Raw genomic sequence first — 51,757 nt, 5'->3', positions numbered from 1 at the left:
AACTCTTCCGGATAGGGCTTGGGCACAGCGACATCCTTCCCACCCGCCCCTCAGGGCAAGCCAGTTCAGATGTCACCCGATCGTGCAGCAGACCCCTCATCCGTGATGCCGACGAGTACCGACTCGCCCAACAAGTCAGGAGAGCGAAGTCGGCTCCCCCAGCCACGACAGCCAGCACGTCGCGACCGACTACACGGCGCCTACTGGCCTGGCTCCGCCGGTGAACATCACGCTGCCTACGGTTGAGCGGGACACCGACCGCCAACCTGTCCCACTCAACCGTAGGCACCGCAGATCAGAGCCCCGCCCTGCCCACAGATATCTGGGACAGGACACCTGGTGTTCGACACCTACACCAAGCTCGGCTTCGACCTCCCGGCGCTCATCCCTCAGGTCTACCTCAACTACGACCCCGTACAGTGTGAGCGAGTTGGACGGTGTCAGCCGCCTTACCCGCCAGCGGATGGATTTCCTGCTGCTGATGAATCAGCGCGCCCGGGCTGTCATCGAGGTCGAGGCATCCAGCACTACGCTCGTCAGGTCGACGCCCTGACGATGCAGCGGCCTGGCACCGTCTGGCTGGCCGATCCTGGCCGCTACGCCTCGATGGTGGCTGAGGACCGCCAGCTCACGCTGCAGGCTTACGACGTCTACCGCATCGGCGGTCACGAGCTACGCAACCACGCGGCCGGGGAGCCATGCTCACCGACTTCTTCACACGCCTGCTGAGCCGCCACGGTCACCTCCAGCCACGATAGAGAAGGAGGCCACCCGTCATATGCGTCGACCGCGTCCCCTGCGCTCGCAAAGGGGCGGTGGCCCCGGGGACGTCATGGCTGATCGCCCGGGGTCCGTGGCGTGTGCGGACGGTCAGATCTCCCCGGCCGCCGTGGCGGTGAGCCAGTCGGCGGCTTCCGCTCGGTCATCAGCAGCACCTGCCTGTTTTCCTTCCATATGAGCTCGTAACACGATCTTGTTGAGGTGCGCCGGTCAGGCGTGACCAGTCTGGATTCAGCCGTTTGGAAGGATGCGAGGACTCGGCCGTGGATCGTGGACGATGAGTTGTGGGCGCTGATCGAGCCGCTGTTGCCGCCCTGGTCAGAGAAGGGACTCGGACCGAAGCCGGTGGATGACCGGCTGTGCCTGCACTGCATCCTGCGTAGCCGTCACACTGGGGCAATGGATCAAGTGAAGGTCGCCAGGGAACTGGTGCGGAACCGATTCCCTGAAGCCCGGGCTGCCTTCCTGGCTGGCAGCGTCCTGACAGACCGCCGCACCCACACCTCCGATCTGGACATCGTGATGCTGTTGGCTGGCCCGCCTGCTCCCTTCCGAGAGAGCCTGATGCATGAAGGTTGGCCGGTGGAGCTGTTCGTCCAGACTGAGGCCGACTGGCGTCTCTTCGCCGAGCGGGAGACGGCGGCCCGTAAATCTCCGTTGCTGGCCATGTGTGCGGAAGGAATGTTGCTGGGCGATGTGGACGGGCTCGGAGCTGCGCTGCAGGCAGAATCCCGGGAACGGTTGGCAGCGGGGCCTCCTCCCGCATCAGCGACAGAACTGGAAGACCGGCGGTACGTGCTCACCGACACCTTGGACGATCTTCGCGGCTGCACCGACCCGCTGGAGCGTACTTACCTCGTGGCCGACCTGCTGCAGCGCGCATCAGAACTGGCCCTCCTGATGGGTGGGCACTGGCTCGGCGGCGGCAAGTGGCTCTCACGACGATTGGCCACAGCCGAACCCGGATTGCACAGGCGCCTGACAGCAGGTGCGGCTGCAGCGATGTCCAATACGGCTGACGCAACAGACTCCTTCACCGAAGCAGTGGAAGAAGTGCTGAAGTTGGCTGGCGGACCCCGGTGGGCCGGATACAGCCGCAGATGACGATGCCGCGCGGTTCAGGCCGAGGGATCCGGCTTCTTTGACCAGCCAGCGGTGGGCTTCTTCCGGGTCATGCGCCTGGTCATCAGGGTGCTGAGTGCCCAGTTCAGGTGAGCTTCGGCGTGCTGCGGAAGGCGTTCGTAGTCGCGTGCGGAGCAGTGGACTTGGAGGCAGTGGCCTCCTTCGTGGCCTGCTGCGGTTGCCGCCGCCGGCCCCGGAACGGGACGGTGGCGGTGCTGCCGACGGTCGAGCACCACGGCCTCCAGCGTGAACCGCAAGCTCGCCGCGGTCAGCACGTTCTACGAGTTCCACGCCCGCAGCGGCGTCGCGGTCGCCGACCTGCTGGTGACGATGCGCCCGGCCGGACCGCATCGATCGGCGGCCACCTCCTACAAGCCGTTCTTGCAGCACATCGCCTCCGGCATGCCCGGGCGGACGAGGACGATCAAACGCTCGAAGGGATGGTGTCGGAGCCGGATGGGCCAGCCTCCGGCCGCCGGTAGGCACCACCCGGTGGAGTGCATGCCGGGCATCGTCGGTGTGTACCGCGGCATCGGTGCGCGGCATCGGTGCACTCAGTGGCTGGCCTCCCGGTGACGGTGCGGTCCGGGCTGCTGGGGGCGTCCGCTGTGGGGTGTTTTTGCAGCGGTTGCGGTCGGAGCCGGGCTGGTGGCTGCTCACCGAACCCCGACGAAGCCAGTGCCGGCCTAAGGGCTGTCCCGTAAATGATCTATGGCATGCCGGTTGACCAGCGTCATGTCTTGGTCATCCGGTCACGGTGAGGTTGTGCAGGCGAGCTATGCCGAGCATCGCGTGATGGACGCCGTCGCCTTTGAGGTGGCAGTCACGAGGGATCTTCCAGGTCTTCATGCGGGCGAAGGTGTGCTCGACACGGGCGCGGACCTTGCGGTGGGAAGCGTTGTGCTCCTCCTTCCAGGCCGGGAGTTCGGCCTGGCCGGGCTCGCGGCGGTGCGGGATGACCAGGCCGGTGCCCCGGTAGCCGCCGTCCGCGATCACTGTCGTCCTGCCGATGGCGTCTTTCGCACCGGACAGTTCCCATGCCTTGCAGTCGTTGCGGTTGCCGGGCACGGGCCGGCCGACAGCGACGACGAGCCGGGTGTCGGCGTCGATGACGACTTGGTGATTGGTCGAATACCGGTAGTACTTCGACTGCTCGGCGACGGTGTGGTCACGCGTAGGCACGAGGGTGCCGTCCACGATCAGCACGGTGTCCTTGCGGAACCGTTTGCGGGGCTGTAGCGCCAGCAACGGTCCAAGATGGTCGACGACGCCGTCGGCGGCCGACTTCGAGATGCCGAACAGCGGGGCGAGCTGCCGCAGGGTCAGGTTCGTGCGCCAGTACGCGGCGACCAGTAGAACCCTGTCCTCCAGCGGCAGGCTCCATGGTCGGCCCTTGCGGACCGGGTCCGCGCCCTCACGCCGCAGCGCGGTGATCAGCATGCCGAACTGACGCGGACTCAGCCCGGTGAACGGGGTTATCCAGGAGGGCTCCGACGCCGTGATCACACCAGCCACGGCAAGATCATCCCACTCGGGGCCTTCCTGAGATCGAATCTTGAGCGCATGCTACGGAACCATGAGCAGCTAAAGTGCAGCTGCGACGCGATGGGGGGCACGGTGGCCAAGGTCAATATCAGTCTCGACGCCGAACTCGTAGTGGAAGTGATGGTCCTGGCGGGGATCGGCTCGCCCCAGGACGCGATCGAGGCGATCGTGCGGGACTACATCGCCCGTGGCCACCGCACGGAGGCCCGCACCGAGCTCAAGGACCAAAGTCTGCGTGAGCTCGACGTCAAGCCGCAGGAGCCGCAAGGCTGAGCAGCCTGCTGCGTGCCGCCCCTCAAACCGCCAGGCGACGCATCCAAGAGTCTGCTGGCACAGACGACGAACGGTAGTTACGGGACAGCCCCTAGGAAGCACGCAAGACCATTCGGGTGTGAGCCTACGATCGCAGGTGATGACCAGTCGTCTGCGCCCTCTGGGGGAATCTCGTGGCACAGCTTGTCCGTGAGCAGCACGTTGACGTGTTCGTGAGTGACTATGCGTTCGGGCTGCAGGAATCCGACGACGCTTTCCTTGATCTGCTGTTCCCTGACGACTTCGACTTCGGCTCGTTCCTGAGCACGCACCCGGGGCGCCTGGACATCACCAGCGCTGGGCACACCCACACCGCTTCCGTCACGGTCGAAGTCTGGGACGGGCCTGCGCCGGCGCAGGATCCGGCCGGCTGGGAGCAGCAGGCGGAGGCGGACTTCGAGTCGGTCAGCGGCCAGGTCGCGATCTGGTCGATGAGTGTGGGCCGGCTCGATGAGCTGATCACGCTCGCGGACCAGGGCGGGTCGTGGCGCGTTCGTATCAGTTCCTCGGGGCGGGCTGCGGTCAGGGCTTTGGCCGAGAGCGAGGAGAGCATCGAGGGAGTGGAGCGCTATCTCGTGCAGTTCTGGCCGGCAGCTTCGTAGTCCAGCGTCGCGGCGGGAGAGGCGGGCCGCTCCAGCCGCGACGAAGGTCAGCCGATGATCTCGAGGGTGAAGCCGTCGTCCAGGCCGTCGAGGATGCGGTTCTTGTTGTAGAAGCTCTTCAGGATCAGGCCACCGGCCTGGTTGTCCTCTTTGGCGATGGGCTTCACGGAAAAGTTGAACTTCCGTACCTCGGGGTCGTAGTCGTGTTCCGCAGCGCCTTCATAGGTACCGGCGAACGGGTATTCGTCGCAGTCCCGCGTCCCGCCGTGGGTGTAACCGTCGCCCCAGTAGCGCCTGCACTGCTTCTTCGCCGCTTTGCGGTTGTCCTCGTTCCGTTTCGCGCTCACGGTCCGGTGCAGGGGGGCTTTAACGGTCTGACCGGGCACCTTCTTGGCCGACATGTACGGTCTCGTGTCCGCCGGGTGCTTGAAGGCCGTCTTGATGTGCTGAGCTTCGGCGCGTTCTTCCGCTCCCGGCTTCGCACTGAGGGTCAGCGACGCGTAGTAGGCGAAGGATGCCGCGCCCCTCTTCCTCGGGTTACCACCGCCGGTGGAGTCGGGCAGGTAGGACGCCGCGTCCCACACTGGTGCGAGCATGAACAGCTTGCCGCCTGTGCTCCCGCTCAGCTGCCAGGGAGCCGGCGGTTTGAAACTGACCGTCGGCTCGTAGACCGCGGCCAACACATCCGAGCGACCTTTGCCCTGACCGGGCTTGGCGTTCATCGTGTGGTGGAAGGTGCGCAGTGCTTTCAGCTGCGTCCACGTCTTGGTGCCGGGCATGTTGCCACCGTGGGTGAAGTGCGCGCCGGATGGCCAGGTCTTCGGGGTTGTGCCCTTGGTGGTGATGGGCATGGCCAGTGCCCCTGTCCTACCGGTTGCTTCGAAATCCGTGTAGTAGTACTGGTAGTCGATGGTGCGGCTGTTCTTGGCGATTGTTCCGACCACGCGCAGGTCGAACATGCTGGCGCCGACAGGCCGGCCGTTGAGCACCCACTCCTGCACGAACGAGGCGCCGTCGCACACCTTTCGCGCCGGTTCCGGTGCCGTCGCTCCCTGTCCGGCCGCCGACATCCTGTCTGGCCTTGCGTTCGAAAGCGCATAGCCGGACGCCCGGTGCGACAAAGGCGCGTAGGCGGCCGCCGGTCCCCTGGTTTCCTGCGCCAGCCGCGGAGCACGCTCAGCCTGTTGCGCCAGCTGCCGCTTCCAAGCGTGGGTCTGAGACAGTCATTCCTAAGATCGTCGGACCCGGGGGTTCTGGGTATGGCTGTGAGCATGTCGCCGTCGCCGTCGCCGTCAGCTGATGACGGTCCGGAGGTGGTGCTTCAGTTCCTCGGCGATGTCTGCCGTGTCTCCGACCGCCGGCATGCGCCAGTCCGTCTCGATTCCGCGTTCCACGGCGATCTCGGAGCTGAAGCGGGTCAGATCCGGTGCGGGGCACAGTGAGTCACGGAGCCAGGTGATGAAGAGGGCCGCTTCGTCAGCGGTGTTGTCCGTGAGGACGACCGTGTCCCTGCCTTCGTTGCTGGCGAAGCCGGTGAACTCGATCCCGTCCTCCGTCACGGCCCAGAAGGACAAGCGCAACTGCCTGCCCTGTCGTGTTTCGTAGCGGACGTCGGCGAAAGCGGCGTTGAGTGCGGTGCCGAACGCGGGCAGGTCGAGGTTCCAGCCGGCGGGCTTCTTGGCGGGTGCGTAGAGCAGGTAGGTCGTTCGGTATTCGTCGATGTCCACAGCGCGAGGCGTCCTCGGTTGTCGGGCCTAGGGCACGTAGCGGGCGGTGCCCTTGACGTTCTGGGCCGCCATGAGTGTCTGCCAGTAGGCGGCGTCGTTGTCGTTGGTGATGATCTCCAGGCCACGGATCTGCTCGTGCTGCGTCATCGCCTGCCGGTAGTCGTCGAGCCCGTCCTCGTCCTTGCCGATGAGGATGTCTTTCTTACTCCACTTCTTTTTGCCGTTTTTGTCGTACTTGTCTTCGAGTAGGAACGTATCTGGAGTACGCCACGAGTTCTTCTTGCACTCGTCGTCGGTGTCCTTCACGTACTTGGCGTCGATCATGTATCCGTCGGCCGGCCGCATCCCGTCGGCCGCGATGGCGCCCTTACGGGCATCGGCGGGCAGCGGTATGAGCCGCTCGGGGTAGCCCGCGGTCCGCAGCTGATAGGCGTTGGCGGGATCGGCCGGGTTGGTGCCCTGCCCACCGAAGCCCATGGGGCGCAACGTGTTCACCCACGTCTCGAACTCCTGCCGCTCGCCGACGCCGAGCAACCGGGTGGTTCCCGGCTCCGGAGGAAGGGGAGCACTGAAGGCGAGATTGGGGTCAGGGTCGCGGTAGACAGCCGGTATGACGCCCGGTAGAGCGCCCCTGTACGACGCGAGCATCAGCGGGACCGGGACGGGCACGGGTTCGGGGAGCGGGAGCAGCGGCAGGCCAGGAAGGCCGGGGCGATCGCTGGAGCCGCCCGGGAGCTTGACGCCCTTCTGCGATGCGTCGAGGGAGTGAGCCACGTCGCCGAGGCGGTGGATGTACGGATCGTCGAGGACGGCGTCGAGGAGGCCGCCGTCGTTACCGTTGCCGCCGAACATCGGCGAGTCCCACGGCATGTCCACGTGGAAGGGATCCACCCGGTCTTCGGTGATCTGCCTGTTGGCCGCCTCCACGTGATCGGCGTACCGTTCGCACGCCTTGGCGAGCTGAGTGCAGGCGGCCACGAGATTGGCGACCAGCGGCTCGTGCGGATGAGCCTGCTCGGGCGGGGCGGCAAAGCCGACGAAGCCTTTGAAGTAGCTGCGGAACGTGTCGGCGGCCTCCCCGGAGTGGGCCTTGTCCGCGGTGTGCGCACAGACCTGCGCGTCCTCGACGAAGCGAGCGATCAGCTGCGCACCGCGCTGCCAGGTACCCGCCACATCCCGTAGCTTCTCCGGGGAGCCGCGGAATCGGTCACTCAGCCCTGCCGGCGCGTACTGCTCGTACCACGCGGTGTCGCCGACGACCTCCGGCAGGTCCTGCCCCAGCCCCAGAAAACTTTCCGAGCAGTCCGCTGCGGGGTTGCCCATGGTGTAGGTCAGGTCCACCTGCTTGCCGAGGATCGCGGAGGCGATGCTGCTTTCCTGCGCCATGAGCTCCCGGCAGGTACGCATCAGCCCCTTGCCTGTCTCGCCCATCACGTAGGCACTGAAGCCGATCTGGTCGAGCGTCGTGGCCGCCGCAGGCTTGTAGACCTTTGCGAATGCGCTTCCCGCGTCGTCGTCACCTGCCATGCCGTGCTGCCGATCGAGCTCGTGGAAGAGGGCGATGGCGGTGTCCCGGGTGCCGACCATGACCTTGTCCACCATGGTCATGGACGCCTTGACCATACCCTCCACGATCAGTTTCAGGTCCGGTGACAGCCCCACACGTTCCCCCCAGTGCTCAGTCGCCCTGTAGTAAGACGATCGGATCTCCGTTCTATCGCATGAAGATCTTCAAGGCAGCGTCAAGGTGAGCCAATGACGGCCCCCCTTAACGGGGGGCGCTTGCTCCGGCGAGAGGCGATGTGAGACCGACGGCCGCCGCAGAGCATATAGCCGGGCCCGGGGCTGCCCCGGGCCCGGCTGCACTGTGCCACGACATCCGTCAGCGCCCCTGAGGCGCGGAACCGTACCGCCTGTGGTGCAACAGCCAGCCCTACCGTCCCCACCGACACCGGATGTGTCTGACCGACGGGAGTCTGGAGTACGGCGAAAGTCAGTCGGTGCAGGTGTCGAGCATGGACGACAGTGCCGTCTTCTCCGCGTCGGTGGTGGTCAGTTTCCAGACGGACTTGATGTGGGTGTAGTCCTTGGCGTAGACGCACCAGAAGGCGTGGTTGGTCGGCTTCCGGTCCGCGGGGCCGCTGTCGGACTTGGAGGTGTTGGAGGCTTCCGAGGCGATATGCACCGGCGCCTCGACAGCGTGCACGTCACCCCCTGAAGCTTCCCGGCATGGCTACCGTCTGGATGACCGCCCTCAGTTGGTCAGCGGCTGGGGTACTGCCGGGCCGCGTTCTGGTCCTGTCCGTGTGCTTGTCGCTCTGTGTCATGCCAGGTTCCCGAGGACCGGGGAGTGTGTCCCTGCGAGGCCGCCCGGTCCCGCATCCGCCTGCCGGCGTTCCCTGGCTGCGGCTGCGGCCCGTTCCTCGCGTGCCAGGACTTGGGCCTGCGCCTGCTGCTGCACTCTTCGGAGCAGGTCCGGGTCTTCGAGCGCAGTCCTCGGCTCCTCCATGGAGAGTGCGTCGTCCTGCCTGCTGTCCATGCCGTCCGGGCTGTGCGCCGATGGCCAGGAGGTGTTCGCACGCGGCTCGTGCGGAGTGCCGGTGGCATCCGGCAAGTCGCTGCGCGACGGCGTCTCCTCCGCCGTCCCGTTCGCCTGCACAGTCCCGACGAACCACTGGAGGCGCTGCCGGGTTTTCTCGCTTATCCGGTTCGGCAGCGCAGCGGAGCCGGTGAAACTCTGAGCCCACGCCTCCCAGTTGGCGGCCTGCACCGGGTAGGGGTTGGTCCGGACCATCCGTACCTGCGGGTGAAGCACGCGGCTGACCTCCTCGGTTACAGGATCGCGTTCGATACCCATGGCCGTGTCGACTTCCGTCCACACGGCCTCCGGTTCCAGCGGGACGTCGGCAAGGGCGAACACCACGCCACCGCCGTCACCCCAGCCGGGAAGAAGGCGTTCGACAAGCGCCTGCCCAACACCGAACCCAAGCTCCGCGAGCTTCTCGCGAAACTCCAGGCCAAGCACGGAACGGTGCTCGTCGTGGTCGACCAGCCGGCCTCGATCGGCGCCCTACCGCTCGCGGTCGCACGCGACATCGGCTGCCCGGTCGCCTACCTGCCCGGGCTGACGATGCGGCGGATCGCCGACCTCTACCCGGGCGAGGCCACGCGAGGGACGCGTTCATCATCGCCGACGCAGCCCGCGCGATGCCCCACACGCTGCGGGCAATCGATGGCGAGGACGAGACGATCGCCGAGCTGGAGATGATCGCCGAGCTGGAGATGATCGTGGGCTTCGACGACGACCTGGCCGGCGAGGCCACCCGGGTCGCCAAAAACAGGCTGCACGGCCTGCTGACCCAGATTCATCCGTCGTCGGAGCGGGTCCTGGGGCCTCGGTTGCAGCACCCGGCCGTCCTCACGCTGCTGGAACGGTTCGGGTCACCGGCCCAGATACGCAAGGCTGGACGGCGGCGGCTGGTCACCCTGCTGCGGCCGAAGGCACCGCGGATGGCCGAGCGCTTGGTCGAGGACATCTTCGCCGCCCTGGACGAGCAGACCGTTACCGTTCCCGGCACCGAGGCGGCCTCGCTGATCGTCCCGAGCCTCGCCGCGTCGCTGACGGCCGTGCTCGACCAGCGCAAGCTGCTGGCCGGGCGGATCGAGGAACTGCTGGAGGCACACCCTCTTTCCAAGGTCCTGACGTCGATGCCGGGAGTCGGCGTCAGGAGCGGAGCACGCATCCTGATCGAGGTCGGCGACGGCAGCACCTTCCCGACCGCCGGGCACCTGGCCGCCTACGCGGGTCTCGCCCCGACGACCCGGAGTTCGGGCTCATCGATCCGCGGCGAACAGCCTTCCCGGAGAGGAAACAAGCAGCTCAAGCGGGCCTTCTTCCTATCGGCGTTCGCGGCGCTCGGTGACCCGGCCTCCCGGGCCTACTACGACAAGAAGATCGCCCAGGGCAAGCACCACACCCAGGCCCTGCTCTGCCTCGCCAGACGCCGAGCCGACGTCCTCTTCGCCATGCTCCGAGACGGCACCTTCTACGAACCGCGGCCGTCAGCCCCAGTCACCTGACCAGCGGGTCTGCAAGGAGAACGACTCGATCAGCCTCGACGTCGAAGCCGAGCACCGGATGGCCGTACTCGCCCTCCGGGTCCATCAGTACCGGCTTGCCCAACCGCCGCCCGATCTCCCGAAGGAAGCCGCAGAGCACATCAAGTCGATCCTGGCCCTGCAACTCCCGCAGGTCGACGTCGAAGTCGACTTCGTCGTCGGCATGGAAACGGAAGATCGCCAGCACATCGGCGGTCGGCCAGACCCGCAGGTCCGGGCACTCGGCATCCGCCGCACGGGACAGCACGGCCCCCGCCCGGGGCAACGGAAGCACCGTCTCTCCCTCGGAGTACTGGTACTTCCAGCCCTTCTCAGCGACAAGGTCGAGGACCGCCTGCCAGTCCTCCACCAAGGCATTCGGGACACGCACGTCCGGCAACGACCCCATCACGTCAAGGTCGAAGAAGCACTTCACGTCATCCCACAGAAGGTCACTCACCCCGCCATGCTGCCCAGGTCGCCGACCCGACGCACCCCCGTTTCCCTTGACCAAGGACATAGGGGCCCCCGCGGCGGGGCCGGGCCTGTGGTTGGGCAGACGGAGCATGGCCGGCTCCACGTCGCTGTCATCGTCCTGGACGCGAGAAGCGGTCGGAGCTCCTGGTTCGTACCGGGCCAGGGTGCCGGCGGCGGCCTGCGCTTGGGCAGTGGTCACCGGGCCGGTGACGAGCTGGTGGATCTGCGCCGTGAGGGCGTCCAGGAGGGGGGTGCCGTCGGGGCGCCGGGCGACCAGCAGGTACCCCTGGTTGCTTGCCTCACGGGCCGCGGCGAGCAGTGGTTCCTCCACGGCCGGGTCCTGGCCATGACGGCTTTAGCGTGGAGATAGTCAGGGCGCCGCTTGTGTGTTCGGGGTTGCCGGTCACGATCCGCTCGAAGGCGTGCACGACAGCGTGGTCGGTGCCCTGCCGTACGGGAATGCCGGCGTGTTCCAGGGCGTGCCGCCGTCGCAGTACGGCGGGGTCATTCATACGTCGGGGCTTCCCATGGCGGTGAGTTCTGCGATGGCGTGGTCGCGGTCGGCGATGTGGGTGGGCAGCGCGGCGGTCTGGAGGCGCGACAGCCCTGCCGGGGCGTCGAGCGGGCGCTGGGCCTGGGCGAGGCCGGTGGTCAGGCGGGGCAGGTGGACGCTGGAGCGGCGAGGTCAGGCACATGGTCAGCAGCGGCAGGGGCTGGCCCGTGTGCTGAGCTCGCTTTGCGCAGAGAGCGGTGGAGGGCTGATAGAAGCAGCCGTTGAGGACGCCTGGTGAAGGGTCTTCGTCAGATGCTGCAGCATGATGCGCAGCCGAGCGGGACTGGCGATGGTGCCGGGCAGGTCGCCCAGCTCCCGGCGGATCTGGGCGAAATCGGCGTTCACGCGGCCAGCGGCGCCGCCGCTGGTGCGGTGGCCGTCGTTCGAGTCACGGTAGAGGTCCTCGACGTAGTCCAGCTAGGCGATGGCGCGTTCGGCGGCGACCTCTGCGGCAATACCGGAGGGAGAGGTGCCCGCATAGCCTTCGAACAGGGCGAGTTCGGCGTGCTGGTACTGCCGGGCACCCGCGACGAGGCCGAACGGCTGGTGCGCGATGTGCCAGGCGAGGGTGCGGCTTGTGTCCGCAGAGGCCGTGTGCGGGTGACTTCGTGTGGTCATTGAGCAGGTCCGCTGCCGGAACCGCGTTCGCGACGGTGACAGCGGAGCGTGTTGCATTCCGGCCCCACCGGTGTGACGCAGTAACTTCCTGGCTCTTGGTGGTGGAAGCGCCGAGCCGTGCGTGTCCGCTGTGGCAGGGTCGGGCCATGCCTTTTGATCACAACGACCACTATCATCGTCTGCTCTTGCGCCAGGTGCCGCGGAATTGCGGTGCGGCCCTGGACGTTGGCTGTGGGACCGGCCGGTTCGCTCGTCGGCTCGCTCACCTGGGCATAGAGGTCGATGCGATCGACCCGTCGGAGGAGGCCATCGAGGAGGCCCGCGCGCTGTCGGGGCGGATAGCCGGTGACCGGAGCCCACGCTTCCAGCACGCGGACGTCACCGAAGTCGAACTACCGAAGGCGCAGTACGACTTCATCTCGTGCCTCGCCAGCATCCATCACATGCCGTTCGACACCGTCGCCGCACTGCGTGACGCACTCGCACCCGGTGGCGTGCTCGTGATCTTGGGCTGCTATCCGGAGAAGACCCCGCTCGACTGGGCTTGGAGCCTGGCGGCCGTGCCCGTCAACGCCGTCGCCAGGCTGACCGTCGCTTTGAAGGACAGGCTTCGCCCTGCCGCCGCTGCGACCGGTCGGGAACGGGTGAAGGCGCCGGTGAGACAGCCGACCGTTCCCCTGCTGCAGATCCGTCGGGAGGCCGCGGTCCTGCTGCCTGGATGCAGCATCCGCAGGCTCCTCTTCTGGCGCTATCTGCTCGTCTTTCGCAACAGCGGCTGACGGGACCACTGCCCTCGCCCGCCTCCTCGCCGCATCCTGATGACGGCCCAACCAGGCGCCACAGGCCGACCTCCGATCTACGGGAGGTGCTGTTTGATGGTTGCATTCCTCTTCGTCACGACGGCGCTGGAAGAGCACTCTTTCCCCTGCCAGCAGACGACGACAGCGCCGACGTCTCCACCCGCGCGACCAATGACTGACCCGAGCGGCCGCTCAAGCCTGTGGGCGGTCGTCGACACTGCACTTCGCGACCCAGCCAAGCCGCATCGCCGCCACCTGCAATGGGCAGGCGAGGTGCCGGTATGGCCGGCACGGTCACGCCTTGCTCGGGGAAGGCGGGAAGGGTTCAGGTGCGGCTGAAGGCGTCGCGGACCCGGTCGACCATGGAGGCGAAAGCCCGGTCATCCACTGCGTGGCAGGAGACCCGGCCACCGCCGGGTGCGGATGCGTGGGCGCCATCTTCTGCACCGTCCGCAGAGTGCCCATCGTGAGCCGCGCCACCTCGGTATATCCGTCGAGCACAGCGGGGAACTCCTCGCTCTCCTCCCGTGCGGCGTGCTCGAAGCCGGCACGCCGCAAATCGGATAGTTTGCTGTCGAACTCCAGGCTGGTCACGTCCATCTTCTCTAGTTCGGCCAGCTTGTTGGCCTCCGCCTCTTCCTGGTTACACGCCGTGGTCGCCTGCTCCCCCGCGACCTCCGACGCTGCGGGACGCACGATCCTTTCACTCATCGCGGCGTCTCCCATCGGTCCCAAAGATCGAGGCCGGGTCCATTTGAGGGTGTGCCGCAGCTCTGTCGGCCGAGCGGATTCCGCTTCGGCAGGGCGTGGCACCCGGTGGGGCGATCCGGGGGGCCCGGTCGTGCGGGTCACCCGGATCCGCCTCGGCTGTTGGGGCAGGTGGTGGGCGGTTACTTTGGGGGAACGAGCATGTGTTCGGTGCCGAAGGTGGCGCCGGTGTGTGTACATGGTGGTCTCGCCGTCGGACCAGCGGACGAGCAGGTCGTCCGGCCAGCCGTTGGAGTCGTAGCTGCCCGCTGTCATCACCGAGTCGTGGGACCAGATGCTGCCGGCCGGAGCCATTTTGGATCTCCTTGCCGGCGCCGCCGGGGCCGGTCTCCTGGAACTGGGAGACATGTCCGTCGGACCAGCGCGCCAGGGTGTCCCAGTTGTTGCCGCCGGTGAAGTCGCCCGCGGTCACCAGAGTGGCGTCCTTCCAGGCGCTCTTCGGCTTCGCCAGCTGGTGTTCGGTGCCAAAACCCTTGTCGCCGACCGCGGTGTAGTCGGTGACTTCGCTGTCGCTCCAGCGCACGAGCAGGTCGCCCTTGCCGTCGCCGGTGTACTCGCCCGAGGCCAGCAGCTTGGCATGGGACCAGGTCTCACCGCCGCCCATGGAGTACGGCAGCGGCGGCTGGTCGTAGGTGCTGCCGTGCTGGGGGACGTGGTTGTTCTTCGCCTCGTCGTACAGGCGGAAGAACCAGTCGCCGTGCATGGGGCTGTACGTGAGCCAGTCCACGTTCGCGTCGTTGCCGCCGCCGTTGTAGCCGCCGACGTTGCCGATGATCTCGCCGGTTCCCTTCTTCCAGTCGACCCGGGAGAACCAGTGACCGCCGGAGACCCCGCCCCACATGCCGCGGCACTTGGCCTGGATCTGGTAGAAGCCGGGCAACGCCTCCGTCTGCGTGGGGCACCACCGGGGTGGTCCTCGGGGTCGTGGCTGGAGGGGCAGCCCAGCATCGTGACCTTGTTCAGGTAACCCGGGGTGCGCAGCAGTTTGTTCGCGCCCACCACGTCCTGCGCCTGCTTGCCGCTTTTTGAGGGCTCGAGCCGGCCGAAGGAGAAGTCCAGGTCGGAGACGGGCTTCTTGGTGTCGTACACGTACCGGTTGTCTATGAAGAACTTGGCGGCCCGGTAGAACCACGGTCCGGCTAAGGTTCCGGCGGACGGTCCGGCGGACGGCATCGTCGCCGGGGACAGGTGGGGCGCCCGTGTGGCGTCCTGAACCTTGGCCTGCGCCTGGGCGAGGCTTCCCCCTCCGGTCAGGAGCAGGGCAGTTCTCTGTGTGAGGTATGCAAGGAATGCTTTCTGAGTCATGGACGAACTCCCTCCGGACCGGAAGCGGCCGGAGGGGAGCGAAGGAAAGATGGAGGAAGAACCGAGGAAGGCAAGGAAGGCGGGAGCACAGTTCGGCGCGCACCCACCGGTGCCCGCTCGACCCGCCCGGGGGGACGGTCCGCGGCCGCCCGGTCCGCCGCTACGCGGAGGGCGCAGCCTTCCGTGAGCGGCGGCGCCGCACCGCGAACGCGCCCCCGGAGGCGAGGGCCAGCCCCGTGGCCGCGACGCCACCGGTGACCGCCCAGGACGGGTCGCCTCCGTCCACGACGGGCTGGCCGGCGATCGTGACGTGCTGCTTCGTGGTCTGCTGCCCGTGGTGGCTGACCACGGTCACGGTGTAGCGGCCGTTGGGTACGTCGCCTCGCAATTCTCCGTGGCCCGCGTAGACCGTGCCGGGGTCGTCGCATTTGCAGCCGGGGTTGTCCGGGCTGTCCGTCTTGATGGTCAACGGCCCCTTGAAGATGGGCGACGTGACGGTGAGGGAGTCCTCCCCTGGTGCGGCCCGCAGGTCGGTGAGAACCACCCGGACGCCACTGCCCGGGCGGAGGGAGGCGGGTGTTTCGCTGCCGGGGGACGCGTTCCTGGGACCGATGACGAACCGGTAGATCTGCGCAGTGTTCTCGGCTAGGACCTTGAGTTGTGCGGTGGCGACGGTACGGCCGTGGCTCGTCGCGGTGACCGGATAGGTGCCCGCGCGCAGGCCCGAGCGGACGCGGTGGTCTGTTCCCGGCGCGTCCACCTGGAGCGACTGCGTCGACCCCTTCTTCAGGGGAGTGAGGGTGATCGGCTCCTGCAGGGCCGGGGAGGTGACCTCGACCTTGTCCCATCCCGGTGGCATTCCCTCAAGGCTGAACGAGATGTCGTCGCCCGCCTCCAGGGCGAGGTTCTGAGCCACGTGGTACTCCAGGCGGACCGCCGGAGACGGGCCGCCGCCCGAAGCCGGGCTCGCGCCCTCGACGGCCGACGCCCCCGCCGCCCCTCCCAGCAAGGCGGCTACGGCAAGACCGGCGACGCCCACGGCCCCAACTGCATTGCGGAACAACGATTCTCCCTTGGCCAGAGATGGCTGCGGCGGTTCGACCGCAGCCATCTGTCGACCAAGGAAGAGAGCAGGAGCGGGCAGTTGGTTGCCGACGACCAGGGCTCAATCGGCTACGAACCAAGTTCAGGACGCGACGGACTCAATACACCGTGTAGTCATCCACGACCACGACTTGCAAGAGCCCCCCATCCCAGCCTGTCACAATGCGTCTTCGACGACGGCACCCTCGCCCGCCCCGAACGTTCGATCGCCATCGACGTCGCCTCGCGGGCGATCCTGGCGGCCGTCCTGTGCCCCAGCGCGACCGAACGCCTGCCCGCCACGTTCGTCTACGCCGGCATCAGCGTCACCGACACCCCCCTGTTCTGCGGGACACGCGGCGCCCAGCTCGCCGGACGCGCCACCCTCATCACCTGCGGCCCCCTCCCCGCCCGCCACGGCAGGCGCGAACCATTCCGCGACGTCATCACCGACATCGAAAACGCCCTCGACCTCGAACAACAGAAACCCGGCACCCTCCCCCGCCACGCTGCTTACCTCCACCAGCGCACCGCCGGACGCATCGGAAGCCTCACTCGTCTCATCCGCCAAGCAGCCATCACCGCCATCTGCGACGGCACCGAACGCATCACCCTGCCCTCGACGCGGTACAACTCGACCACCTCGCCGAACACCACACGCCCCACCCGCAGCCGCTAACCCCCGGCCCGCCAACCAGCCAGAGCAGCCCTGACCAGCACAAACACCAACCAAACCATTACCTACAACGAGCCCGGTCCCACTCAGCGCACACGACACAACCCCAGCTCACACCCCGAACTGCCCACGGGAACCGACCCACAACGCACCAGGCCAGCCGACGCTCCATACACCAACAACCCCCACTCCGAGCGTCACAACCGGATAGGCCGGCAGCTTTGGGTCTCCCTGCACCTGGGCACCGGCCGCATCATCCGGGCCGACGTCCACGACGCCGACGCCCTGGAACCCCTGCGGATCGACCGGGCCGAATACACCGGTGACTGGTCCTTGCACATCGGCCCACCCACGGTCGACCAGCCGCGCTCAACGGCACGCCATGAAACTTGGGCCGCCGAAAGGTTCCGGACCCGGATCCCTCGTCTGCGATGGACGGTGATGCCGGAATCGGCCAGCACACCGTGAGAGAGGAACCGCACGATGGAACAGACTGAGCTGGAGAGCAAGGTCCAGAAGCTGGAGACGGCTCTGGCCACGCAGGAGGCGACCCTGGCGGGGGCTGGCCACACAGGCGGCGGCGCAGGCGGGGATGACGTCGACGTTCACCGCGACGCAGACCGGGACGTGGGCGGTGATGGCCACCGGCAGCGTCGCGCTGCTGGTGGGAATCTTCCTCGGCATGGCCATCGCCAAGGACTGACGGCCGGCCCCGCCCTACCGGGAGTCACCCGTCCGGCTTTGCGCCGCGTCCTGTCCTCACCCGACGGTCGGGCGGGAGGCGGTGCTGCTGCGCTGCTGCGGTGGCGTGGCACCGCAACGATTTCAGCATCCACACTGCACGGGGAATGTTCGCGCAGATGCGCGCGGGTGACCATGCCGGTCCCTGGGATCACCCGTTTGCAACCCGGCGGTATTTCGGGACGGAGTGTCCGGGCCTCACCGATTCTCGCGGCCACTGCTCGCGCTGTGTCGGCCTTCGCTGTTCGTCGGGTGGCTATGCGTGTCAGGAGTCGTACGGCTCGCGGCTGCCGGACTTGGCCAGTCCTCGGCTGATCATGTAGCCGACGGTGAGGACCACGATGTACAGCCAGGCACGGTCGGCGCGGAGGTAATCGGCGTGGCCCTCTTCGGTGCCCACCACCATGGAGGCGATCAGGGCCGCGACCACGGAGGCGATGTAGACGAAGAACTCCGTCGTCTTCAGGGCCGACTTCGTCTCGGTCGTCAGGCGCCGTGTCCGCCCTCCGGTCTCCAGCAGCTCCGGAGGGTGTGCATGGACGGCGACGGCTCGCTGCGCCGGAGTGAGGGCAGCAGCCCGGTCTGGTGGTCGACAGCCGTGCGGCGGGACCGCCGTGTGGTCGTGGTTGTGGCCCTCGGCGATCCTGGCGGCGGGATCGCACGGGCGATGTCTGCGGTGGCAGAAGTGCGTCGAGTGTCCGTATCAGCGGTGGAGAAACCAGGGAAATCGGCCGTGTGTTCTTCGATGGACCGGGCATCCGGAGCGTCGGAGGTTGATAACTATGGTTCCCCTGCTTCTGGTTCTGCTACTGGCTCTGATCCTCTTTGGTGCGGGTTTCGCACTGAAGGCACTGTGGTGGATCGCCGTGATCGTGCTGGTGGTCTGGCTGCTGGGCTTCGTCGTGCGGACGGCGGATACCAGCGGCCGCAAGGGCCGCTGGTATCGCTGGTAACCATCAAGCGGCAACGCGCCACACTGCGGGCCCCGGGTGTACCCGGGGCCCGCAGGCTTGTCCGCCCCAGGACATCCCACCCGGCGAAGCGGCGTCATCGCCACCTTCAAGGGCACCAGGCCTCATAGCTGGGGCCCGGTGAAGCAGCGGAACCTACGCCTCCAACCATCGGACCCCAGCTCCCTCCTGTTGGCGTCGCTACCGGGCCTTTAGGGAGCGGTGCGGCCGACGATGTTCCCGCCGGGGTCGTCGGCCAGAGCGATCAAAGCCGTGACGCGTTTGCCGACCGGTTCGCGGTGGACTTCGTAGCCCTGGCTGACGGCGAGGGTGATTTCCAGGCCGTGCCGGCCCACCCGCCGCGGGTCGCTGGCAGCGACGTCCGGCAGGACCGGGTCGCTGTCCCACACCGACACCTGTACCGCACCGCCAACGATCTGCAGATCGAGCATGAGCGGCCCAGGCGCGTACTTCACTGCGTTGGTGACCAGTTCACTGACCACCAGCTGCGTCATGCCCATCGCCCGCTCGGACACCGGCAGCCCGTGCACGGCCTGCACGTCGGTGAGGAAGCCGATGGCCAGGTGCCGCGCGGCACCGATACAGGAAGAGTCGCCGTCATAGGCGGCCGACGCCGACAGCGGATCACTGTTGCCGGTCTTCTGGCCCTCATCCCCCGCCGTCTGCCCCACGCAACCCGCCCCGCCCCACACGACCGTCACAAGAAATTCACGCTGTGCCCGGCAGGATCGCACGGCTGGCCAGACAGCACCCATCCGCCCTCGAAAGCTCTTTCGAATGGCGTCCGCTGCCGTGTAGAGAACCAGACTGTCTGTTGGCTGCCCCGCTGGATCGCGCACAAGCCTCTGGTCTGGCAGACCAGAAGTTGCTTACCTCTTTGCGGAGGCGCGCGGGCTTTCGGTCACGTCGGTGGCTGTGGCATGGACAGGCAGGAGCGAGTCGACGCCGGTCATGCTGAGCATGCGCATCAGGCGGTCGGGGACGGCGGCGAGGCTGAGCGAGCCGCCCGCTTCCTGGGCCGCGTGCCAGATGCCGATGATCGCGCTGAGACCGGCGGAGTCACAGAAGCCGACCTGTGCCAGGTCCAGGACCAGGCGCGGGTGTCCTTGCTGGATGATCTCCAGGGCCCCGGAGCGCAGGGTGGGCGAGGTCTGCATGTCTACGTCCCCGACGATCGTGGCGATCGCGAGGCCGGGGTGGGGGTGCTGGACGGTCAGGTGAAGTGCGTGGGTCACGTCGGTCATCACTCCTGGCCGAAGTGTTCGGGTGCGGCGGTGGTGTGGGCGGTGGCGGCGACGCCGGTGTCGGGTGCGGTTTCGGGGTCAGACACGGACAGGGCCAGCAGGGCCACGTCGTCGCCGGCTCCGTCGGGCATTGAGGCCAGCAACGTGACGGCGTCTTCCATCAGGGCGGTGGCGGTGAGGGGGCCGGTGCGCTGGTGGAGGAAGCCGGTCAGGCCGTCCTCGCCGAGCATGGCGTCCTGGGTGGTGCGGGCTTCGATCAGCCCGTCGGTGTAGAGGAACAGGCCCTCCCCGGGGGCCAGCAGGAAGGTGGCCTGGGCGAAGGATGCCTGGGGGAAGGCTCCGATGAGCATGCCGCCCTTGGGCCGGACCGCCTTGACCCATACCGCGCCGCTGTCGTCGGGGCGCAGGTGGTAGGCCGGTGGGTGGCCGCCGGTGGCCACGGTGACGGTGAAACCACCGTCCTCCCGTGGTGTCAGGAGGCCGAAGAGGGCGGTGCAAAAGCGGCTTCCGGCGGTGACGTCGGTGAGCAGGGCGGTGTTGAGCGTGCTCAGGACGGTGACCGGGTCCGGGTCGATCTGGGCCGCGACGCGCAGGGTGTGGCGGGCGAGTGCGGTGACGGTCGCCGCCTCGGGGCCCTTGCCGCACACGTCACCGAGGAAGAACGCCCACCGGCTGCCGTCGACGGGGAAGACGTCGTAGAAGTCGCCGCCCACATCATGGACGGAGGCGGTGCGGTAGTGGCAGGCCAGCTCCAGGCCGGGCACCACGGGAAGCGCCGGGGGCAGAAGGGTGCGCTGGAGGGTGGAGGCGAACGCGGCGATGGCGCTCTTGTCCTTCTCCGCCCGTTCCCGCGCCGCCCTTTCCGCCTCCCGCCGCTCCTGCTCGTTGCGTAGTGCGCGCAGCGCCGACAGCCGCAGCTCCATCTCGTCCAGCACGATCGCGGCAAGATCGGCCAGTGTGGCGGTGTCGTCCTCGGTGATGGAACGCGGCTTGGTGTCCAGGACGTTGACCGTGCCCAGCCGGTGCCCGTCAGGGGTGATGATCGGTGCGGCGGCGTAGAAGCGCACCCCCATCTCGCCGGCGACCAGCGGATTGTCCGCCGCCACGGGATCACGAAGGGTGTCGGGAATGACCAGCGCGTCATCGCGCAAGATCGCCGAGCCGCACAGGCCCGGATCGCGGCCGATCTCCTTGACACCCTCCAGGCCGTGTGCGGCCTTGAACCAGATGCGGTCGGTGTCCACGATCGTGACCGTGGCCACGGGGACATCGAAGAGGCGGGCGGCCATCGCCGCCACCCGGTCGAACGCGCCGTCGGGCGGAGTGTCGAGGATGTCGTAGCGGCGGACCGCCTCAATACGGGCCGCCTCCACATGTGGTTCCGGGACCAGCTCGGGGCGCCGCCCGGGCGCCGGGTGGGCCGCCGAAGCCTGCTGCGTCATCGGCCTTCCTCTCCGTCGATGGGCCGCCGCGAGCGGCACGAACCGACGCAGCCTAGATCGAGTCCACGTCCGAACGCCAATGCCGCGGTGAACACGAGACCTATCGCGGCAGCGTCGTGAACCTCCTTTCGGCCTTCCTGCTGTGGCCTCGCACGTTCGACTGGACGTGATCACCGCCATGCGAAGCAAGGTGTACGCGTTTGCTGCGGCAGAGCCGGGAGGGGCGGGCAAGCAGGACTCGAATGGGCGGCTGCGCCGGAGGCTGCGGGCGCGTTCCGGGCGCCCGCGCGCCCAGGTCGTGCCGCCGTCCACTCCAGCGCCTCGTACCAAGCGGCGGTCGATGACGCAGGCCCTCGGCGATGTTGTCCCACCCGGTCAGGCGGAGCGCGCCGATGGCCAGACGCGAGACCGGGCAGCATGTACTGCAGCGCCGGTTCATCATGCGATCACGCCCTGATGGGCACCGCTTGGGCAGGCAAGCTTGCTTAGCCACGAACTTATCCCCTTTCTTAGCCCATGGCTCGCCTCAATGGACATGCGTCAGGGCGAGCGGCGGTGGGGCCGCCCAAAAGCATTCCCGGGTTGTGCTGGACGATTCGGGCTTGAGGAGCCTGCGTGTGGCCGCGCCTACGCCACAGCTCAAGCGGGTGCTTGAGATCACCGGAGGCACCGACCGCTCTGGGCACCGGGCCGCCGGTTGCTCGGCGTCTGGCCAGGAGTGTCGTCAGCACCGCCGGTGTCGTCGATGTGGTCGAAGCCTCGCAGCAGGCGTCAGCTCCGGGGCGCAACCGCACAAGGTGCACAGCCGGATGCCCCGGGTGCTCTCTCGCGTCGAGCAGCGGCGCCCCCGCCGGTGCTTCCTCGCAGTCCGGTGCGTGCAGGACAGAGCGGCGGCGACTTCGGGAGTCGCGTTCACCACCCTGGCATGATCAACAGAAGTCAGTTTTGATGTCAGGTTGGAGCCGCCGATGGACGTGACGGAGTCAGCGCATGCCGCGCGAGTGTCCGCTTACGCAGCCGTGGGAACACGGCTGTCCCTGTTCAATGACCGTCGGCTTGAGGATGCGGTGGCCGCCGCGCCGAGGCTCGGCTCCGGTATCGGCGGTAGGTCGGCGGAGATGGAAGTCGAAGGGATACGCGTCTTCGTCAAGCGAGTCCCGCTGACAGACATCGAGTTGCAGCCGGAGCACGTAAGGTCGACCAGAAACCTGTTCGAGCTTCCTCTCTTCTACCAGTACGGGGTGGGGTCGGCGGGGTTCGGTGCCTGGCGTGAGCTGGCCGCGCACATCATGACGACAGGCTGGGCACTGAGGAACGAGTATGCAGGATTTCCGCTGCTGTATCACTGGCGGGTCTTGCCTGACAGTCCCCCTGCCGACTTTATCGACGGGCTCGGGGGTGTTGAGGGGGCCGTAGCGCACTGGGAGGGCTCGCCGGCTGTGCGCCGTCGACTGGAGGCCATCGGAAGGTCCTCCTTCAGCCTGGTGCTCTTCCTTGAGCACGTGCCACAGACGCTCGCCGAGTGGCTCGGCGACACCCGTGACGGGGCCCTGCCAGAGCCGGGAGGCGAGTCGCCTTATCGATGGGTCGAGCACGCGTTGCTGCGGGGGACAGAATTCATGAGCGCGCGCGGACTGGTCCACTTCGACACGCACTTCGCCAATCTGCTCACCGACGGCCAGTTGGTGTACTTCGCGGACTTCGGACTCGCCTTGAGCCGCGACTTTGAACTCTCAGCGGAAGAGTGCGCCTTCCTCACTGATCACCTCGTGTACGACCGCTCCTACGCACCGAACCACCTGCTTCATCACCACCTGCCAGACGACCTGCGTGGTGGCACCGAACACGGGACCTTCCTGCGCGAATGGGTCGATGGCCACCAACCCGCCGACGTTCCGCGCGACATCGGCGCGATCATCGACCGTCACGCTCCGCACGCCATCATCCTGGACGACTTCCATCATCGACTGCTTACGCAGAGCAAGCGCACTCCCTTCCCCGCGGCAGAGGTTCAGCGGGCCTTGGCTGGCGCATCAAGGTCAGGGAAGTGAGTGCCCGTTGCTCCGTTCTGGTCAGCCGACCGCAGCGCGTTCAGGCTGTGCTTTGGTGTGGGCCAGCCGGTAGGACTCGGTACCGGTCTGGAATAATGGCACCGCTGGAGGAGCGAGCAACGAACGCAAGCGTGTTCATGAACACAAGGGCTTGAAAAGGCACGAGCGCAGGTATCGATGGAGACCTTGCCCTTGTCGAAGTGCGCGAGGAAAGCGTCCCGTTCCTCCTCGGTTGGCGTCCGACACATCGCCGGGTCGGGTGGCCCTGCGGTGGGCGATGAAGGCGCGATGGGCCTCGCTGGTCTCGGCCGGGTAGATCGCCTTGTAGCCCATCGTCGTGTCCAGTCTCTTCACCCGGCGTCTGCCAGCCCACGCTGCAGGCAGAGCCTGCCCGGCGTCGTGTATGCCACCAGGACTGTCTTCCCCTGTCAGGTTCCCTGTGGGCGTCCGAAGAGCAGGTCGTAGCCCGGCGGGAGCTGGAGCAGGATGCGGTTCATCAGCTCCTCTCCCGCGACATCGGCCACTACGCTGAGCACCGCGCTGACGTCCCATGTTGCGGTCTTCTCGGTGGCACCTTCGATCCAGGCCGCAGTCGCCCGGATGAACCGCTCAGGCGGGAGCGGTTCATGCGCCTGGAGAGGGTTGAGCAGGAGCAGCGCCAGTGATTCAGGCAGCCGGGCAGCCAGTTCGGCGCGCACCTCTCCCACCAGATGAGCGCCCAGCAGGGCCAGGACGACGCGGGAGGATCGCTCTGCTTCCTCCGGTGTGGGGTATTCCCCGCGTTCCTGGACCGCGGCGATGAACGCGTTCCAGTGCATGCGCATGACGTCCTCCGGAGTCGTTGGCCGCCGCCAGTGGGCACGCGGCGGGAGCCGCCGGACCGGGCTCCCGCCCGTCTATGCCGTGTCTCAACTGCTGATCTGCTGACGTGAGTCGCCGCCGCTGATGGCGATCTTGCGGGGCTTGGCCTGCTCGGCAACCGGGATCCGCAGCCGCAGCACGCCGGCTTCGTAGGAGGCGTCGATGCGGTCGGTGTCCAGGGTGTCGCCGAGGAAGAGCTGGCGGCTGAAGGACCCGGTGGGCCGCTCCGCGATCACGACCTCGCTGTTCTCACCGGCGCTCGGGCGGCGTTCCGCCTTGACGGTCAGCATATTGCGCTCGACGTCCAAGTCGATCGATTCAGGCGATACGCCTGGCAGATCGAGCTCGACGACGAAGGTGCCGCCGTCGCGGAAGGCGTCCATCGGCATGGCCGCCGGCCTCGCCGCCGTGCCGAACACCTGCTGGGTGAGCCGATCCAGCTCGCGGAAGGGGTCGGTTCGCATGAGCATCATCGGTCACTCCTCCCTGAAGGCAGGATGCACATGTCGACGACAGGTCCTATATAGCTCGCATGACAAAATTTGACAACCTTCTACTCAAGTCTGTCTCACCTGCCAGCCCGAGTGGATAGGGGCCGGCGAGACAGTGAGGGTTTGTGCAACGAGATGGCACCACGCACCACGCACCACCGGGCCGGCTGAGGCGCCGCATCTCAGGCTCGTGCGCACTCCGGCTGATTCTGGCGGCCGCCCTGCGGCGCGCAGGGCGAGAGAACGGTGAGCCCTCACCTCGGTCTTCGCGAAAAGACTGCGGCTCCGGCCGCAGGAAAGTGCTGCCGGAGCCGGTCCGTCGATGAACCTTGGGTGTCATCGCCGTCTCCGTGTCCTTATCAGGCCCGTGACCACGAAGACGGCGACGAGTCCAGCGTGCCCCGGGTTCCCGGTTGAAGCCCATGTCCGCACCGGCCGTCGTCTTCGCGGACAGGCCGAGGGGCCCCTTGTGGAAGTACGTGTCGCCGAGGCGGATGCGTTCACTCTGGTCGGTGGAGCCGTACTGTCCCCGTAGACCTTGCCGTTCACCGTGATCGACGACATCTGGGAGTGGTCGCTCCCAGGTCTCTGCGGTGCGGGTGTATTCCGGGTGGAGTCGGCCGCCGTTCTCATTGCCGGCGCGTCGCGGGCCGAGACCCCTGGGGGGGAATCCCGACCCGCGGCCCTGCCGCTCGCGTTACTTGCCGTCCAGCGCCGCGACCAGCTGCGGTAGGTCGCCGCCGGCCACGATGAGGGCGAGGTGGTCGTGGAAGTCCCGGCTGCTGACGATCAGGCCGTTGCGGACCCGCAGCACCTGGATGTTGGCGACCTCGAAGTTCCGCCCGGTCACCCGGTGGTGCACCTGGTAGTTCCATTCGGCGACGATCACCTCCGGGTCGTCGGTCTCCCGGATCACCACGTTCGTCGCGGTCAGCTCCACGGGCGAATGCTCGGAGACCTCCGCGAACCGCTCCTTGAGTGCGGCCCGCCCCTCGAACCGGCGCGGCCCGACCGGCGCGAAGGCGATCTCCACCACGGTGTCCTCGGCGTAGAGCTCGGCCAGCCCCGCGAACCGCCCCGCGGTGATGCCCTCGAGGAGCTCTTGGAAGACCTCACGTGGTGACAGCGTTTCAGTCATGATCAACCCCCTCCCTGATCCGTCGCTAGAATCGGACTAGCGACTCAGGTTACGCACGATACGGACTGGCGACTCCGGTTGTCCAGGGTGACTCTGCCATCGGCGGGGAAGGGTGGGGCGGAGGGATGAGCGGCGCTCAGAAACGCCCGCTGCGGGCGGACGCGGCCCGCAACCGGGCCAGGCTGCTGGACGTTGCCACGGAGGTGTTCACCACCCGCGGCGTCGGCGTGCCGACCGAGGAGATCGCCCGAGCCGCCGGGGTCGGAGTCGGCACGCTCTTCCGGCACTTCCCGACCAAGGAGGCCCTGCTGGAGGCGGTGATGGTGCGCAGGCTGGAGACGATCGCGGCCCAGACCGCGCAGCTGGCCACCGAGGCCGAACCCGCCGACGCCTTCTTCGGCAGCTTCCGCCTGGTGATCGACCAGTCCGCGGGCAAGAACGAGTTCGCCCAGGCACTCGCCGCCGCCGGCGTGGACGCGCACGCCGCCCTGCAGGAGTCCAGCAAGGTGATCCAGGCGCAACTGGCCGAGCTACTGGCCGGGGCGCAACAAGCCGGGGCGGTCCGCTCGGAGCTAGGCCTGCCGGAGCTGATCGCCCTGCTGGTCGGCACCAGCACGACGATGGAGCACCTCGGGACCGACGTGTCGGCCCGGGAACGGATCTTCGAGGTGGTCTTCGACGGGCTGCGGCCGCGCTGAACCGGCGGCGTGCCGGCATCCCCCGGCCTTGCGCAACGGAGCGCGACTCAGCCCACCGTTTGCGAGCATCGGCGGCGCCCGACTGACCCCTTGGAATCGATCATCTAGTCGTACCGGTTGATGTCGAAGCCATCCCGGTCTCCCTCACGCGCTGTCTCCACGGGAGCGGATTTCTTGTGGGGGCGACCCTCTCGGATGCCAAGTACCGTCGAACGGCGCGCTGTTGCCTTGCGATGTCTGATGAGTCAGGGGGACACCCTCTTCTTCCTCACCGACGGAGTCATCGTGACGCCGGGCGACGGCATCGGTCTGGAGAGGCTGACCACAAGCCTGCGCGAGGCAGGAGTCGCCGCCAGCCCCGGCCCGCCCCCACTCGAAAAACTGATCGACGTACCGCTGAAGGCGCTCGTGAAAGGAGACCGCTACGACGACGCCGTGCTGCTCGCCGCTCGCATCTGCTGACCACGCGCGGCCCGGAGGCCGGTCAAGGGCTTCGGTGGTCTTCGCGGCGGCGGTGCCCCCAGGAGTAGTCGTCGACCGGAGTGATCCGGGCCTCCGGCAGCGCGCCGTACGCGTCGACCATGCGCAGAGGTGCCGGCAGAGCCGTCGTCCCTGCATGGTGCACCTCACAGGGGGTGTAGTTCACCATTCAACCAACCGGGGCGTAGTGTCTTCAGTGCTGGTTCAAGGCACTCGATCTACGCCTGTTTGCGCAGGTCATGAGGCTTGCAAGGAGAAATCTCATGCGGTACAGGATTGCGTCCGGAGTAGCCGTGACGGCTGCCTCTGCAGTGCTCACGGCGGCCACCCTCATCATCGCGGGGGTGCCCGCATCGGCAGCCGACTTGCCGACGGACGAGCGATCCGCCCTCGTTTCGCATTCCGTACGGCCCGCGGACCCCCAGGATGACGCCCGCCTTGACTGGGTCCTCGGGCAGATCGCCTGGATGCACGACCATGAGGGGCGTACGGACCGACGGGACGACGGCCACAAGGACCGGTGGACCCACACGGAAACCGATACCGACCACGATCGAACGCACCGCAGCGACGACGGCGGTTCCCACCGCCGAGAGGGTGTCCGCTGGACGCGGTAACGCCAACCACGATTGAGGCGATGGAATGGCGGCCCGCGCGGCCGCCCACGGCGTTCCAGCAGTACCTCGACAGACGAGGGCTGCCCGGGCCCCTGTGCCGGAGTCCGGGGGGCAGCCGCTTCGTCCAGGCCGGGACCATACGGCCGTCGTAGCCGCGCTCGGCGCACCACCCCAGCCAGGAAAGCACCGCCGCGCGACGGGCGTTCCAGGTGTTGACCGCCGCGCTGCCCCGCAACTGAGCGAACCATGACGGACATCGACGTGGTCACACAGACCGTCTTGCCGGAGCGCCAAGGGCGTGACCGTACCCGACCGGGCCTTCGTCAGCCGGAGGGCGCCGCCGGCGGCAGGGCCACACGCGTCACCAGTGCTCTTCAGCGTCGGGCCCGGGCACGCTGACGGCCAGGACGGCGGTGTCGTCGTCCACCCCGGAGCCGAGGGTGTCGAGGAGGTCACGGATCGCGGCGATGGTGTGCTGGGCGGTGGTGGGGGCCAGGGCGCGGCCGAAGTCGAGGAGGGCCTCGTCGCCGTAGCGGTCGCCGCGGATGGCGGTGTGGGCCTCCGTGAGGCCATCGGTGTGCAGGAGCAGGGTGTCGCCAGGACCGAGGTGGAAAGTGGTGGTGGCGATGTGGACGTCGGACAGGACGCCGACGAGTTGCCCGCCCGGGGTGGGCAGGAAGTCGGCACTGCCGTCGGCGCGCATCAGCAGAGCCGGGGGGTGTCCGCCGCTCGCCAGGGTGATCCGAAAGCCGCCCGCGTCACGGGCAGGGGTGAGCAGGCCGAAGACGACGGTGCAGAACCGCGGGTCGTCGCCGGTGTACTCGTGGTTCAGGACCGTGTTGAGATTGCTCAGGACCGCCACGGGGTCGGGGTCGTAGACGGATGCGGCGCGCAGGGTGTAGCGGGCCAGGGAGGTGATGGCCGCCGCGGCGGCGCCCTTGCCGCACACGTCGCCCAGGAACATGCCCCAGGTGCCGGCACCGAGGGGGAACAGGTCGTAGAAGTCGCCGCCGACCCTGTCGGCAGAGGCGATGTGATAGTGCGCCGACACGTTCAGGCCCGGCACGTTCGCCAGCGTGGGCGGCAGCAGCGTCGCCTGGAGCGTCGTGGCAAGTTGCTGGAGCCGTTCGCGTTCCCTCTCGGCCTCCTTGCGGGCGCGCAGCAGTTCCTCCTCGTAGGCGCGCCGGTCGCGGGCGTCGAACACGGTGGTGCGGATCAGCAGCGGTTCGCCGTCGCCGCCCGTCTTGACCGTCGACGTCACCAGCACCGGCAGCAGGCCGCCGTCGGCCGCCTTCATCTCCAGCGCGATGCCGCGGATCTCCCCCTGCATGCGCAGCAGAGGCGCGAAGTGGGTTTCGTGGTACAGCCGCCCGCCGACGGTGAGGAGATCGGAGAAGTGCTTGCGGCCCACCAGGTCCTCGCGCGCGTAGCCCAGCCAACCCAGGAGCGTGGCGTTGACCTTGGCTATCTGCCCGTCCATCAAGGTGGACAGGTAACCGCACGGGGCGTTCTCGTACAGATCCTCGACGCTGTCCTCCAGCAGAGCGGAGAACAGCACCCGCTCGTCATCCGCCCGCTCCCCCGGATGCTTCCTCGAATCGTCGCCGTCCCCGGACATCACCGGAGCGACCCCGCGAACGCACTGATCGCCCGTGCGGTCTGTTCGGGGGCGCTGAGCTGGGGGCAGTGCCCGGTGGCGTCGAGCGTGACGAGCCGGCTGCCCGAGATCTGGGCGTGAACGAAGGCGCCGACCTCCGGCGGGGCGATGGCGTCGCTGGCGCACTGGGCCACCAGGGTGGGCACGTCCACCCCGGCCAGGTCGGCGCGGTTGTCGGATTGAAACGTGACCCGTGCGAAGGTCCGGGCGATCTCCGGGTCGGTGGCGCAGAAGCTCCTGGTCAGTTCATCACCCAGCTCCGGCCGCTCCGGATTGCCCATGATCACCGGAGCCATCGCCCCGGACCATCCGAGATAGTTCGCGTCCAGCGACCGGAGGAGTTCCTCGATGTCCTGCGCGCTGAACCCGCCCCGGTAGCCGGTTGCGGGATCGTCGATGAAACACGGGGAGGGGGTGAGCAGCACCAGACCCGCGAAACGCTCCGGTTCGCGAGCGGCAGCCAGCACCCCCATCGAGGCACTGACCGAATGCCCCACGAACGTGACCGGCCCCCGGTCCAGCTCGCGGCAGATCTCCAGCACATCCTCGACGTAGCCGTCCAGGTTGGAGTACCGCTCCCTGCTCCAGGCCGACAGATCCGAGCGCCCCGCCCCCACGTGATCGAAGACCACCACGGTGTAATCGCGCTCCAGCGCCGGAACCACCAGCCGCCACATGTTCTGGTCGCACCCGAACCCGTGCGCCAGCATCACCACCGGCCCGTCAGGCCGGCCGGACACCCGCACCTGGTTTCTGCTTCGCACGTCCATACGAACCATCCTCGCAGAGTCATATGGCGGCAAGACGGACATAAAGCACGCACTCACCGAGAGCAATCGCAACCGCACCGAGTAGATCCCACAAACAGTTCCCACCAACCCCTCGAGTCCGGGATGACCTTGAGGGACCTGCCCCCGGCACCCCGCCGCACGGCAGCGCGGTGACGAGAACGCCCCGTACGCGCCCCTACCTTCGGCGCTCAGCGGACGGGCGTGGACCGCACGGCCCGGGTGACCCGCAGCAGAACGAGCGCGGCGGCCTGGATGCCGGCGACGACGGCGATCAGAAGGGGGACGGAGACCTCGTACAGGACCCCGGTCAAAGCGCCGCCGAGCAGCGCGGCCGCACCCATGATCCCGGCGAAGACGCCGTACGCGGTGGCCCGGCGGCCCACGGGTACGAGGTCGGCGACGGTGGCACGCAGCGTGGACTCCTGAACCCCGACCGCGGCGCCCCACACCAGTGCACCCGCCACGGCGACCCCCACCGCGTCGGTGAAGGCCAGCGCCGGAACGGCGGCGGACAGCAGCGGCAGGACGACCAGGACCTGGGCGCCGAACCGGTCGTACAGCCACCCCGTGGCCAGCGCCGCCACCGCGTCCGCGGCCATGGCCGCCGCGTACAGCACCGGCACCATCGCGGTCGGCATCAGGTGGCGGACGACCAGGTGGTAGGAGAGCACACCGAACGTGGCGAAACCGGTCAGGGTCGCGGCTGTGAAGACCGCGTAGGTCCAGAAGGCCCGCGGCAGCTTCCTCTCCCAGGACCCGGCGGAAGGCGGCTCCCCGGACGCCGCCGCGCCCACGGTGGTCTCGTAGCCGCCCGGATCGGGAACCCTGGCACGCAGCCAGAGCAGCAGCGCGACGGCCGCCACGCCGGGCAGCGCGAGCACCCCGAGCGCCGGGACGTAGTCGTCGCCGGTGAGGGCGAGGACCCCGGCCACCGTGAGCGGACCGACAAGCGCGCCGACCTGGTCCATCGCCTCGTGGACCGCGAAGCCGCGGCCGCGTCCGGTGGCGGCGGTGGCGTGCGAGAGCAGCGTGTCCTTGGCCGGGGAACGCACGGCCTTGCCGACGCGTTCCGCGATCACCAGGGTGCAGGCCACCCACAGCACTCCGGTCAGGCCGAGCACCGGGACGGTGGCCGCGGTCAGCACGTATCCGGCGATCGTCCACGACCAGAAGCGGCGGCTGCGGTCGGCCAGTGGTCCCGAAGCCAGGCGCAGTCCGAGCGCGGCGGCCTCGCCCGCCCCCGTGACCACACCGACCAGGGCCGCGGAGGCGCCCAGGTGGGCGAGCAGTGGGCCGGTGACGGAGCGAGCGCCCTCGTAGACGAAGTCCATCAGCAGACTGACGCCCCCGAACACGAACACGAACCGCCACGCCGACAGCCTCGGGACAGGTCCGTCCGACGGTTCGGACGTGGCAGACGTGGTGCGGGCGGGCTTCACGACCTGCTCCCCCGGGGGTCGCGTGGCCGGCAGGCCGGACATGGCCTCGTGAACATCGGCCCACCTCCTGGTGGCGCTCTCATCCTCGCCGGACGAATCCGGCAGGCGCATCCTCTCTCGACACGATGTACCGGTCAGGTGCTGAGGTAGGCCCAGGACGCTCTCCCGCGTACGCCGGACGAGCGTGGCGTCGTTCGCGCTCAGTCGGCCCGCTCGGTGGGCCGGTCGTGGTCGCCCGTCTCCGGCGGCAGGGCCTCGGACCGGGCGAGGCTGCGGCGCTCCTGAGCGTGGGCGTAACCCGTCAGGCCGACCAGTACGGCCAACAGCACGGCCGACGAGCCCGCCGTTCCGAGGTCGAGACCGCCCTTCGCGACCGGCTTGGTCAGGAAGTCGCCGGCTGTCGCGCCGAGCGGGCGGGTCAGCACGAAGGCGATCCAGAACAGCAGCACGTTCGGCACGACGGGCACCCTCATCAGGGCCACCAGCACCAGCAGGACACCGGTCACCAGCGCCGCCCCGCCGGCGTAGCCGAGGCCCGAACTGTCGGACAGGAAGTCGCCCATCGAGGTGCCGAGGGTGTTGGAGACGAGGATCGCCGACCAGAACAGCGCCTCCCCGCGGAAGCTGACGATGTCACGGATGACGAACGTCATCCCGGTCAGCTTCCAGACGGCGAAAATGACGACCAGGATCGAGATGAGTACCGCCGCACCCGTCGGGTATCCGAGGCCGAGGCCCTGGGGTCCCCAGCCCAGTGAAGTGGCGCCGCTCGAGAGGTACTTGGTGCTGGCGTCGCGGTTCATGAAGTCGGACATCGTGGTGCCGGCCATGCTGGTCGACAGGATGACCGTCCAGTAGAAGAACGGGTGGTAGCGGCGGGAGCACAACTGAACGACCAGGGTCACCACGAAGAGCAGGAACAGGGCGATCGTGGTGAGGAAGTAGCCGAGCTTCAGGGTCTGGGCGAAGAGGTCGCCGGCCGTCTCGCCCAGGGTCGTCGCCGCGACTTTCATGATCCAGAAGGCAAGGGTGACCTCGGGCAGTTTCCTCATCACCGACCTGGCCGTGGTCGCGGCCCGCTGCTGCCGGGCGGCGGCGTCTAAGTCGGTGAGGGCTTCAGGGTTCTCCATGGGCGGTCACTCCTGTTCGTGGGGGGTGTGCAAGGGCACCCGTCTCCACGCGACGGGCGCCCTGCGACACACGGGCCGACCGCCGAGGCCGGCCGTGGTGTCCGATCTTGTCGCTGATCGCCTGAACGCTTCCTGAACGCCTTCCGAACCGTTCAGGCCGCCTGCCGCGTCACGCGCGCAGGGTCCGCGACGTCCTTGCGGGTCACCATCAGGAACACCACCAGGCCGAGGATGACCGTCAGGAAGAGCCCGCTGGTGACGACGGTGCCGAACCCGAGGCCGCCGTCGCCGGTCGGCTGGGAGAGGTAGTCGCCGATCGAGGCGCCGAGCGGGCGGGTGAGAATGTAGGCGATCCAGAAGCTCCACACCGCGTCCAGGCCGAGCGCGAAGTGGGCGATCGCCACGGCGGCGATGGCCAGCGCGAACAGGACCGCCGCGAGCCAGTAGCCCAGGTCCATGCGCTCGGAGACCAGATCGCCGCCCGCCGTTCCGAGGGCGAAGGTGAACAGTACGGCCAGCCAGTAGTACGCCTCGCGGCTGGTGGTGTCGACGCTGTGGATGGAGAGGGTGCGCTCGCGCCGGTACCAGACGACGAACACGACGGCGAGAAGGACGGCGAACACGGCAGTGGTCGTCTCCAGCGGCACGCCTATGTTGTCGGTGAGGTTGTCGCTGATCAGCGTGCCGACGACGCTGATGAGGGCGACGGCGAGCCAGTACACGCCCGCGCGATAGACGGTCGTACGGAACTGCACGACCAGGACGACCGCGAGCAGCGCGCTCATCAGGACCGACACGCCGGTCAGGCCCAGGCCGGCCTTCTCGTTGAGCAGGTCGGCCGCGGTCTCGCCGACCGTCGTGCACAGCACCTTGATGATCCAGAAATAGGCGGTGACCTCGGGGACCTTGTTCCAGCCCAGGCGGTGGGAGGGGGGAGCGGAGGCGTTCGGGCCCGGTTCGGCCTCCGGAGTCTCGGAGAGTTCGTAGGTCATGGGGCAGGACGCTGCCAGTGAGCACCTGAACGCATCCTGACTGCCGCGCGGCCTTCGCGGCCCGCCGGGTCTGGCCTGATCACGATGGGCCCATGCATACCCGCGCCGCGTCCTGGCTGCGGCACCGGCTCGGCCGCGTCGTCGTCATGTCCTATGCCCTCGCTCTGTTCCTGCCCGGCCCCGGCCTGTGGCTGCGCCGCCCCCATCCCTTACCGCTGACGCCGACGCACCTGACGCTGCACACCGCACCGCTCTTGCTGTCCCTGGTGCTGTTCTCGGCAGGGCTCCAGGTCCCCGTCCGCGCGCTGGGCCGCCTGCTGCGACGCCCGAAGGCGCTGCTCGCCGGGCTCGTGCTGCACCTCGCGATCCCGCTGGTGGTAGTGCCGGTCGTCGCGTTCCTGCTACGGCGCACCCCTGACACCGACGGCGGCAGCGGACTGCTCACCGCGATGATCCTCGTCGTGGCGATGCCCGTCGCCGCCGGGGCCACCGTGTGGACCGACAAGGGTGACGGCGACCAGCCGACGATGGTGGGCCTCGTCCTGGCCTCCACCCTCCTCAGCCCGCTCACCACCCCCTTGCTGCTGCAGACCCTGGCGCCGCTGCTCAGCGGTGGCTACGCGCATACCCTCGCCGCCGCCGGCCGGCTGGCCGAGGGCGGTCTCGCCCTCACCGCCGTGGTCCTTCCCTGTGCGGCGGGCCTCCTGGGCGCGCTCGTCCTGCCCGCGCGCCTGCTACACCGCCTTCAGCTGACGGTGACGCCCTTGGCCCTGACCGGCTCGCTGCTGCTGACCTACGTCAACGCCAGCGGCGCCCTCGGCTCCGTCCTCACCAGGCCCCGCCCTCTGCTGTTCGCCGCCGCCCTGGCGGTGGCCGCCCTGGTCTGCCTGCTCTCTTTCGCCCTCGGCCGGGCCGCCGCCCGCGTCCTGCGGCTGGAGACGGGCACCGCCTCGTCGCTGACTCTCGCCTGCGGCATGAACAACAGCAGCGCCGGCGCGGTCCTGATCACCGCGTCCCTGCCCGACAAACCCCACCTGCTGCTGCCGGTCCTCGCCTACGGCCTGCTCCAGAAGACCGCCGCGAGCCGCATCGTCACCCGCCTCCGGCACGGCCCCGCTCCCACGGCAGGCCCCTGAACGATGCTCAGCCGCCGCCCGACGAGCCTGCCTCCTCCGACGTACCAGCCCGGCAGCCTGCCCCGCATCACCACCCTGCGCGGCCACGGCTGCCGCGGGGCACTCTGACGGGCGCCGCCGGACTGCCCGGCCGCCCTCGGTTCAGTCCACGCTGGGCCGGGCGAGGCCGTGGTCATAGGCGAAGATCACGGCCTGGATGCGGTCGCGGGCGCCGATCTTGGCAAGGACGCGCCCGACGTGGGTCTTGACAGTGGACTCTGACAAGACGAAGCGGGTGGCGATCTCGCCGTTGGTCCACCCCTTGCCCACGGCGACGAGGATCTCCCGCTCCCGGTCGGTGAGGGAGCCGAGTCCCGGGTCCACGGCGGAGTCTCCCCGGTGCGCGGGGACGTAGCGGGCGAATTCATCCAGGAGGCGGCGGGTGAGGGCGGGCGCGATGACGGCGTCGCCGGAGGCGACGGCTCGGATGCCGGCGAGGAGCTCTTCGGGGCGGGCGTCCTTGAGGAGGAAGCCGCTGGCACCGGCGCGGATAGCGGCGTGGACGTACTCGTCGAGGTCGAAGGTGGTGAGCACGAGGACGCGTGAACGTCCGCCGGCGGCGACGATGCGGCGGGTGGCCTCGATGCCGTCCATGCCGGGCATCCGGACGTCCATCAGGACGACGTCCGGACGCAGGTCGGCGGTCTTGCGGACGGCCTCGGCACCGTGGCCGGCCTCACCGACGACGTCGGTCTCGGGGACGGAGTCCAGGAGTAGGTGGAAGCCGTAGCGTTGCAGCGGCTGATCGTCCACGATGAGCACGGTGGTCACCGGTCACCGCCCTGGGGCGTCAGGTCGAGGACGGCCTCGACGCTCCATCCTCCGCCGGCCGTCGGCCCCGCACTGACGGTTCCGCCGTACAGAGCGGCTCTCTCCCGCATCCCCACCAGGCCATGTCCTTCCTCGTTCGGCGGTCCGGACGGTGAGGCCGGGCCTGTGTCCCGGACCTGGATGTTCACCCGGCTGTCCTCGACGAGAATCGTCAGGTGCACCTTGGTGTCGGTGTCGGTATCGGTGTGCTTCAGGGTGTTGGTGAGGGCTTCCTGAAGGATGCGATACGCCGTCAGCTGCACGCCGCTGTCCAGGGCGTCCACATCGCCGGAGGTCCGGTAGACGACCTCCAGTCCGGCGGCGCGCACCCTGGCGCACAGCGCTTCGATGTCCGCGAGGCCGGGTTGCGGGCTGAGCTCGGGACCGCCGGGCGGGCCTTCGGTGGTCTCGCGCAGCACGCCGAGCACGCGCCGCAGCTCGCCGAGGGCCTGTCGGCCGGTGTCGCCGATGAGCTGGAGGGCCTCCTTGCCGCGTTCAGGAGCGATGTCCGTGGCGTAGGCGCCGGCGTCGGCGAGCGTGATGATGACGGACAGGTTGTGGCCGACGATGTCGTGCATCTCACGGGCGACACGGGTGCGTTCGGTGGCCGTGGCCAGCCTGCTGCGCTGGTCGCGCTCGATCTCCAGCCGGGCCGCCCGCTCCCGCAGGCCGGCGAGCTGGGCCCGGCGGATGCGCACCACCAGACCGAGCGCGAGCGCCGCCGTCGCCGTGCTCAGCAGGAAGAACAGCGCATCCCACACGGACACGGCCGGGGATGCGCGCACCGCGACCAGCGCCATGGCGCCCGCCATGGCCGCACAGGCCCACGGCAACTGCCGCAGCCACCCGTGCAGGGCCAGGCTGTACAGGGCGATGAACAGGGCGACGTCCGCGCGCAGCGCCGCGCCCAGGGACCACTGGAGGACGAATACCGCCGTGATGACGGCGAACGCCATGAGGGGTTTGCGTCGCCGCCACAACAAGGGCAGCACCAGTCCGGCCTGGAAGGCCGGCATTCCCGCGACGGGTAGCTGGTTGAAGGCGAGCCGGAACCGGCGCGGGCCGTCGCCGTCGTCCACACCGCTGTGGAAGAGGTCGGGCAGGCAGAACATCAGGAAAACCAGGACGACGACCGCGGTGTCCAGCACCCAGGGGTGTGTCCGGTCGGCTTGCCGCAACCGCTGGCCGCCCCGGGACAGTCGGGCGACCAGCGGTCCCATCCCGCTGAGGTCATCGGTGGTCACGGGCGTCACCTGTCCATGGTGCGGGTGTCAGGCGTCGGTTCGCGCGAGCCGGTAGGCCGCGCCGCCCAGGGCCAGCGCCGTCCAGCAGAGGAAGACCAGCAGCCCGGCGCCCGGCGACAGGGTCGTGGAGTCGTGGGTCAGGGCGAACATCGCCTGGCCCGCGTTGGACGGCAGGTAGGGGGCGATGTCGTCCTGCCAGGAGCTCGGCAGCAGGGAGATCAGTCCCGGGATCAGCATCAGGGCAGCCACCAGCACCGAGATCCCGCCGGCCACCGACCGCATCAGCGCGCCGAGGGCAGTGCCGATCCCCCCGACCAGGCCGAGGTAGAGCCCTGCGCCCAGCAGACTCCGCAGGACACCCGCATGCGAGAAGCTCATGGCCGCGGGCGTACCCGAGACGATTCCGCTGCCGAACAGGAAGGCGACGAACCCGCCCATCATCCCCACGACCAGTGCGACCAGCCCGAACACGGCCGCCTTGGACCACAGCACGGGCAGCCGGCGGGGCACCGCCGCGAGCGTGGAACGGATCATGCCGGTGGAGTACTCCCCCGCCGTGACCAGCACACCGAGCACGCCCAGGGCCAGCTGGGCGAAGTTCGTACCGAAGAGGGACAGGCTCACGGCCGTCGAATCGGCGAAGTCCCGGTCCATGTGCCCGGAGTTGATCCCCGACTTGTAGCGGCTCGCGGAGATCAGGCCGAAGGCCACCAGGAACAGCAGGCCGAGGCCCAAGGTGATCCAGGTCGAGCGAAGGGACCACAGCTTGGCCCACTCCGAGGAGAGCACGCGCCGACCGGTCACCCGGTAGGCAGGGCGGGCAGGGGTGGTCCGGGGTTCCTCGGCGGTTGCGGTGAGCGTGCTCATGCGGGCCTCCCGAGGGTCTCGGTCCCGGTCGTGGAACCGTGGTACTCCACGGCGTCCCTGGTCAGGTCCATGAACGCCTCCTCCAGTGACACGGTCCGCGCGGTCAGCTCGAACAGCGCGATCCCGTGCTCGGCCGCCTTCAGCCCGATCTCCTTGGCGCTCAGCCCTGTCACCTGAAGCTCCTCCGAGCCGATCCGGCCGGTGACGTCGACGCCCGGCCCGGCCAGCACGTCCCGCAACCGCGCCGGGTCCTGCGTCACCACCTTCACCGTGTCGCCGCCCGCCTCGCGGATCAGGTCCGCCACGGTCGTGTCGGCCAGCAGCCGCCCGCGCCCCACGACGATCAGATGGTCCGCCACCAGGGCCATCTCGCTCATCAGGTGCGAGGACACGAACACCGTCCGGCCCTCGTCGGCGAGCCCCTTGAGCAGATTGCGGATCCAGAGCACGCCCTCCGGGTCCAGCCCGTTGACCGGCTCGTCCAGCATCACCGTCTGCGGGTCGCCCAGCAGCGCCGCAGCGATGCCGAGGCGCTGGCCCATGCCGAGGGAGAAGGCGCCGGCCCGCTTCTTCGCCACACTGCCCAGCCCGGCGAGGCCGATGACCTCGTCGACCCGGCGGCCCGGAATCCCGTGGGTCAGTGAAAGGGCCTTGAGGTGGTTGTACGCCGAACGGCCCGGGTGGATCGACTTCGCCTCCAGGAGCGCGCCGACCTCCTGCAGCGGCGCCTGGTGGCGGGCGTAAGGGTGGCCGTTCACGGTGACGGAGCCACTGGTCGGGGCGTCCAGGCCGACGATCATGCGCATGGTCGTGGACTTGCCGGCGCCGTTGGGCCCCAGAAAGCCGGTCACCGTTCCGGGCTTCACGACGAAGTCCAGCCCGTCGACGGCCGTCTTCTCGCCGTACCTCTTGGTCAACTGCCGTGAGTCGATCATTCGCGTTCTCCCTGTCGGGTCCGGCGTCCACACCTCCGACGCCTCACCCGCAACGCTAAGAGCCGGATCACCCGGATCCGGTGGTACCGGGAGGCTGAAACGCGCCGCGGGCGTAGTACCGCGGTACTACGTGACTACCTGCGGTTCCGTCCGTGTTCGTCGTCTCCACGGTGGTCACAGCAGGCGTCTGGCCGCCCCAAGGAATGCCCTGCGCCCGACGCCTTGGCGTCCGCGGCGCGCTCGGCCGGCTCCGCGCTCTCGGCCAGGCTCTCACTGTCCGACGCGGCACCGGCCAGGCTGACACAGCACAGGGTCAGCAGAAGGGCGCCCGCCACGAAGGGCGGCGCGGCGCGCGAAAGGCCGTGCCAGCAGGGCTCGCACTCGGTCATGGACCTTCCTCGCCCTGGGCGAGCTCGACCTCGTGGTGGAAGTCGGCGACGCCGGCTGTTCCGGCGGCGACGGACAGGACCGCGCAGGCCACGAGGAGGAACGCGGTACGGCGGGTGGTGCGCGAGCGCTTCTGGGAGGGTGCGAGGAGGGCCGCGACGCGTTGGGGAACCGGGCCGGTCGTCGCCGCGGGCGCAAAGTCCGGACGCGTCGACGGGGAGGCGCTGCCGGCGAGGGCGGCGCGGGCGATCGCTGTGGCGATCAGGCGTCGGTCGCCGGTGACCTCGGCGGCGGCCTCGTCGGCGGCCCGCTCGGCGGCGAGACGGATGGTGTCGCGGGTGGTGCGCAGCGCGGGGTGGCAGTGGGCGGCGAGTTCGGCTGCGGCCAGGAAGTAGTGGTGGCCGGCGCGGTTGTGAGCGCGTTCATGGGCGAAGAGGGCCTCACGCTCGGCGGGGCCGAGGCTGCGCAGCATGGCGGTGGTGACGACGATGCGGTGGGGGCGTCCGGGCAGGGCGTACGCGTCCGGATCCGGCGAATCGATCACGCACAGGTCACCGGCGGCGGGGCGGCGGTCGGCCTGCGTGCGGGCGATGCGGAAGGCGCGGGTCTGCCGGAGGGCTGAGCGCACGAGAGTCCAGGCGCTGAGGGTGAGCACTCCGGTAGCCGCCGCGGCTGCGGGCAGGACGAGATAGTCCGAGGGAGTCCGCAGGGGGTGGACGAGTTCGCCGAAGGCGGCGAACTCGGGGAGTTTGAGCAGGCCGGTCAGGACCAGGGCACCGAGGGCGGCGACGCAGGCCCCCGCCAGTGCCAGGGCCGATCCTGTGAGGACCCACAGTGCGGTGGCGGGGGTCAGGCGGTCGAGGGTTCGGCGGGCCAGCGTCGGCGCGAGGAAGGGCAGGATCAGCGGTACGAGCAGCAGAGCGGTCATCGCTCGTCACCCTCCAGGAGCCGGCGCAGATGCTGCTCGTCGCCGGGACTGAGCTGGGCCACGAAGCGGGCCAGGACCGTCTCCCGGTCGGCATCCCGGTCGAGTTCGGTGTGCATGCGCCGGGCGGTCAGGCCGGGCGCGTCCTGCACGGGGAAGTAGGCGTAGCCGCGGCCCTGCTGCTCACGGCTGACGACGCCCTTCTCGTGCAGACGGGTCAGTATCGTCGCCACCGTGGTGCGGGCCAGGCCGGAACCGAGTTCGGTCTGCACCCGCCGGGGTGTGAGCGGGGCGCCGGCGGCCCACAGGGCCGCCATGACGGCGGCTTCGAGCTCGCCGGCCGGCCGCCTCTCGTCCCTCGCGTCCGTCATGGGAACGTTCCTCATTCCGCCATCGTCTACAGTTCAATAGACCGTCTACAAGATTGTAGTCAGTCACCGGATGCCGCCGCGCCACCGTTCTGCCGCATCCGGCAGTCCGGAAACGATGAAGGGGCCCCCGACGATGACCACAGCCATGCACCTATCGTCGCAGCTCGCCGTCAATGTGCTGGACGCCCGGTCGCTGCTGGCCGCTTTCGGCGTGCTGGGCGTGGGCGTGGTGCTGTTCGCCGAGACCGGACTGCTGATCGGCTTCTTCCTACCGGGCGACTCGCTTCTCTTCACGGCCGGTCTGCTGTGCACCGGCACCGCCGACCGCGGCCTGAAACTGTCACTCGCACCGCTCCTGATCGCCGCGGCGGTGGGCGCACTGGCGGGCGCCCAGTGCGGATACCTCCTGGGCCGTCGAGCAGGCAGCACTCTGCTCGCCCGAAGCCGCTCGCCCCGCCTGCACGAGGGGGCGAAACGCGCGGAGGAGCTGCTGGAGCGCTACGGACACGCGAAGGCGATCGTCCTGGCCCGCTTCGTTCCGGTGGTGCGCACGGTCCTGAACCCGATGGCCGGCGCCCTGCGAGTGCCCGTGCGGACCTTCACCGTCTGGCAGGTGACCGGCGGGCTGGTGTGGAGCCTGGGTCTCACCCTGGCGGGCTACGCGCTGGGCTCCTCCGTACCCAACGTGGACCGGTATCTGCTGCCGATCGTCGCGGTGATCGTGGCCGTGTCGCTGATCCCGGTCGCCTCCGAGGTATACCGCTCGCGCCGGGCCGCGAAGGCGAAGGAGGCACGCGGATGATTCTCGCCCTCGACGGCTCGTCGGTCGACGGCTCGGCCTACACCGACGTGGTGAACCTCGCCCGGCACGCTCCCGCGTGGCTGGACGACACAGTGTCGGCGTGGTCGACGTACGGACTCGCTCTGTTCGCTGTCCTCATGGCCGTCGGCTGGTGGCGCGCCCGGCGTGTGGACGCCACCGCGTCGGTGACCGCGCTCGCCGTGCCGTTCGCCGTGGTCGTCGCCTACGGGATGGACGCGGTGCTGAAGCTGCTGGTGCGCGAGGAGCGCCCCTGCCAGAGCCTGCGAGTGACCACGCTGGAGGCATGTCCGGCGCCCGGGGACTGGTCCTTCCCCAGCAACCACGCGGCCATCGCCGCCGCGGCGGCCGTCGCCCTGCTGTTCGTCTCCCGCCGGCTCGGCGCGGTCGCCGCGGTGGCCGCCGGCGCGATGGCGGTCTCGCGGATCTGGGTGGGCGTGCACTACCCCCACGACGTGCTGGCAGGGGTCGTGGTGGGCGCTCTGGCTGCTCTGCTCGTCATGTCGGTACTGCGCAGGCGTGCGGAGGCCGCAGCCCTGCGGCTCACGGCCACCCGCCTGCGTCCGTTGCTGGTGGTGTCGTGAAGCGCGGTGAGGTCGCCGAACTGGCCGGCAGCTGCGGCCTCGGTGCGTGGACGGCCTTCGGCGTGTTGGCCATGGTCGTGGTGGGCCACGACGGCACACCGCTGTTCGCGGACGCCGACTGCCTCTCGTGGTCCGTCGGCCACCGGCCCGATGTGGCGGTGGCGTTCGCGCGCGGACTGACCGCCACCGGGACCGGCGTGGTCCCGTTCGCGCTGGCGGTGCTGGCCGCAGTCATCGCAGGGCGCACCCGCCGGCAGCGCGTGCCGGCCGTCGTGCTCTGTCTGGGCTGTCTCGGGGCGGGTCAGGCGCTGCGGTACGCGGTGATGGCACTCGTCACCCGGCCGCGACCACCCCTGACGGACTGGGCGACGCATGCCTCGGGATGGGCGTTCCGGTCCGGTCACACCACCACGGCGGCCCTCGCCGCGGGACTGCTGATCATCGCCGTCCGCGTACGCCGCCCGCGCGGCCGGACCCCGCTCATCCTGGTCATCGGCGGCTGGGGCGCGTCAGTCGGACTGACCCGCGTCTACCTCGGAGTGCACTGGTTCACCGACGTCGTCGGCGGCTGGCTGTTCGCCCTCGGCTGGCTGGGCCTGTGCCTGAGCGCCGTGGCCCACTGGCTTCCCGAACGATGGATCCCCGGCGCGACGGACACGGACACGGACTCGGCGCGAAGGACGGCAGAACCGATGGGCAGCACAGCGGACGGCCGGACGGACACGGCACCGGAACAGACGGACGTGGCACGAGAGCCGAGGGAGGACCATGCGCCAGACGATCCTGGTCGTCGAGGACGATCACACCCTGCGTGACGTGCTGATGCGCGGGCTGCGCGACGAGGACTTCGACACCGTGCCCGCGCCGGACGGCGCCACCGCCCTGCGGCTGGCCACCCCCGGCATCTCCGCCGCCGTGCTCGACATCGGGCTGCCCGACGCCGACGGACGGGACGTGTGCCAGGCGATGCGCGCGAACGGATTCCTCTCCCCCGTCATCTTCCTGACCGCCCACCACCGGCTGAGCGACCGGCTGTCCGGGTTCTCCGCCGGAGGCGACGACTACCTGCCCAAGCCCTTCCACCTCGCCGAACTCGCGGCCCGTCTACGGGCAGCCCTCAAACGGGCCGCACCGCCGCCCGCCTGCACAGCAGGAGACCTGGCACTGGACGCCGTCCGGCACGTGGTCAGCGTCCGAGGCACCCGAGTCGATCTGTCACCGACCGAGTTCCGTCTCCTGGCCGCGCTCATGGCGGCTTCCGGCGACATCGTGCCCCGCCGCGAGCTGGTCCGGGCGGGCTGGCCCGAGGGCGCCCAAGTACACGACAACACCCTCGACCAGTACCTGACCCGGTTGCGCCGCAAGTTGCGCGAGGCCGGCAGCGACCGGACGATCGGCACGGCCCGCGGGGTCGGCCACCGCCTGTCATGAGCGGAATCCGCCGCCGGCTGCGGGCCGCCGTGACCGCCTTCCTTCACCGTCTGGCACCGCGCACTTTGCGCGGCCGGCTGTCCTTGGTGGCTCTCACCACGGCCGCGCTGCTGATGCTGGTCCTCACCGTCGCCTTCAACGCCGTGGCCCAGCATCGCCTCCAGCACCAGGCGGACGACGAACTGCGCACCCGCGCCGCAGCCGTTGCGACGACCATCGACACCAGCCGCAGGACGGTACGCGTCCTGGAGACCTCCCACGACGCCCTCCTCGACACCAACGTCTGGATCTACGCAGGCCGACGCCTGCTGGAAGAGCCGCCGAACGCCGGCTCCCTGACCCGCGTCGCCGACGCCCTCGCCGAGCGCGGCGGGCGGCGGTGCGTCACCGCCGACGTCGACGGCCCCCTCAGGCTGTGCTCCCAGCCGGTGTCCGCTGACGGGAGCGGGGCTCTGGTGGTCACCGCGCTCGACCTCTCCCCCTACCGGAGTTCGGCCGACACCCTGCTCATGGGGTCACTCGCGCTGGACGTCGTGATGCTCGCCTGCACCTATGCCCTGACGCGGCTGGCGGTAGGCCGCGCGCTGCGCCCGGTCCGCACGATGACCGACCAGGCCACCCAGTGGAGCGCCGTGGCCTCCGAAGAGCGCTTCGGCAGCATGCGGCACCCCGTCGAACTCGCCCGCCTCGGCACGTCGCTGGACGCCATACTGAACCGCATCCGCACCCTCCTGCGCCACGAGCGCCAGCTCACCGGGGAACTCTCGCACGAACTGCGTACGCCCCTGAGCCGGATCATCGCCGAACTCGACTGGTGGCAGACCCGCCCCCGCACCGCCGGCCAGACCCACGCGACCCACAAGGTCATCGCGGAAGCAGCCCAGTCCATGCGCACCATCTGCGACACCCTCCTGGACGACGCCCGCGGGGGGACACTCACCGCGCCGGGCACCGCCGAGGTGTTGCCCGCCCTCCGAAGACTCACCGAACTGCCGGAGGTGCCAGGCCACTTGACGGTCACCGCCGACGGCCCACAGGTGGAGGCCGGAGTCCCATCCGCCCTCCTCGAACGCATCATCAGCCCCCTCCTGACCAACGCCTGCCGCTACGCCCGCACCAAGGTCGCCGTCCGTGCGTACCGCGCGCCCGACGGCGTACGCGTCGAAGTGATCGACGACGGGCCCGGCGTACCACTTCCGTTCTCCGGACAGCTCTTCCAGCCCGGTCAGCGCGCGGACCCCGGCGACGGACACGGCGGAGCGGGCCTGGGACTGCCGCTGGCGCGACGCCTGGCCCGCTCCGCCGGCGGCGAGGTGACGTACGACCCCGGACACACCCCGGGGGCACGGTTCGTAGTCAGCCTGCCTGCCGGGTGATGGTGGCGCCGCTCGGCGCTACCGGCGTGTCACGGTGTGACGTCGTGCCGAACGTCCTTGCGTGAGACAGCCAGAAAGCCCACGAAGCCGAGGATGGCCACCGTCCAGGACAGCGTGACCGGCCCCAGGCCCAAGCCGAGTCCGCCCCTGCCGTGGCCGGCCGCCATCCAGTCGGCGACAGAGGCGCCGAGCGGGCGGGTGATGACGTACGCGGTCCAGAACGCGGCCACCGCGTTCAGGGTCCCCCACCGGTGAGCGACGGCCGGAACGGCGATCGCGGCGGCGTACAGGACGGCGGAGCCCAGATAGCCGAGGCCGATCGTGGCGGTGAGGTCGCCCGCGGCGGTGCCCAGCGCGAACGTGGCCAGCACGGCGGCCCAGTAGAAGGTCTCGCGGCGCCGGGTATGGATGCTGTGGATGGACAGGGTGCGCTCGACGCGGTACCAAAGAGCGAAGACGGCGGCGAGCGCGCCCATGAAGAACGGGGTCGAGAGCGTGTACGGCACCCCGAGGCCGAGGTGCAGGACGTCGGCGGCCATCGTGCCGAACACGCTGACCATGACGATCGCCGTCCAGTAGACCCAGGCCACATACCGTCGGACGGCGAACTGCACCGCCACAGCAGCCACCAGGGCGATGCCGCCGAGGCCGACCGCGGGGATCGGGCCGAGCAGGTGGGCCAACCAGTCCGAGGCCGTCTCGCCCATACCGGTCGTCAGCACCTTGATGATCCAGAAGTAGACGGTCACCTCCGGCACCTTGCTCGCCGCGTGACGCATGTGGCCCGCGTGCCTGTTGTGAGTGAGGTGAACAGTCGACATGGCAGGCACCATGGCACGGTGACCGGCGGTTGTCCCAGACCTCTTTGCCAGAGTTTTGGTGCTTCCGGTACGGGAGTTGCCCGAGGCTCAGACGGACCTGAACGTGACCTGAACACAGTGGCCGATGCACTGGTCAGCAGCTTGCGACCGGTGGTAACAACGCTCTCCCAGCATCGGCTTGGCGACTGAAAAGCAGGACCGCAACAGTTGGCCATCCCCATGACTTCCGTGCACATCTGCGCTCATCCGTCCACGTCGCGAGGGCTCAGCTGTGAAAATGCTGGCGTTCGCACAGTTGGGGGTTCAGGCGCCGCGTCAGTTGAACGAGCGTCGACTGCAGGTGCTGCGGTGGGTCGGGCAAGGCTGCCCTGTGGGTATACGGCAGGGGGAGGCGCACAAGCTCAGCTGCCAGGCGTTACAGAGCCGAGGACTGGTCAAGGTCTTCAGGGGAAAAGACATTGGCCCGCGACACTCACGACCGCCGGCCGGCATTTCCTCGACCACGGCAGCTATCCCTTCGCGTCCTGCAGGAACAGGACCGGGTCTGACACGTCCCCACGCAGAGGGAACTCGCAGATACGCGGAAGCACTCCAGGGTCCGGATCCCTCGCCACGACTACTCACCCGCTGACCGCCTGAGGATCCGTCTGAGTGGCGGGCTGCCACACCGGGGCGGCGAGTGGGCCGACACGGCCGAACGCCTCTTGAGGACCAGCTCGCCGAAATCGTGCAGGAGGTCGGTCTCCGCGGACAGGCAGCCGAACGCAGGCGTCTGGCTGACCGGGAGGAAGCACAGCAAAGGCGCCTTCGATGGGAAGCCGCCAAGCGTCAGGCACGACCGAATACGCAGAGGCACACCACGTGCGCCACCTCGCAGCACAGCACGCGGCGTGGCAGCGTGCAGCGGACCTCGTCGAGTACGTCAGCGCACTCCGGCTTCATGCAGGGTCTGCCGCCCGGGCCGGCCAGGGAGGAAGCCCAGGCATGGATCTCGTGGGCCGAGAGCTACGTGCAACGCCTGAATCCGCTCAACGGTTCACCGTTGCTCCCGGAAATCCCCGAGCCTCGCGCCGAGGACCTCAAGCCGTTCATGCACGGCTGGAGCCCCTACGGACCCACGTGTGAGCGTCCACCCCGCCGGACTCCCGGCAGGCAGCGGATGACTCATCCACCGCCGAGACGAGAGGCAGAAGCCGAGAGACACGGCCCCGTGGACCGTTGTCTCTCTTGCCTTCGCGTCTCACCAATATGTCGCGAACTGGTTCGACGCCACCCATCCTCTACGCCCTGACCTGGACTTTCCTGGCCCCGCCTGCTCTCACTGGACTGGTATAGACGGCCTTTCCAACCTGCCCTCGTGGTACGCCGCCGCACGCAACGACCGTACGATCCCCCCTGCCGCCGAACGACACATGGCCGAGCGGGCCGGGGCACACGTCACCGAGGGCACACGTCACCGAGGTCAGCTCCTCCCACGCCATGGCCGTCTCCCACCCGGACGCCGTCACCCACGTGATCGAGCAGGCCGCCCGGGCCACCGCCTCGCGGTGACAACCGTGCGCAGCGCCGTGGCACCTCTACGTCCGGCGGGCCGTCTCTCGGACGGCCCGCCACGGCCGGCTGATCCCCGGACAGGCGCCACCGCCGGCTGATCCCCGCACAGGCCGCCACGGCGGTGCCGCGTTCGCGATCACGCCGTCCACACGACCTCGCCCGTTCCACACGACCTCGCCGTTCCGCACCACCTCGCCGTTCCACACGACCTCGCCGTTCCGCACCACCTCGCCGTTCCGCACCACCTCCCGGTTCCGCACCACCTCCCGGTTCCGCACCACCTTCCCCTGGCCGGAACCGGCCACCGGACCGGGCTATTCTGGCCGGTGTACCTGGACACGGGGTGCCCCCGCACGGGGGCTGAGATCACACCCGTTGAACCTGAACCAGTTAGGACTGGCGGAGGGATGTCATATGTCGTTGCCGTATGCCCATGAAGAGACGGCCGACGCCGAGGCGCGGCGAGTCTTCGACGGCCGGATGCCGACGGCCCCCGGCGATCTGCGAGTGGAAGCGCGCGGCATCACGCCGGTGCCCGAGGACGCCCGCTACGGCAGCCCCCGGCGGCTGTTCACCGTATGGTTCGCCCCCAACCTGACGATGACCGGCGTGTTCACCGGCACCGTCGGGGCGGTCCTCGGCCTGGACTTCGCCACCGCGCTGCTCGCCGTGGTGCTCGGCACTCTGCTCGGTGCGGTGCCCACGGCCTACCTGGGGACCTGGGGCAGCCAGACCGGGGCGGGCCAACTGCCGCTGGCAAAGCTGGCCTTCGGACGGGCCGTCGCCCTGCCGGGCGCCCTGCAGTGGCTGTCGTCCATCGCCTGGGACGCGCTGATCGGCCTGTTCGGCGGGGACGCGCTGGCCCAACTGTTCGACTGGCCCTTCTGGCTGGGTGCCCTGGTGATGCTGGCGGCCCAGGGAGCGCTGGGTGTGATCGGGTACGAGGCGATCCACCGCCTGCAGACGGTGATGACCTTCGCACTCGCCGCCGCGCTCGCCGCGCTGGCGGTGAAGCTCGTGCACAGCACCCAGCCCACGACGACCGCGACCGTGCAGGGCGCCGACCGGGCGGGCGCGTTCGTGCTGACCTGCACCATCGCTTTGAGTCTCGCCCTCTCGTGGGCCCCCTACGCCAGCGACTTCAGCCGCTACCTGCCACGGACGGCGTCCCGTCCGCACATGTTCTGGTGCACCCTGCTCGGTGTCGGCGTGTCCTTCGTCGCGGTGCAGGCACTCGGCCTGTGGGGCGCCTCGCAGTTCACCGACCAGACCGCCCGTGGTGTGGACCGGCTGCTCGGCGGCGGCGCGCTCGGCGCGTTCGGACTCCTCGCGGTCGCACTCGCGGCGCTGTGCAGCAACGCCATGAACGACTACAGCGGGTCGCTGGCACTGCAGACCGTCGGCGTGCGGCTGCCGCGGCCGGTCGCCGCCGCGTTCGCCGCGGTGCTCGGTTTCCCGCTCGTGCTGTGGATGCACGCCGCCGACACCACCGCCCGCTTCCAGAACGTGCTGCTGTTCGTCGGCTACTGGATCCCCGCGTTCGTCGCGATCGTGATCGTCGACTGGACGGCCCGCGCGCGGGCGCGCGGCGGCCGCCCGGTCGTCCTGACGACGGAGGAAGCGCAGCCACAGCCGTGGTGGCCGGCTCTCACGGCGTTCTTCGTCGGTTTCGCCGTTGCGGTGCCGTTCATGAGCACCAGCCTGTACGTGGGCCCGGTCGCCCATGCCCTGCACGGCGCCGACCTCGCCTACCCCGTGGCATTCCTCGCGGCCCTGCTCGTCTACACACCGTTGCGCGTACGGCGCCATGCCTGACCGCGCCTCGGCACACCGGCGACGTACGGCCCGTCAAGGATCAGACGTGTGCGACATCCCGTGAGTTCTCCTGAGCCCTGCCGAGTCCCCAACCCCGTGGTCAGGGGCCAGGGGCCAGGGGTTCCTACTCCTTCGAGTGCTCTGCGACTCTGTGACCTGACCTCGGAATTCATGAGGCGTCTCACTTCGTCCGAGCGATCCGCAGTCGGACCGAAGGCGAGGGCGCTCGGGTCAGCGGCGCCGGCAGTCGTACGGGACCTGCGTGAGCACCGGGCGCCCGCGTCGGCGAAGGATCTGGAGCGGTTGGAGACCGACGTGCTGTCCGGGTTCGCCCTCGCGCGGGCCTCGGTGGGCCTGGCGGGCGGCACGATCCGTGGGGACGCCGGGCACCTGGAGCAGATCAGGACCTGGTTTGGCCGGCCGCTGCGGGACATACAGCCCGCCGACGGGCAGGGGCTCCAGGGCGGGGCTTTTATGCCGCCCTCCGCGCGTGGCCCATCACCGCCCGGGATGAGGCATGAGGTTCAGCGGGCCGAACTCATCGAGACATAGACTGAGGCGCCTACGCAGCCGACGTCGCCAGCCGGAAGCGCCCTTGAGTCATCGCCATGCGCTTGGCTAACCCATGCCGCCGTTGCTCTGGAGAAGCTGGGCGTTGATCCATCCGCCCTCTGCGGAGCAGAGAAACGAGACGAGATTCGCGCAGTCCTGCGGCACTCCGATGCGTCCCAGGGGCGTGAAGCGGATCATGTCCGCCTTCTGCCCCTCAGTCATCCACCCGGTGTCCGTCGGTCCGGGATTGATCCCGTTGCAGGTCACTCCCAGGTGGGCGACTTCCCGGGCGCCGGCCAGCGTGATCCGGTCCATCGCTCCCTTGCTCCAAGAGACGCCACCTTCTTCTGCAGTTCTTCGGGCGCACCCGGCTCCATGCCCCACTGCATCCGTGCGTCGTACGGAGTCCAGTACGTGAAGGCCACGTCCCACCCGGCCCGGGCCAGAGTCAGTACCACGGCCGCCGCGATCCCCGCCGAACGTCCCGCCCCCGTGACCAAGGCAAGCGGGCGCCCCGCTTCCCCCACGTCCTGCCAGCTCCCCACGCGCGTCTCACCGGTCACGATCCTCATCCTGGCGGGGCCGTCCTTGACGCAGCACCCGATTTTCCCGGGCGCTGCCACGCTCACACGCGGAGATCCAGCCACCACAAGGCACCCAAGACACAGATCAGACAGGTATTGGCTGGATGCATCGGCTGCCGCCGTATCCAGCCGTTGCCGCCGTCCCGTACCAGGAGCTGTTCTCCGTCGGGATGCACTACGCGGAAGGCCGCGTCCTCAGCACAGCGGCGCGGAGGACGGCGGGGAGCCCCCGCAAGCCGCCTCCTGTACCGGCCTGACGCCCGGATCCCGGCTCGGCTGACCAGCAAGGGCCCTGCTGGAACGGCCCCTGGAATCGCGACTATCTTGACTTGAGGGGCCATTGCTGACCCCATGGCCCCTCAAGATCCCACTCAACAGCCCTCCGTCCTTGCGAACTTTCGGAGGCGATGGGGTCAGCGGGTGGGCGGGACGAACTCGGGCTGGTCGAGCAGGCGCAGCCAACTTCCGTCGGGCTGGCGCCTGACGACCTGCGCCCGCGCGCCGGTTCCGTCCTTCGGTGGGGTCGAGGTGAGGGCTATGTCGCCGCTGATCAGCGTCGGCAGCGGTTGTTCCGGCTCGAAGCGGGGATTGTTGGCCAGCACCTTCTCCCAGAGCGCGCGGATCGCCGCCCGCCCCACCGTCAGCTTGCCGGGCGGGTAGGCCATCACTGCGTCCTCTTCGTACAGCGCGGCGACGCCAGCCGCGTCACCGGCGTTGGATCGCTCGACGAACAAGCGGGTGATGTCTTCGGGCCGCATGGCCTTCTCGTACTCCGACATGGGTTCCTCCTGGCATCGGGCTCCGGCACTTCTCAGCGTGCGTGCCTGCCGACCAGAAGTCCAACAGATGGATCTTCTGCAAACTAGAATATGCAGTCATGGAGCTAAGGCAGTTGGAATACTTCGTCGCAGTCGCGGAGGAGCAGAACTTCACCCGTGCGGCCGAGCGGGTGCACATCAGCCAGTCCGGCGTCAGCGCCCAGATCCGCCAGCTCGAACGGGAACTCGGTGCCGAGCTGTTCGACCGGTCGGCCCGCACCGTCACCCTCACCGTCGCGGGGAAGGCCGCACTCGAACACGCCCGCAACACACTCGCGGCAGCTGGGGCAGTCGGCCAGGCAGTGGGCGAGGTGACCGACCTGATCCGGGGTCGGCTCACCATCGGTATGGTCATCGGCTGCACCCTCACCCCGCTGTTCGACGCCCTCGCCGCATTCCACCAGGCGCATCCCGGTGTGGAGATCTCGCTGCTGGAGGACAGCTCCGACCGACTTCTCGAAGGGGTGCGTACCGGCGCCGTCGACTTGGCACTCATCGGGGCCGCAGCCGCTACCCCCGACGGGCTGGACGCGCTGACGATCATCAGCGAACGGCTCATCGCGGCGGTCCCGGCCGGACACCCCTTGGCGAAACAGCGGCGGGTCACCCTCCGCGACCTGATTGCCTACCCGATCGTGTGCATGCCACCCGGCACGGGCCTACGCGCCGTATTCGACCAGGCTTGCGCCGCACAGAGCCTCCAACCCGCGATCGCGCTGCAAGCAAGCGCCGCGGATGCCATTGCCGGCCTCGCCGCCCGCGGACTTGGCGTCGCCATCCTCAGCGCCTCGATGTCCGCGAGCTACCGCGACCGGCTCACCGTCCGCACCATCGTTGATGTCGAAACACCAGCATTGCTCGCCCTGATCTGGAAGAGCGCACACAACCCATCGGTACGCGAGCTGCTCGTGCACAGCCGACAAGCATTCGCGGACTTTCTGGAGCTGCACCAGTAGAGGGCTGACCAACGGCTCCACTACCAACCCGCGGGTCCTCCCCTGATGTGACGCAGCAGACCCCTCGGGTTCCCTGCGAACGGAGGGCGAGGACCTGGAGATCCACAGCCGGGAGGTGGACCGGTGATGCGTCGAGCGCGGCCTGATCCACGAGTTCCACGTGCATCTGACACCGGCCACGCTCGGCTCCGGAGTGCGGCTGTTCGGCTGCCCGGTGTCGAGCCGATCCGGTGGACCCGGATCCACGCCGGCCACCCGGCACAGGCCATGGAAACGCGGCCGGCACCTGCGCCGCCTGAACGCGACGCAACCATCGAAGCCTTGCTCACTCTGGGCTGCGCACTCATCTGCCGGCGACGCCTGGCATCAGTTCAGCGCCTCCACTCATGGACACCCGGAAAGAGGTGCTCGCACTCCTCGGTGCTTAAGAGCCTGTTTTCGATCCTTGGCTGAGTTCCATCGTGGCCTTGGATCGAAAAGAGATGGTTTGGTTGCTTGCTCGAAAGCTTCGTGAGGTTGGTCG

General features: G+C 68.9%; 51 protein-coding genes, 4 pseudogenes and 1 riboswitch. Of the genes and pseudogenes, 21 read left to right on the top strand and 34 right to left on the bottom strand.

From position 1 onward, the window contains the following. Window positions 1-339: 339 nt before the first annotated feature. The 3 genes from ACIGYR_RS38580 to ACIGYR_RS38570 all read left to right on the top strand — a co-directional run bounded on the left by ACIGYR_RS38580 (window position 340) and on the right by ACIGYR_RS38570 (window position 2,478). Complete coding sequence (locus tag ACIGYR_RS38580) at window positions 340-729, top strand: hypothetical protein (RefSeq protein WP_399608686.1); 390 nt, start codon at window positions 340-342, stop codon at window positions 727-729. Between the two features lie 267 nt (window positions 730-996). Beyond that, on the top strand, window positions 997-1,884 hold the full coding sequence (locus ACIGYR_RS38575) for a nucleotidyltransferase domain-containing protein (RefSeq protein WP_399608683.1): 888 nt from the start codon (window positions 997-999) through the stop codon (window positions 1,882-1,884). A 264-nt stretch (window positions 1,885-2,148) separates the two neighbouring features. Beyond that, window positions 2,149-2,478: a hypothetical protein gene (locus ACIGYR_RS38570; protein WP_399608680.1), complete on the top strand. Its 330-nt coding sequence runs from the start codon at window positions 2,149-2,151 to the stop codon at window positions 2,476-2,478. A 168-nt stretch (window positions 2,479-2,646) separates the two neighbouring features. Here ACIGYR_RS38570 and ACIGYR_RS38565 read toward each other — a convergent pair whose 3' ends face one another. Then, complete coding sequence (locus tag ACIGYR_RS38565; protein WP_399608677.1) at window positions 2,647-3,417, bottom strand: transposase; 771 nt, start codon at window positions 3,415-3,417, stop codon at window positions 2,647-2,649. Window positions 3,418-3,519: 102 nt separating this feature from the next. On the opposite strand from ACIGYR_RS38565, the gene ACIGYR_RS38560 reads away from it, so the two are divergent. Together ACIGYR_RS38560 and ACIGYR_RS38555 are read left to right on the top strand one after the other, a co-directional pair. Beyond that, entirely contained in the window at window positions 3,520-3,720 is a 201-nt protein-coding gene (locus tag ACIGYR_RS38560; RefSeq protein WP_356935954.1) for a type II toxin-antitoxin system VapB family antitoxin, read from the top strand. Between the two features lie 173 nt (window positions 3,721-3,893). Continuing rightward, entirely contained in the window at window positions 3,894-4,361 is a 468-nt protein-coding gene (locus ACIGYR_RS38555; RefSeq protein ID WP_399608673.1) for a hypothetical protein, read from the top strand. A gap of 47 nt (window positions 4,362-4,408) precedes the next feature. On the opposite strand, the gene ACIGYR_RS38550 is transcribed toward ACIGYR_RS38555, so the two are convergent. The 5 genes from ACIGYR_RS38550 to ACIGYR_RS38530 all read right to left on the bottom strand — a co-directional run bounded on the left by ACIGYR_RS38550 (window position 4,409) and on the right by ACIGYR_RS38530 (window position 8,903). Beyond that, window positions 4,409-5,431 (bottom strand): hypothetical protein, encoded by a 1,023-nt coding sequence (locus tag ACIGYR_RS38550; protein ID WP_399608670.1) that lies wholly within the window; start codon window positions 5,429-5,431, stop codon window positions 4,409-4,411. Window positions 5,432-5,653: 222 nt separating this feature from the next. Further along, the gene (locus ACIGYR_RS38545; RefSeq protein WP_399608667.1) at window positions 5,654-6,088 is read right to left on the bottom strand and encodes a hypothetical protein; all 435 of its coding nucleotides are present in this window, start codon (window positions 6,086-6,088) and stop codon (window positions 5,654-5,656) included. 27 nt (window positions 6,089-6,115) lie between these two features. After that, window positions 6,116-7,696 carry a restriction endonuclease fold toxin-2 domain-containing protein gene (locus ACIGYR_RS38540; RefSeq protein ID WP_399608664.1) on the bottom strand — a complete coding sequence of 527 codons (1,581 nt, stop codon included), beginning with the start codon at window positions 7,694-7,696 and terminating at the stop codon, window positions 6,116-6,118. A 385-nt stretch (window positions 7,697-8,081) separates the two neighbouring features. Continuing rightward, window positions 8,082-8,294, bottom strand: coding sequence for a hypothetical protein (locus tag ACIGYR_RS38535; RefSeq protein ID WP_399608661.1), 213 nt, complete (start codon window positions 8,292-8,294; stop codon window positions 8,082-8,084). Between the two features lie 117 nt (window positions 8,295-8,411). Then, window positions 8,412-8,903: a hypothetical protein gene (locus tag ACIGYR_RS38530; protein WP_399608659.1), complete on the bottom strand. Its 492-nt coding sequence runs from the start codon at window positions 8,901-8,903 to the stop codon at window positions 8,412-8,414. Between the two features lie 24 nt (window positions 8,904-8,927). Here ACIGYR_RS38530 and ACIGYR_RS38525 point away from each other — a divergent pair. Then, window positions 8,928-10,168: pseudogene (locus ACIGYR_RS38525) on the top strand (IS110 family transposase). On the opposite strand, the gene ACIGYR_RS38520 reads toward ACIGYR_RS38525, so the two are convergent. Next, window positions 10,161-10,646 carry a hypothetical protein gene (locus tag ACIGYR_RS38520; protein ID WP_399608688.1) on the bottom strand — a complete coding sequence of 162 codons (486 nt, stop codon included), beginning with the start codon at window positions 10,644-10,646 and terminating at the stop codon, window positions 10,161-10,163. The pseudogene ACIGYR_RS38525 and the gene ACIGYR_RS38520 sit on opposite strands and share 8 nt — an antisense overlap. 987 nt (window positions 10,647-11,633) lie before the next feature. Continuing rightward, a complete protein-coding gene (locus tag ACIGYR_RS38515; RefSeq protein WP_399608656.1) occupies window positions 11,634-11,834 on the bottom strand; it encodes a hypothetical protein in 201 nt (66 codons plus the stop codon). Window positions 11,835-11,980: 146 nt separating this feature from the next. Here ACIGYR_RS38515 and ACIGYR_RS38510 point away from each other — a divergent pair, with 146 nt between their 5' ends. Then, window positions 11,981-12,613 (top strand): class I SAM-dependent methyltransferase, encoded by a 633-nt coding sequence (locus ACIGYR_RS38510; protein WP_399608653.1) that lies wholly within the window; start codon window positions 11,981-11,983, stop codon window positions 12,611-12,613. 315 nt (window positions 12,614-12,928) lie between these two features. Here ACIGYR_RS38510 and ACIGYR_RS38505 read toward each other — a convergent pair whose 3' ends face one another. The 3 genes from ACIGYR_RS38505 to ACIGYR_RS38495 all read right to left on the bottom strand — a co-directional run bounded on the left by ACIGYR_RS38505 (window position 12,929) and on the right by ACIGYR_RS38495 (window position 15,623). Continuing rightward, entirely contained in the window at window positions 12,929-13,345 is a 417-nt protein-coding gene (locus tag ACIGYR_RS38505) for a hypothetical protein (RefSeq protein ID WP_399608651.1), read from the bottom strand. Beyond that, window positions 13,338-14,282, bottom strand: coding sequence for a hypothetical protein (locus ACIGYR_RS38500; protein ID WP_399608648.1), 945 nt, complete (start codon window positions 14,280-14,282; stop codon window positions 13,338-13,340). Before ACIGYR_RS38500 ends, ACIGYR_RS38505 begins: the two co-directional genes overlap by 8 nt. Before the next feature lie 585 nt (window positions 14,283-14,867). Beyond that, entirely contained in the window at window positions 14,868-15,623 is a 756-nt protein-coding gene (locus ACIGYR_RS38495; RefSeq protein ID WP_399608645.1) for a hypothetical protein, read from the bottom strand. Between the two features lie 444 nt (window positions 15,624-16,067). Between ACIGYR_RS38495 and ACIGYR_RS38490 the strand changes: the two are divergent. Beyond that, window positions 16,068-16,447, top strand: a pseudogene (locus tag ACIGYR_RS38490) (ATP/GTP-binding protein); the annotation flags it as partial. Between the two features lie 1,025 nt (window positions 16,448-17,472). On the opposite strand, the gene ACIGYR_RS38485 reads toward ACIGYR_RS38490, so the two are convergent. Then, window positions 17,473-17,637 carry a hypothetical protein gene (locus ACIGYR_RS38485; protein WP_399608642.1) on the bottom strand — a complete coding sequence of 55 codons (165 nt, stop codon included), beginning with the start codon at window positions 17,635-17,637 and terminating at the stop codon, window positions 17,473-17,475. A 352-nt stretch (window positions 17,638-17,989) separates the two neighbouring features. On the opposite strand from ACIGYR_RS38485, the gene ACIGYR_RS38480 reads away from it, so the two are divergent. Beyond that, window positions 17,990-18,160 (top strand): hydrophobic protein, encoded by a 171-nt coding sequence (locus tag ACIGYR_RS38480; RefSeq protein ID WP_361950522.1) that lies wholly within the window; start codon window positions 17,990-17,992, stop codon window positions 18,158-18,160. Window positions 18,161-18,369: 209 nt separating this feature from the next. Here ACIGYR_RS38480 and ACIGYR_RS38475 read toward each other — a convergent pair whose 3' ends face one another. The 3 genes from ACIGYR_RS38475 to ACIGYR_RS38465 all read right to left on the bottom strand — a co-directional run bounded on the left by ACIGYR_RS38475 (window position 18,370) and on the right by ACIGYR_RS38465 (window position 20,864). Further along, window positions 18,370-18,849: an ATP-binding protein gene (locus tag ACIGYR_RS38475; protein ID WP_399608639.1), complete on the bottom strand. Its 480-nt coding sequence runs from the start codon at window positions 18,847-18,849 to the stop codon at window positions 18,370-18,372. 198 nt (window positions 18,850-19,047) lie between these two features. After that, on the bottom strand, window positions 19,048-19,413 hold the full coding sequence (locus ACIGYR_RS38470; protein WP_399608636.1) for an STAS domain-containing protein: 366 nt from the start codon (window positions 19,411-19,413) through the stop codon (window positions 19,048-19,050). Between the two features lie 8 nt (window positions 19,414-19,421). After that, window positions 19,422-20,864, bottom strand: coding sequence for a PP2C family protein-serine/threonine phosphatase (locus tag ACIGYR_RS38465; protein ID WP_399608633.1), 1,443 nt, complete (start codon window positions 20,862-20,864; stop codon window positions 19,422-19,424). Window positions 20,865-21,832: 968 nt separating this feature from the next. Between ACIGYR_RS38465 and ACIGYR_RS38460 the strand changes: the two genes are divergently transcribed. After that, window positions 21,833-22,915 (top strand): protein kinase family protein, encoded by a 1,083-nt coding sequence (locus tag ACIGYR_RS38460; RefSeq protein ID WP_399608630.1) that lies wholly within the window; start codon window positions 21,833-21,835, stop codon window positions 22,913-22,915. Window positions 22,916-23,343: 428 nt separating this feature from the next. Here ACIGYR_RS38460 and ACIGYR_RS38455 read toward each other — a convergent pair whose 3' ends face one another. From ACIGYR_RS38455 to ACIGYR_RS38440, 4 genes and pseudogenes are all read right to left on the bottom strand, one after another. After that, a complete protein-coding gene (locus tag ACIGYR_RS38455) occupies window positions 23,344-23,739 on the bottom strand; it encodes a DUF2267 domain-containing protein (RefSeq protein ID WP_391836748.1) in 396 nt (131 codons plus the stop codon). 84 nt (window positions 23,740-23,823) lie between these two features. Beyond that, window positions 23,824-24,249, bottom strand: coding sequence for an Hsp20/alpha crystallin family protein (locus tag ACIGYR_RS38450; RefSeq protein WP_399608628.1), 426 nt, complete (start codon window positions 24,247-24,249; stop codon window positions 23,824-23,826). Between the two features lie 418 nt (window positions 24,250-24,667). Next, window positions 24,668-24,910, bottom strand: a pseudogene (locus tag ACIGYR_RS38445) (hypothetical protein); the annotation flags it as partial. 54 nt (window positions 24,911-24,964) lie between these two features. Then, on the bottom strand, window positions 24,965-25,405 hold the full coding sequence (locus tag ACIGYR_RS38440; protein WP_399608626.1) for a nuclear transport factor 2 family protein: 441 nt from the start codon (window positions 25,403-25,405) through the stop codon (window positions 24,965-24,967). A gap of 125 nt (window positions 25,406-25,530) precedes the next feature. Here ACIGYR_RS38440 and ACIGYR_RS38435 point away from each other — a divergent pair, with 125 nt between their 5' ends. After that, window positions 25,531-26,103 (top strand): TetR/AcrR family transcriptional regulator, encoded by a 573-nt coding sequence (locus ACIGYR_RS38435; RefSeq protein ID WP_399608624.1) that lies wholly within the window; start codon window positions 25,531-25,533, stop codon window positions 26,101-26,103. 240 nt (window positions 26,104-26,343) lie between these two features. Further along, window positions 26,344-26,565, top strand: a complete 222-nt coding sequence (locus ACIGYR_RS38430; protein WP_399608622.1) for a SpoIIE family protein phosphatase — start codon at window positions 26,344-26,346, stop codon at window positions 26,563-26,565. Between the two features lie 710 nt (window positions 26,566-27,275). On the opposite strand, the pseudogene ACIGYR_RS38425 reads toward ACIGYR_RS38430, so the two are convergent. The 6 genes and pseudogenes from ACIGYR_RS38425 to ACIGYR_RS38400 all read right to left on the bottom strand — a co-directional run. Further along, a pseudogene (locus ACIGYR_RS38425) lies at window positions 27,276-27,435 on the bottom strand (site-specific integrase); the annotation flags it as partial. Window positions 27,436-27,561: 126 nt separating this feature from the next. Next, complete coding sequence (locus ACIGYR_RS38420) at window positions 27,562-28,818, bottom strand: PP2C family protein-serine/threonine phosphatase (protein WP_399608620.1); 1,257 nt, start codon at window positions 28,816-28,818, stop codon at window positions 27,562-27,564. Continuing rightward, window positions 28,818-29,627 carry an alpha/beta fold hydrolase gene (locus ACIGYR_RS38415; protein ID WP_399608618.1) on the bottom strand — a complete coding sequence of 270 codons (810 nt, stop codon included), beginning with the start codon at window positions 29,625-29,627 and terminating at the stop codon, window positions 28,818-28,820. The genes ACIGYR_RS38420 and ACIGYR_RS38415 overlap by 1 nt, the downstream gene beginning before the upstream one ends. Before the next feature lie 209 nt (window positions 29,628-29,836). Further along, window positions 29,837-31,009 carry an MFS transporter gene (locus tag ACIGYR_RS38410; RefSeq protein WP_399608615.1) on the bottom strand — a complete coding sequence of 391 codons (1,173 nt, stop codon included), beginning with the start codon at window positions 31,007-31,009 and terminating at the stop codon, window positions 29,837-29,839. Between the two features lie 278 nt (window positions 31,010-31,287). Next, on the bottom strand, window positions 31,288-32,217 hold the full coding sequence (locus tag ACIGYR_RS38405; RefSeq protein WP_399608612.1) for a hypothetical protein: 930 nt from the start codon (window positions 32,215-32,217) through the stop codon (window positions 31,288-31,290). A 152-nt stretch (window positions 32,218-32,369) separates the two neighbouring features. Beyond that, window positions 32,370-33,209, bottom strand: a complete 840-nt coding sequence (locus ACIGYR_RS38400; RefSeq protein WP_399608610.1) for a hypothetical protein — start codon at window positions 33,207-33,209, stop codon at window positions 32,370-32,372. 92 nt (window positions 33,210-33,301) lie between these two features. On the opposite strand from ACIGYR_RS38400, the gene ACIGYR_RS38395 reads away from it, so the two are divergent. After that, entirely contained in the window at window positions 33,302-34,345 is a 1,044-nt protein-coding gene (locus ACIGYR_RS38395) for a sodium-dependent transporter (RefSeq protein WP_399608607.1), read from the top strand. A 141-nt stretch (window positions 34,346-34,486) separates the two neighbouring features. On the opposite strand, the gene ACIGYR_RS38390 is transcribed toward ACIGYR_RS38395, so the two are convergent. The 6 genes from ACIGYR_RS38390 to ACIGYR_RS38365 all read right to left on the bottom strand — a co-directional run bounded on the left by ACIGYR_RS38390 (window position 34,487) and on the right by ACIGYR_RS38365 (window position 39,923). After that, a complete protein-coding gene (locus ACIGYR_RS38390) occupies window positions 34,487-35,155 on the bottom strand; it encodes a response regulator (protein WP_399608604.1) in 669 nt (222 codons plus the stop codon). Then, window positions 35,152-36,438 (bottom strand): sensor histidine kinase, encoded by a 1,287-nt coding sequence (locus ACIGYR_RS38385; protein ID WP_399608602.1) that lies wholly within the window; start codon window positions 36,436-36,438, stop codon window positions 35,152-35,154. The genes ACIGYR_RS38390 and ACIGYR_RS38385 overlap by 4 nt, the downstream gene beginning before the upstream one ends. Window positions 36,439-36,465: 27 nt before the next feature. Beyond that, window positions 36,466-37,305 carry an ABC transporter permease gene (locus ACIGYR_RS38380; protein ID WP_399608599.1) on the bottom strand — a complete coding sequence of 280 codons (840 nt, stop codon included), beginning with the start codon at window positions 37,303-37,305 and terminating at the stop codon, window positions 36,466-36,468. Then, on the bottom strand, window positions 37,302-38,240 hold the full coding sequence (locus tag ACIGYR_RS38375; protein ID WP_399608597.1) for an ATP-binding cassette domain-containing protein: 939 nt from the start codon (window positions 38,238-38,240) through the stop codon (window positions 37,302-37,304). The genes ACIGYR_RS38380 and ACIGYR_RS38375 overlap by 4 nt, the downstream gene beginning before the upstream one ends. A gap of 385 nt (window positions 38,241-38,625) precedes the next feature. Continuing rightward, complete coding sequence (locus tag ACIGYR_RS38370; protein ID WP_399608595.1) at window positions 38,626-39,555, bottom strand: M48 family metalloprotease; 930 nt, start codon at window positions 39,553-39,555, stop codon at window positions 38,626-38,628. Then, window positions 39,552-39,923, bottom strand: coding sequence for a BlaI/MecI/CopY family transcriptional regulator (locus tag ACIGYR_RS38365; RefSeq protein WP_399608592.1), 372 nt, complete (start codon window positions 39,921-39,923; stop codon window positions 39,552-39,554). Before ACIGYR_RS38365 ends, ACIGYR_RS38370 begins: the two co-directional genes overlap by 4 nt. A 133-nt stretch (window positions 39,924-40,056) precedes the next feature. On the opposite strand from ACIGYR_RS38365, the gene ACIGYR_RS38360 reads away from it, so the two are divergent. The 5 genes from ACIGYR_RS38360 to ACIGYR_RS38340 are packed head-to-tail and all read left to right on the top strand — an operon-like array spanning window position 40,057 to window position 44,134. After that, window positions 40,057-40,725, top strand: a complete 669-nt coding sequence (locus tag ACIGYR_RS38360) for a DedA family protein (protein ID WP_399608589.1) — start codon at window positions 40,057-40,059, stop codon at window positions 40,723-40,725. Then, window positions 40,722-41,327, top strand: coding sequence for a phosphatase PAP2 family protein (locus ACIGYR_RS38355; RefSeq protein WP_399608586.1), 606 nt, complete (start codon window positions 40,722-40,724; stop codon window positions 41,325-41,327). Before ACIGYR_RS38360 ends, ACIGYR_RS38355 begins: the two co-directional genes overlap by 4 nt. Continuing rightward, window positions 41,324-42,142, top strand: a complete 819-nt coding sequence (locus ACIGYR_RS38350) for a phosphatase PAP2 family protein (RefSeq protein ID WP_399608584.1) — start codon at window positions 41,324-41,326, stop codon at window positions 42,140-42,142. The genes ACIGYR_RS38355 and ACIGYR_RS38350 overlap by 4 nt, the downstream gene beginning before the upstream one ends. Further along, window positions 42,096-42,758 carry a response regulator transcription factor gene (locus tag ACIGYR_RS38345; RefSeq protein WP_399608581.1) on the top strand — a complete coding sequence of 221 codons (663 nt, stop codon included), beginning with the start codon at window positions 42,096-42,098 and terminating at the stop codon, window positions 42,756-42,758. The genes ACIGYR_RS38350 and ACIGYR_RS38345 overlap by 47 nt, the downstream gene beginning before the upstream one ends. Next, complete coding sequence (locus ACIGYR_RS38340; protein ID WP_399608578.1) at window positions 42,755-44,134, top strand: sensor histidine kinase; 1,380 nt, start codon at window positions 42,755-42,757, stop codon at window positions 44,132-44,134. The genes ACIGYR_RS38345 and ACIGYR_RS38340 overlap by 4 nt, the downstream gene beginning before the upstream one ends. Window positions 44,135-44,163: 29 nt before the next feature. On the opposite strand, the gene ACIGYR_RS38335 is transcribed toward ACIGYR_RS38340, so the two are convergent. Then, window positions 44,164-44,955 (bottom strand): hypothetical protein, encoded by a 792-nt coding sequence (locus tag ACIGYR_RS38335; protein WP_399608576.1) that lies wholly within the window; start codon window positions 44,953-44,955, stop codon window positions 44,164-44,166. 1,883 nt (window positions 44,956-46,838) lie between these two features. Then, window positions 46,839-46,934: riboswitch (TPP riboswitch) on the top strand. Between ACIGYR_RS38335 and ACIGYR_RS38330 the strand changes: the two genes are divergently transcribed. Together ACIGYR_RS38330 and ACIGYR_RS38325 are read left to right on the top strand one after the other, a co-directional pair. After that, window positions 46,924-48,324 carry a purine-cytosine permease family protein gene (locus ACIGYR_RS38330; RefSeq protein ID WP_399608574.1) on the top strand — a complete coding sequence of 467 codons (1,401 nt, stop codon included), beginning with the start codon at window positions 46,924-46,926 and terminating at the stop codon, window positions 48,322-48,324. It overlaps the preceding riboswitch by 11 nt. A 303-nt stretch (window positions 48,325-48,627) precedes the next feature. Beyond that, complete coding sequence (locus tag ACIGYR_RS38325; RefSeq protein ID WP_399608571.1) at window positions 48,628-48,876, top strand: hypothetical protein; 249 nt, start codon at window positions 48,628-48,630, stop codon at window positions 48,874-48,876. Between the two features lie 66 nt (window positions 48,877-48,942). On the opposite strand, the gene ACIGYR_RS38320 is transcribed toward ACIGYR_RS38325, so the two are convergent. Next, complete coding sequence (locus tag ACIGYR_RS38320; protein WP_399608568.1) at window positions 48,943-49,191, bottom strand: SDR family oxidoreductase; 249 nt, start codon at window positions 49,189-49,191, stop codon at window positions 48,943-48,945. A 682-nt stretch (window positions 49,192-49,873) separates the two neighbouring features. After that, entirely contained in the window at window positions 49,874-50,239 is a 366-nt protein-coding gene (locus tag ACIGYR_RS38315; RefSeq protein WP_391836902.1) for a YybH family protein, read from the bottom strand. A 98-nt stretch (window positions 50,240-50,337) separates the two neighbouring features. Between ACIGYR_RS38315 and ACIGYR_RS38310 the strand changes: the two genes are divergently transcribed. Further along, window positions 50,338-51,234 carry a LysR family transcriptional regulator gene (locus tag ACIGYR_RS38310; RefSeq protein ID WP_399608565.1) on the top strand — a complete coding sequence of 299 codons (897 nt, stop codon included), beginning with the start codon at window positions 50,338-50,340 and terminating at the stop codon, window positions 51,232-51,234. Window positions 51,235-51,757 lie beyond the last annotated feature (523 nt).

It is taken from the genome of Streptomyces sp. NPDC053076, assembly GCF_044546845.1.
Taxonomy (GTDB): Bacteria; Actinomycetota; Actinomycetes; order Streptomycetales; family Streptomycetaceae; genus Streptomyces.
The sequence above is the reverse complement of the archived record's forward strand: the minus strand, read 5'-3'. Positions and strand labels throughout refer to the sequence as shown.

Coding starts and splice junctions, on each gene's coding strand:
- ACIGYR_RS38515 (WP_399608656.1), bottom strand. CDS start 11,834: ATGACCACACGAAGTCACCCGCACACGGCCTCTGCGGACACAAGCCGC.
- ACIGYR_RS38540 (WP_399608664.1), bottom strand. CDS start 7,696: ATGACCATGGTGGACAAGGTCATGGTCGGCACCCGGGACACCGCCATC.
- ACIGYR_RS38355 (WP_399608586.1), top strand. CDS start 40,722: ATGATTCTCGCCCTCGACGGCTCGTCGGTCGACGGCTCGGCCTACACC.
- ACIGYR_RS38455 (WP_391836748.1), bottom strand. CDS start 23,739: ATGCGCATGCACTGGAACGCGTTCATCGCCGCGGTCCAGGAACGCGGG.
- ACIGYR_RS38360 (WP_399608589.1), top strand. CDS start 40,057: ATGACCACAGCCATGCACCTATCGTCGCAGCTCGCCGTCAATGTGCTG.
- ACIGYR_RS38400 (WP_399608610.1), bottom strand. CDS start 33,209: ATGACCTACGAACTCTCCGAGACTCCGGAGGCCGAACCGGGCCCGAAC.
- ACIGYR_RS38375 (WP_399608597.1), bottom strand. CDS start 38,240: ATGATCGACTCACGGCAGTTGACCAAGAGGTACGGCGAGAAGACGGCC.
- ACIGYR_RS38440 (WP_399608626.1), bottom strand. CDS start 25,405: ATGACTGAAACGCTGTCACCACGTGAGGTCTTCCAAGAGCTCCTCGAG.
- ACIGYR_RS38340 (WP_399608578.1), top strand. CDS start 42,755: ATGAGCGGAATCCGCCGCCGGCTGCGGGCCGCCGTGACCGCCTTCCTT.
- ACIGYR_RS38430 (WP_399608622.1), top strand. CDS start 26,344: ATGAGTCAGGGGGACACCCTCTTCTTCCTCACCGACGGAGTCATCGTG.
- ACIGYR_RS38370 (WP_399608595.1), bottom strand. CDS start 39,555: ATGACCGCTCTGCTGCTCGTACCGCTGATCCTGCCCTTCCTCGCGCCG.
- ACIGYR_RS38345 (WP_399608581.1), top strand. CDS start 42,096: ATGCGCCAGACGATCCTGGTCGTCGAGGACGATCACACCCTGCGTGAC.
- ACIGYR_RS38510 (WP_399608653.1), top strand. CDS start 11,981: ATGCCTTTTGATCACAACGACCACTATCATCGTCTGCTCTTGCGCCAG.
- ACIGYR_RS38420 (WP_399608620.1), bottom strand. CDS start 28,818: ATGTCCGGGGACGGCGACGATTCGAGGAAGCATCCGGGGGAGCGGGCG.
- ACIGYR_RS38330 (WP_399608574.1), top strand. CDS start 46,924: ATGTCGTTGCCGTATGCCCATGAAGAGACGGCCGACGCCGAGGCGCGG.
- ACIGYR_RS38315 (WP_391836902.1), bottom strand. CDS start 50,239: ATGTCGGAGTACGAGAAGGCCATGCGGCCCGAAGACATCACCCGCTTG.
- ACIGYR_RS38460 (WP_399608630.1), top strand. CDS start 21,833: ATGGACGTGACGGAGTCAGCGCATGCCGCGCGAGTGTCCGCTTACGCA.
- ACIGYR_RS38450 (WP_399608628.1), bottom strand. CDS start 24,249: ATGATGCTCATGCGAACCGACCCCTTCCGCGAGCTGGATCGGCTCACC.
- ACIGYR_RS38415 (WP_399608618.1), bottom strand. CDS start 29,627: ATGGACGTGCGAAGCAGAAACCAGGTGCGGGTGTCCGGCCGGCCTGAC.
- ACIGYR_RS38380 (WP_399608599.1), bottom strand. CDS start 37,305: ATGAGCACGCTCACCGCAACCGCCGAGGAACCCCGGACCACCCCTGCC.
- ACIGYR_RS38395 (WP_399608607.1), top strand. CDS start 33,302: ATGCATACCCGCGCCGCGTCCTGGCTGCGGCACCGGCTCGGCCGCGTC.
- ACIGYR_RS38335 (WP_399608576.1), bottom strand. CDS start 44,955: ATGTCGACTGTTCACCTCACTCACAACAGGCACGCGGGCCACATGCGT.
- ACIGYR_RS38310 (WP_399608565.1), top strand. CDS start 50,338: ATGGAGCTAAGGCAGTTGGAATACTTCGTCGCAGTCGCGGAGGAGCAG.
- ACIGYR_RS38550 (WP_399608670.1), bottom strand. CDS start 5,431: ATGTCGGCGGCCGGACAGGGAGCGACGGCACCGGAACCGGCGCGAAAG.
- ACIGYR_RS38505 (WP_399608651.1), bottom strand. CDS start 13,345: ATGAGTGAAAGGATCGTGCGTCCCGCAGCGTCGGAGGTCGCGGGGGAG.
- ACIGYR_RS38465 (WP_399608633.1), bottom strand. CDS start 20,864: ATGACGCAGCAGGCTTCGGCGGCCCACCCGGCGCCCGGGCGGCGCCCC.
- ACIGYR_RS38405 (WP_399608612.1), bottom strand. CDS start 32,217: ATGGAGAACCCTGAAGCCCTCACCGACTTAGACGCCGCCGCCCGGCAG.
- ACIGYR_RS38435 (WP_399608624.1), top strand. CDS start 25,531: ATGAGCGGCGCTCAGAAACGCCCGCTGCGGGCGGACGCGGCCCGCAAC.
- ACIGYR_RS38480 (WP_361950522.1), top strand. CDS start 17,990: ATGGTTCCCCTGCTTCTGGTTCTGCTACTGGCTCTGATCCTCTTTGGT.
- ACIGYR_RS38320 (WP_399608568.1), bottom strand. CDS start 49,191: ATGGACCGGATCACGCTGGCCGGCGCCCGGGAAGTCGCCCACCTGGGA.
- ACIGYR_RS38365 (WP_399608592.1), bottom strand. CDS start 39,923: ATGACGGACGCGAGGGACGAGAGGCGGCCGGCCGGCGAGCTCGAAGCC.